Source organism: Kitasatospora sp. NPDC018058, assembly GCF_044327205.1.
Taxonomy (GTDB): Bacteria; Actinomycetota; Actinomycetes; order Streptomycetales; family Streptomycetaceae; genus Kitasatospora.
In genome coordinates this window covers 1-55,088 of record NZ_JBIRFA010000038.1, presented here as the reverse complement: position 1 = coordinate 55,088, position 55,088 = coordinate 1, and the positions used below count along the sequence as shown (strand labels likewise).

Annotated in this window: 51 protein-coding genes (1 of these 51 running past the window's edge); 28 read left to right on the top strand and 23 right to left on the bottom strand. The window is 72.6% G+C overall.

Annotation, left to right across the window (positions count from 1 at the left end; translation table 11 throughout):
* Window positions 1–1,450, top strand: the 3' portion of a protein-coding gene (locus tag ACH4E7_RS35635) for an Ig domain-containing protein (protein ID WP_396253326.1). 524 nt of this gene lie to the left of the window's left edge; 1,450 of the gene's 1,974 nt are visible here — the last part of the coding sequence; its start codon lies beyond the left edge, outside the window; the stop codon is at window positions 1,448–1,450.
* A gap of 63 nt (window positions 1,451–1,513) precedes the next feature.
* On the opposite strand, the gene ACH4E7_RS35630 is transcribed toward ACH4E7_RS35635, so the two are convergent.
* Entirely contained in the window at window positions 1,514–1,987 is a 474-nt protein-coding gene (locus tag ACH4E7_RS35630) for a hypothetical protein (protein ID WP_396253325.1), read from the bottom strand.
* Between the two features lie 368 nt (window positions 1,988–2,355).
* Between ACH4E7_RS35630 and ACH4E7_RS35625 the strand changes: the two genes are divergently transcribed.
* Both ACH4E7_RS35625 and ACH4E7_RS35620 read left to right on the top strand, forming a co-directional pair.
* A complete protein-coding gene (locus tag ACH4E7_RS35625; RefSeq protein ID WP_396253324.1) occupies window positions 2,356–2,508 on the top strand; it encodes a hypothetical protein in 153 nt (50 codons plus the stop codon).
* 74 nt (window positions 2,509–2,582) lie between these two features.
* Window positions 2,583–3,770: an alpha/beta hydrolase gene (locus ACH4E7_RS35620; RefSeq protein WP_396253323.1), complete on the top strand. Its 1,188-nt coding sequence runs from the start codon at window positions 2,583–2,585 to the stop codon at window positions 3,768–3,770.
* A 2-nt stretch (window positions 3,771–3,772) separates the two neighbouring features.
* Here ACH4E7_RS35620 and ACH4E7_RS35615 read toward each other — a convergent pair whose 3' ends face one another.
* Together ACH4E7_RS35615 and kdpB are read right to left on the bottom strand one after the other, a co-directional pair.
* Entirely contained in the window at window positions 3,773–4,258 is a 486-nt protein-coding gene (locus tag ACH4E7_RS35615) for a universal stress protein (RefSeq protein WP_396253322.1), read from the bottom strand.
* Between the two features lie 176 nt (window positions 4,259–4,434).
* Window positions 4,435–6,618 (bottom strand): potassium-transporting ATPase subunit KdpB, encoded by a 2,184-nt coding sequence (kdpB, locus tag ACH4E7_RS35610; RefSeq protein ID WP_396253321.1) that lies wholly within the window; start codon window positions 6,616–6,618, stop codon window positions 4,435–4,437.
* A gap of 361 nt (window positions 6,619–6,979) precedes the next feature.
* Between kdpB and ACH4E7_RS35605 the strand changes: the two genes are divergently transcribed.
* Window positions 6,980–7,153, top strand: a complete 174-nt coding sequence (locus ACH4E7_RS35605) for a hypothetical protein (protein ID WP_396253320.1) — start codon at window positions 6,980–6,982, stop codon at window positions 7,151–7,153.
* Between the two features lie 37 nt (window positions 7,154–7,190).
* Complete coding sequence (gene lysA / locus ACH4E7_RS35600; RefSeq protein WP_396253319.1) at window positions 7,191–8,534, top strand: diaminopimelate decarboxylase; 1,344 nt, start codon at window positions 7,191–7,193, stop codon at window positions 8,532–8,534.
* A gap of 56 nt (window positions 8,535–8,590) precedes the next feature.
* Here lysA and ACH4E7_RS35595 read toward each other — a convergent pair whose 3' ends face one another.
* A complete protein-coding gene (locus ACH4E7_RS35595) occupies window positions 8,591–8,800 on the bottom strand; it encodes a DUF397 domain-containing protein (protein ID WP_396253318.1) in 210 nt (69 codons plus the stop codon).
* Window positions 8,801–8,827: 27 nt separating this feature from the next.
* The gene (locus ACH4E7_RS35590) at window positions 8,828–9,685 is read right to left on the bottom strand and encodes a helix-turn-helix domain-containing protein (RefSeq protein ID WP_396253317.1); all 858 of its coding nucleotides are present in this window, start codon (window positions 9,683–9,685) and stop codon (window positions 8,828–8,830) included.
* 242 nt (window positions 9,686–9,927) lie between these two features.
* Between ACH4E7_RS35590 and ACH4E7_RS35585 the strand changes: the two genes are divergently transcribed.
* From ACH4E7_RS35585 to galE, 4 genes are all read left to right on the top strand, one after another.
* Window positions 9,928–10,335, top strand: coding sequence for an ATP-binding protein (locus ACH4E7_RS35585; protein ID WP_396253316.1), 408 nt, complete (start codon window positions 9,928–9,930; stop codon window positions 10,333–10,335).
* Window positions 10,332–10,616, top strand: a complete 285-nt coding sequence (locus ACH4E7_RS35580) for a hypothetical protein (protein WP_396253315.1) — start codon at window positions 10,332–10,334, stop codon at window positions 10,614–10,616. Before ACH4E7_RS35585 ends, ACH4E7_RS35580 begins: the two co-directional genes overlap by 4 nt.
* A complete protein-coding gene (locus tag ACH4E7_RS35575) occupies window positions 10,613–10,810 on the top strand; it encodes a hypothetical protein (protein WP_396253314.1) in 198 nt (65 codons plus the stop codon). Before ACH4E7_RS35580 ends, ACH4E7_RS35575 begins: the two co-directional genes overlap by 4 nt.
* 198 nt (window positions 10,811–11,008) lie before the next feature.
* The gene (gene galE, locus ACH4E7_RS35570; protein ID WP_396253313.1) at window positions 11,009–12,004 is read left to right on the top strand and encodes a UDP-glucose 4-epimerase GalE; all 996 of its coding nucleotides are present in this window, start codon (window positions 11,009–11,011) and stop codon (window positions 12,002–12,004) included.
* A gap of 215 nt (window positions 12,005–12,219) precedes the next feature.
* Here galE and ACH4E7_RS35565 read toward each other — a convergent pair whose 3' ends face one another.
* The 4 genes from ACH4E7_RS35565 to ACH4E7_RS35550 form a co-directional block, all read right to left on the bottom strand.
* On the bottom strand, window positions 12,220–12,573 hold the full coding sequence (locus ACH4E7_RS35565; RefSeq protein WP_396253312.1) for a VOC family protein: 354 nt from the start codon (window positions 12,571–12,573) through the stop codon (window positions 12,220–12,222).
* A gap of 68 nt (window positions 12,574–12,641) precedes the next feature.
* A complete protein-coding gene (locus ACH4E7_RS35560; protein WP_396253311.1) occupies window positions 12,642–13,226 on the bottom strand; it encodes an AAA family ATPase in 585 nt (194 codons plus the stop codon).
* 28 nt (window positions 13,227–13,254) lie between these two features.
* A complete protein-coding gene (locus tag ACH4E7_RS35555; protein ID WP_396253310.1) occupies window positions 13,255–13,860 on the bottom strand; it encodes a hypothetical protein in 606 nt (201 codons plus the stop codon).
* A 264-nt stretch (window positions 13,861–14,124) separates the two neighbouring features.
* Window positions 14,125–15,612: a hypothetical protein gene (locus ACH4E7_RS35550; protein WP_396253309.1), complete on the bottom strand. Its 1,488-nt coding sequence runs from the start codon at window positions 15,610–15,612 to the stop codon at window positions 14,125–14,127.
* Between the two features lie 505 nt (window positions 15,613–16,117).
* Here ACH4E7_RS35550 and ACH4E7_RS35545 point away from each other — a divergent pair.
* The 6 genes from ACH4E7_RS35545 to ACH4E7_RS35520 all read left to right on the top strand — a co-directional run bounded on the left by ACH4E7_RS35545 (window position 16,118) and on the right by ACH4E7_RS35520 (window position 23,066).
* Entirely contained in the window at window positions 16,118–16,711 is a 594-nt protein-coding gene (locus tag ACH4E7_RS35545; protein ID WP_396253349.1) for an isochorismatase family protein, read from the top strand.
* A gap of 481 nt (window positions 16,712–17,192) precedes the next feature.
* Window positions 17,193–18,536: an ABC transporter substrate-binding protein gene (locus ACH4E7_RS35540; RefSeq protein ID WP_396253308.1), complete on the top strand. Its 1,344-nt coding sequence runs from the start codon at window positions 17,193–17,195 to the stop codon at window positions 18,534–18,536.
* Complete coding sequence (locus tag ACH4E7_RS35535; RefSeq protein ID WP_396253307.1) at window positions 18,533–19,480, top strand: carbohydrate ABC transporter permease; 948 nt, start codon at window positions 18,533–18,535, stop codon at window positions 19,478–19,480. The genes ACH4E7_RS35540 and ACH4E7_RS35535 overlap by 4 nt, the downstream gene beginning before the upstream one ends.
* Window positions 19,477–20,304 (top strand): carbohydrate ABC transporter permease, encoded by an 828-nt coding sequence (locus tag ACH4E7_RS35530; RefSeq protein ID WP_396253306.1) that lies wholly within the window; start codon window positions 19,477–19,479, stop codon window positions 20,302–20,304. The genes ACH4E7_RS35535 and ACH4E7_RS35530 overlap by 4 nt, the downstream gene beginning before the upstream one ends.
* Before the next feature lie 2 nt (window positions 20,305–20,306).
* Window positions 20,307–22,028, top strand: coding sequence for a glycoside hydrolase family 36 protein (locus ACH4E7_RS35525; RefSeq protein WP_396253305.1), 1,722 nt, complete (start codon window positions 20,307–20,309; stop codon window positions 22,026–22,028).
* An 18-nt stretch (window positions 22,029–22,046) separates the two neighbouring features.
* Window positions 22,047–23,066, top strand: a complete 1,020-nt coding sequence (locus tag ACH4E7_RS35520; protein ID WP_396253304.1) for a LacI family DNA-binding transcriptional regulator — start codon at window positions 22,047–22,049, stop codon at window positions 23,064–23,066.
* A gap of 145 nt (window positions 23,067–23,211) precedes the next feature.
* Here ACH4E7_RS35520 and ACH4E7_RS35515 read toward each other — a convergent pair whose 3' ends face one another.
* The gene (locus ACH4E7_RS35515) at window positions 23,212–23,874 is read right to left on the bottom strand and encodes an NADPH-dependent F420 reductase (protein ID WP_396253303.1); all 663 of its coding nucleotides are present in this window, start codon (window positions 23,872–23,874) and stop codon (window positions 23,212–23,214) included.
* A 238-nt stretch (window positions 23,875–24,112) separates the two neighbouring features.
* Between ACH4E7_RS35515 and ACH4E7_RS35510 the strand changes: the two genes are divergently transcribed.
* The gene (locus ACH4E7_RS35510; RefSeq protein WP_396253302.1) at window positions 24,113–24,379 is read left to right on the top strand and encodes a hypothetical protein; all 267 of its coding nucleotides are present in this window, start codon (window positions 24,113–24,115) and stop codon (window positions 24,377–24,379) included.
* A gap of 108 nt (window positions 24,380–24,487) precedes the next feature.
* On the opposite strand, the gene ACH4E7_RS35505 is transcribed toward ACH4E7_RS35510, so the two are convergent.
* Window positions 24,488–25,108, bottom strand: coding sequence for an L-threonylcarbamoyladenylate synthase (locus ACH4E7_RS35505; protein WP_396253301.1), 621 nt, complete (start codon window positions 25,106–25,108; stop codon window positions 24,488–24,490).
* A 192-nt stretch (window positions 25,109–25,300) separates the two neighbouring features.
* Here ACH4E7_RS35505 and ACH4E7_RS35500 point away from each other — a divergent pair, with 192 nt between their 5' ends.
* Window positions 25,301–26,332 (top strand): alcohol dehydrogenase, encoded by a 1,032-nt coding sequence (locus ACH4E7_RS35500; RefSeq protein ID WP_396253300.1) that lies wholly within the window; start codon window positions 25,301–25,303, stop codon window positions 26,330–26,332.
* Between the two features lie 32 nt (window positions 26,333–26,364).
* Here ACH4E7_RS35500 and ACH4E7_RS35495 read toward each other — a convergent pair whose 3' ends face one another.
* Window positions 26,365–27,540, bottom strand: a complete 1,176-nt coding sequence (locus ACH4E7_RS35495) for a PP2C family protein-serine/threonine phosphatase (protein WP_396253299.1) — start codon at window positions 27,538–27,540, stop codon at window positions 26,365–26,367.
* 370 nt (window positions 27,541–27,910) lie between these two features.
* Between ACH4E7_RS35495 and ACH4E7_RS35490 the strand changes: the two genes are divergently transcribed.
* A complete protein-coding gene (locus ACH4E7_RS35490; RefSeq protein ID WP_396253298.1) occupies window positions 27,911–28,513 on the top strand; it encodes a hypothetical protein in 603 nt (200 codons plus the stop codon).
* Between the two features lie 55 nt (window positions 28,514–28,568).
* Here the strand turns inward: ACH4E7_RS35490 and ACH4E7_RS35485 are convergent, their stop codons facing one another.
* Window positions 28,569–29,477, bottom strand: a complete 909-nt coding sequence (locus tag ACH4E7_RS35485) for a cyclase family protein (RefSeq protein ID WP_396253297.1) — start codon at window positions 29,475–29,477, stop codon at window positions 28,569–28,571.
* Between the two features lie 170 nt (window positions 29,478–29,647).
* Here ACH4E7_RS35485 and ACH4E7_RS35480 point away from each other — a divergent pair, with 170 nt between their 5' ends.
* The 4 genes from ACH4E7_RS35480 (at window position 29,648) to ACH4E7_RS35465 (ending at window position 36,372) form a co-directional block, all read left to right on the top strand.
* Entirely contained in the window at window positions 29,648–32,503 is a 2,856-nt protein-coding gene (locus tag ACH4E7_RS35480; protein WP_396253296.1) for a SpoIIE family protein phosphatase, read from the top strand.
* A 97-nt stretch (window positions 32,504–32,600) separates the two neighbouring features.
* Window positions 32,601–34,163, top strand: coding sequence for a sugar ABC transporter ATP-binding protein (locus tag ACH4E7_RS35475; RefSeq protein WP_396253295.1), 1,563 nt, complete (start codon window positions 32,601–32,603; stop codon window positions 34,161–34,163).
* Window positions 34,160–35,224: an ABC transporter permease gene (locus ACH4E7_RS35470; RefSeq protein ID WP_396253294.1), complete on the top strand. Its 1,065-nt coding sequence runs from the start codon at window positions 34,160–34,162 to the stop codon at window positions 35,222–35,224. The genes ACH4E7_RS35475 and ACH4E7_RS35470 overlap by 4 nt, the downstream gene beginning before the upstream one ends.
* Before the next feature lie 32 nt (window positions 35,225–35,256).
* The gene (locus ACH4E7_RS35465; protein WP_396253348.1) at window positions 35,257–36,372 is read left to right on the top strand and encodes a substrate-binding domain-containing protein; all 1,116 of its coding nucleotides are present in this window, start codon (window positions 35,257–35,259) and stop codon (window positions 36,370–36,372) included.
* A gap of 172 nt (window positions 36,373–36,544) precedes the next feature.
* Here ACH4E7_RS35465 and ACH4E7_RS35460 read toward each other — a convergent pair whose 3' ends face one another.
* The 4 genes from ACH4E7_RS35460 to ACH4E7_RS35445 form a co-directional block, all read right to left on the bottom strand.
* Complete coding sequence (locus ACH4E7_RS35460; RefSeq protein WP_396253293.1) at window positions 36,545–37,633, bottom strand: PP2C family protein-serine/threonine phosphatase; 1,089 nt, start codon at window positions 37,631–37,633, stop codon at window positions 36,545–36,547.
* A 317-nt stretch (window positions 37,634–37,950) separates the two neighbouring features.
* The gene (locus ACH4E7_RS35455) at window positions 37,951–38,166 is read right to left on the bottom strand and encodes a hypothetical protein (protein WP_396253292.1); all 216 of its coding nucleotides are present in this window, start codon (window positions 38,164–38,166) and stop codon (window positions 37,951–37,953) included.
* 65 nt (window positions 38,167–38,231) lie between these two features.
* Window positions 38,232–38,696, bottom strand: coding sequence for an RrF2 family transcriptional regulator (locus ACH4E7_RS35450; RefSeq protein WP_396253291.1), 465 nt, complete (start codon window positions 38,694–38,696; stop codon window positions 38,232–38,234).
* A 73-nt stretch (window positions 38,697–38,769) separates the two neighbouring features.
* Window positions 38,770–39,183: a Fur family transcriptional regulator gene (locus tag ACH4E7_RS35445; protein WP_396253290.1), complete on the bottom strand. Its 414-nt coding sequence runs from the start codon at window positions 39,181–39,183 to the stop codon at window positions 38,770–38,772.
* Between the two features lie 269 nt (window positions 39,184–39,452).
* Between ACH4E7_RS35445 and katG the strand changes: the two genes are divergently transcribed.
* Window positions 39,453–41,669 (top strand): catalase/peroxidase HPI, encoded by a 2,217-nt coding sequence (gene katG, locus ACH4E7_RS35440; RefSeq protein ID WP_396253289.1) that lies wholly within the window; start codon window positions 39,453–39,455, stop codon window positions 41,667–41,669.
* A gap of 66 nt (window positions 41,670–41,735) precedes the next feature.
* Here katG and ACH4E7_RS35435 read toward each other — a convergent pair whose 3' ends face one another.
* Entirely contained in the window at window positions 41,736–42,425 is a 690-nt protein-coding gene (locus ACH4E7_RS35435; RefSeq protein ID WP_396253288.1) for a response regulator, read from the bottom strand.
* Window positions 42,425–43,675 carry a sensor histidine kinase gene (locus ACH4E7_RS35430; protein ID WP_396253287.1) on the bottom strand — a complete coding sequence of 417 codons (1,251 nt, stop codon included), beginning with the start codon at window positions 43,673–43,675 and terminating at the stop codon, window positions 42,425–42,427. Before ACH4E7_RS35430 ends, ACH4E7_RS35435 begins: the two co-directional genes overlap by 1 nt.
* A gap of 207 nt (window positions 43,676–43,882) precedes the next feature.
* Here ACH4E7_RS35430 and ACH4E7_RS35425 point away from each other — a divergent pair, with 207 nt between their 5' ends.
* Window positions 43,883–44,584, top strand: coding sequence for an ABC transporter ATP-binding protein (locus ACH4E7_RS35425; RefSeq protein ID WP_396253286.1), 702 nt, complete (start codon window positions 43,883–43,885; stop codon window positions 44,582–44,584).
* The gene (locus ACH4E7_RS35420; RefSeq protein WP_396253284.1) at window positions 44,581–46,959 is read left to right on the top strand and encodes an FtsX-like permease family protein; all 2,379 of its coding nucleotides are present in this window, start codon (window positions 44,581–44,583) and stop codon (window positions 46,957–46,959) included. Before ACH4E7_RS35425 ends, ACH4E7_RS35420 begins: the two co-directional genes overlap by 4 nt.
* A 90-nt stretch (window positions 46,960–47,049) precedes the next feature.
* On the opposite strand, the gene ACH4E7_RS35415 is transcribed toward ACH4E7_RS35420, so the two are convergent.
* Entirely contained in the window at window positions 47,050–47,568 is a 519-nt protein-coding gene (locus ACH4E7_RS35415) for a histidine kinase (protein ID WP_396253283.1), read from the bottom strand.
* Between the two features lie 335 nt (window positions 47,569–47,903).
* Between ACH4E7_RS35415 and ACH4E7_RS35410 the strand changes: the two genes are divergently transcribed.
* Window positions 47,904–48,083 carry a hypothetical protein gene (locus ACH4E7_RS35410; RefSeq protein ID WP_396253282.1) on the top strand — a complete coding sequence of 60 codons (180 nt, stop codon included), beginning with the start codon at window positions 47,904–47,906 and terminating at the stop codon, window positions 48,081–48,083.
* A gap of 124 nt (window positions 48,084–48,207) precedes the next feature.
* Window positions 48,208–51,420 carry a type 2 lanthipeptide synthetase LanM family protein gene (locus tag ACH4E7_RS35405; RefSeq protein WP_396253281.1) on the top strand — a complete coding sequence of 1,071 codons (3,213 nt, stop codon included), beginning with the start codon at window positions 48,208–48,210 and terminating at the stop codon, window positions 51,418–51,420.
* Window positions 51,421–51,439: 19 nt separating this feature from the next.
* On the opposite strand, the gene ACH4E7_RS35400 is transcribed toward ACH4E7_RS35405, so the two are convergent.
* Window positions 51,440–51,817: a DUF6193 family natural product biosynthesis protein gene (locus ACH4E7_RS35400; protein WP_396253280.1), complete on the bottom strand. Its 378-nt coding sequence runs from the start codon at window positions 51,815–51,817 to the stop codon at window positions 51,440–51,442.
* A 460-nt stretch (window positions 51,818–52,277) separates the two neighbouring features.
* On the opposite strand from ACH4E7_RS35400, the gene ACH4E7_RS35395 reads away from it, so the two are divergent.
* Window positions 52,278–52,766 carry a hypothetical protein gene (locus ACH4E7_RS35395; RefSeq protein WP_396253279.1) on the top strand — a complete coding sequence of 163 codons (489 nt, stop codon included), beginning with the start codon at window positions 52,278–52,280 and terminating at the stop codon, window positions 52,764–52,766.
* 41 nt (window positions 52,767–52,807) lie between these two features.
* On the opposite strand, the gene ACH4E7_RS35390 is transcribed toward ACH4E7_RS35395, so the two are convergent.
* Together ACH4E7_RS35390 and ACH4E7_RS35385 are read right to left on the bottom strand one after the other, a co-directional pair.
* Window positions 52,808–53,815, bottom strand: coding sequence for a JmjC domain-containing protein (locus ACH4E7_RS35390; RefSeq protein WP_396253278.1), 1,008 nt, complete (start codon window positions 53,813–53,815; stop codon window positions 52,808–52,810).
* Window positions 53,816–53,862: 47 nt separating this feature from the next.
* The gene (locus ACH4E7_RS35385) at window positions 53,863–54,918 is read right to left on the bottom strand and encodes a cytochrome P450 (protein ID WP_396253277.1); all 1,056 of its coding nucleotides are present in this window, start codon (window positions 54,916–54,918) and stop codon (window positions 53,863–53,865) included.
* Window positions 54,919–55,088: the final 170 nt, after the last annotated feature.

Sequence of the window (55,088 nt, the reverse complement as noted above, 5' to 3'; positions counted from 1 at the left end):
GAGCGCCGTCCTGACCCAGTACTGCGAGGGCATCGCCACCGGCTCCGTCCAGTGCCCGGCCGGGTCCGCCCACATCCCGTACCCGCAGGCGGGGAGCGTGCTCGCGGGCGTGTGGGTGGACAACGGCGCGCCCGCGCCGCAGGCCGCGACCGAGCCGCAGATCGGCGCCGAGGCGCTGGCCGCCGCCAAGCACTTCGGCAACCTGACCGAGGCGCAGAACCGCAACGTCCAGTACGTCATCGACTCGCCGCAGGGCGCCGACCCGGACAAGTGGAAGGAGCTGGGCTACTGCGCCTGGCACGACTTCCAGCGCTCGCCGTACGGCCAGCTCGCCTACACCAACATGCCGTACCTGACGGACGTGGCCGGCTGCGGCACCAACTGGTTCGGTGAGAACACCCCGAGGGGTCGACTGGACGGCTACGGGATCATCGGCGGCCACGAGTACGCGGAGACGGTGACCGACCCGAACACCCCGGGCGGCTGGACCGACGCCACCGGCCAGGAGGTCGGGGACAAGTGCGCCTGGATCCCGCAGGGCGCCAACGGCGGGCTGTTCTTCGAGGACCTGTCGACCGGGAGCTTCCCGTTGCAGACCCTGTGGTCCAACGCCGACCACCTGTGCATGGCTTCGGACCCGGTGGTGGCCAGTCCGTCGGTCTCGGTGAGCACGATGTGCGACCGGGTCGACAAGGCCGGGCAGCCGCTGTCGGTCCCGGCGGTGGGCGTGTCCAGCAGCGGTTCGGCGCTCACCTACAGCGCCACCGGACTGCCGCAGGGGCTGGCCATCGACGCGCGGAGCGGGGTGATCTCCGGCACCGCCGCCGCGACCAACGGCTACCAGCGGATCACCGTGACGGCGACCGACGGCGCGGGCAAGGCCGCGTCCACCGGTTTCTGGGAGAACGTCAGCGCCACCGACCGGCCGGGCTGCGGCGCGAGCGAGCAGCTCATCGACCCCGGCTTCGAGAACGGTTCGGCGGACGTCAACCACACGGTGATGACGGACTCCTGGGGCCCGTCGGGGTACAACATCATCACCCCGTCCAGCCTGCACGCGCCGCACTCGGGCTCGTGGTACGCCTGGCTCGGCCAGAACACCGGGACGGACGACTCCATCACCACGTACCTGAACACCTACCCGGGCTACGGGCAGGCGACCTTCTCCTTCTGGCTCGACACCGAGTCGACCAACGCCTCCACCACCGCGCCCGACACACTGTCGCTGGTGGCGATCAACCAGTACACCGGGCAGCCGATCGGCACGGTGAAGACCTGGAGCAGCCAGAACCCGACCAACGGCTACCAGTTCCAGTCGGTGGACCTCTCCCCGGTCATCGGGCAGGTCGGCTGGGGGACCACCATCGGCCTCAAGCTGGTCTCCCACGAGAGCGGTACGAGTCCGGCCACCGCGTTCCTGATCGACGACGCCTCGGCCCACGAGAGCTGACCTCGTGCCCGAACGTCGGCCCCGGCACCCCGCGTTGCGGTGCCGGGGCCGACGCCGTTCCGGTCACGGCCCGGGCATCGGCCGGGTGCCGGGTCGTGCGCGGGCGGCGTCGACCAGGAGCTGGACGACGTCGAGGGGGATGTCGAGCCGCCGGGCGATCCACGGGGCCGGGCGGCCGGCCTTGGCGAGCATCCAGGCCGAGTACAACTGGCCGAGCTGGGGCGCGTGTTCGGCGAGCAGCAGGGGTCGGACGGCGTCCATCGGGAAGCCTTCGAGCGCGCGGGCGCTGTACTCGCGCCCGTTGGGGCCGAGCGGCGGCAACGGGAGCGGGCGGCGGGTCTCGAGCCAGCGGCTGAACAGCACCGCGCCGACCAGCAGGAGCCCGGAACAGGAGGCGGCGATCAGGATGCCGCCGATCATCGGGCGGTCCTCCTCCTCCGCCATCCCGAGGGCGATCTCCTCCAGGACGAGCAGCCCGAGGACGGTCAGCAGCACCGCCGCCTCGCGCGGGCGCGGGAAGAGCCGGGACGTCGTCATGGGGAACCTCTTCCTCGGCAGGCGGGCCGGGGGTCGGGGGCGGGCGTGGCGACTCACCTTCCGTACAACGGCGGCGGGCGGCCCGGGGCACGCCCGGACGACCAGGCGGTGGAAGACCGGCTATTGAGTTGACGCTCCGTCAGAAAGTCACAGGGGGAATGGAGTTATTCTCCGGAGGTGAACTCGAGGGTTCGGGAGCGGGCGGGGGAGTGGTCGCGAGCCGTACTCCTGCGGTCCATGGGTCTCGCCTCCTTCCGGTCGGGTGCGCCGGGGTGGTGCGGACGTCGACGGGGGGCGGGGACTCGCCTTCGGACCCGTCGACAGCATAGCCCGGCCATGCCAACTTCGACAGTCTTGTCGAAGTTGGCATGCGGGGCGGCCGACTCCCCGGCCGCGGGGTCGCCCCGGCCTTCGCCGACGCCCCGCGCGGCGCCACCGGCATCCGCTTCACCGACCCGCCGTCCCTGCGCGACCAGGTGTGGCGGGCGCCGGCCGGCCGGCGAGAGCGGCATCGACAGTGACGCCGGAGTTACCCTGAGTGGAGGAAGCCGCTTCCCCGGCCGGTGGTCCACAGTGGTAGAGGAGGCCGGGACGGATGGGACTCACCAGTCACGAACTGCTGGCGCTGGCGGCACTGCTCGCGGTGGCCACGGTGCTCGGTACGCTCTGGGTCTGGCCCAAGCTCGCCGTCCGCAGCTGGCCCGCGATGTTCCTGCGCCTCGGCACCATCGCCGTCACCCAGCTGACCCTGCTCGCCACCCTCGGGCTCGCCGCCAACGACTACTTCGTCTTCTACAGCAGCTGGTCCGACCTGCTCGGGCACGAGCACGGTGCAGGCGTCATCCGGGGCGCCGGCGGCGGTCCGGGCGGAGCGGGCGCCCCGGCCGGCAGCCCGGCCGGTACTCCGGCCGGTACTCCGGCCGGTACTCCGGCGGGGGTGCAGGTGCTGGGCACGGCGGAGATCACCGGCGCCGGCTCGGTCGGCCGCGAGCCGGCCCAGATCGGCCGGCTGGACAAGGTCCGGCTGCCCGGCGCCACCACCGGCCTGAGCACCGACGGGTACGTCTACCTGCCGCCGCAGTACTTCCAGCCCGGCAACGGGGGCCGGCACTTCCCGGCCGTGCTGGTGATGACCGGCTTCCCCGGGGACGCCACCAACCTGGTCACCAAGCTGCGCTACCCGGCCACCGAACTCGACCTGCTGCGCAAGGGGACGATGAAGCCCACCGTCCTCGTGCTGATGCGGCCCTCGCCCAGCATGCCCCGGGACAGCGAGTGCGAGGACGTCCCGCACGGCCCGCAGGCGCAGACCTACTTCACCACCGACGTGCCCGCCGACCTCCGGGCCTCATACCGGGTGCTGGGCGGTGCGGACGGCCTGGGCGTCATGGGCGACTCCACCGGCGGCTACTGCGCCGTCAAGCTCGGCATGGAGCACCCGGCGGTCTTCCCGGCCGCGGTCTCGCTCTCCGGCTACTTCAAGGCCGCCGACGACGTCACCACCGGCGACCTCTTCGCTGGCAGCGGACAGCGCCGCGACGAGGCCGACCTCAACTGGCGGCTGGCCCACCTGCCGATGCCGAACGTCGCGGTGCTGCTGGCCGACAGCAAGGAGGACGGCAGCACCTACGCCGACTCCACGGCCTTCGCGGCGGCCGCCCGTCCGCCCCTGGTGGTGGCTCAGGCGACGGTGGACGCCGGTGGCCACAACTTCACCACCTGGGACCGACTGCTCCCGCCCTCGCTGACCTGGCTCAGCTCCCACCTGGCGGACGCCTCGTAGCGTCAGCGTGCGAGCAGCGGCAGCGGCGCCCCGGTGCGGGCGGGCAGTTCCAGCCGGGTCAGCAGCGCCGAGGGCGAGACCTCGACCACCTGGCAGCCGGCCCGCTGCCGGCAGTGCCGGGCCACCGAGCCGCCGCGCAGCCGGTCGAGGCCGCGCCGGGTGGTGGCGCCCAGGACGAGCAGGTCGTCCGGGCCGCTGACGGCGGCGACCAGGGCGCGCCCCGGCTCGGCGTTCACCACCAGCGGGCGGATGACCAGTCCGGCCGGGTAGCCGCCGTAGGCCTGCTCGAAGGCGATGTCCAGGCGGCGCCGGGCGGCGTGCTCCAGTTCGGAGAGCGGGCGCAGGCCGTCCTTGTCGGCCGCCGCCCACGCGGCGACGGGCACCAGCACGGCCTCGTTCCGGGCCGCCTCGCCGACGGCGTGGTAGAGGGCGGCCAGACTGCTCAGTGATCCGCTCAGGCCGACGATCACTCGGGATGTGCCGGTCATGGCCGTTCGCCTCCGTCTCTCCGGTAGCTCACTCCGGTCGGGTTCCGCCGGTTCGGTACTCCCTGCTTCGGATGACTCCAGTGAACCCCCGGAACAGCACGGTCCGTACTGCCGCTGACACGGTCATGACGCGGGCCGTACACATCTTGACGGCCTCCTGACAGGCCCTGGGGGCGTCACCCCAGTCCCGGCACGAACTGGATCAGCAGGTCGATGGCCTTGATGCCGAGGAAGGGCAGGATCAGCCCGCCGAGCCCGTAGACCCGCAGGTTGCGCCGGAGCAGGTCGGTGGCGGAGGCGGGCTGGTAGCGGACGCCGCGCAGGGCGAGCGGGATCAGTGCGACGATGATCAGCGCGTTGAAGATGATCGCGGAGGCGATCGCCGAGGTGGGGCTGTGCAGTTCCATGATGTTGAGGTGGTGCAGCCCGGGGTAGGCGTTCGCGAACATCGCGGGGATGATCGCGAAGAACTTGGCGACGTCGTTGGTGATCGAGAAGGTGGTCAACGCGCCCCGGGTGATGAGGAGTTGCTTGCCGACCCGGATGATGTCGATGAGCTTGGCCGGGTTGGAGTCGAGGTCGACCATGTTGCCGGCCTCCTTGGCGGCGGGGGTGCCGGAGTTCATCGCGACGCCGACGTCGGCCTGGGCGAGCGCCGGGGCGTCATTGGTGCCGTCGCCGGTCATCGCGACCATGTTCCCGGCGGCCTGCTCGCGCCGCAGGTGGGCGAGCTTGTCCTCGGGGGTGGCCTCGGCGAGGAAGTCGTCGACCCCGGCCTCGGCGGCGATGGCCTTGGCGGTGAGCGGGTTGTCGCCGGTGACCATGACGGTGCGGATGCCCATCCGCCGCAGCTCGGCGAACCGTTCGGCGATGCCCTCCTTGACGACGTCCTTGAGTTCGACCACGCCCAGCGCGCGGGCGCCGTGGCGGTCGTGGACGGCGACGAGGAGGGGGGTGCCGCCGGCTTCGGCGATCCGGTCGACCAGTGGCTTGGCCTCCATGGGCAGGTGCCCGCCGGAGTCGATCACCCAGCGGGCGACGGCGGCGGCCGCGCCCTTGCGGATGAGGCAGCCGTTGCCGTCCGGCCAGCGCAGGTCGACTCCGCTCATCCGGCTGTGCGCGGTGAACGGGACGGGCTGCTGCTCGCCGAGTTCGCCGGGAGCCCTTGGTGGCACCCAGTACTGACGGTTCGTCAGCTCGATGAGCGAGCGACCCTCCGGGGTCTCGTCCGCGACGGACGCCAACTGGGCCGCCTCGGCGAGCTGTTCGACGGTCGCGCCGGGCAGCGGGTGCAGGGCGACGGCCCGGCGGTTGCCGTGGGTGATGGTGCCGGTCTTGTCGAGCAGCAGCACGTCCACGTCCCCGGCGGCCTCCACCGCCCGGCCGGAGAGCGCGACCACGTTGCGCTGCACCAGCCGGTCCATCCCGGCGATGCCGATCGCCGAGAGCAGCGCGCCGATCGTGGTCGGGATGAGCGCGACCATCAGCGCGACCAGCACGACGGTGGTCTGCGGCGCGTGCGCGTAGATGGCCATCGGCTGGAGCGAGACCACCGAGAGCAGGAAGACGATGGTCAGCGAGGCGAGCAGGATGTTCAGCGCGATCTCGTTCGGGGTCTTCTGCCGGTTGGCGCCCTCGACCAGGCTGATCATGCGATCGATGAAGCTCTGTCCAGGGCGGGAGGTGACGCGGACGATCAGGTGGTCGGAGAGCACCTTGGTGCCTCCGGTGACGGCGGTGCGGTCGCCGCCGGACTCGCGGATGACGGGTGCGGACTCCCCGGTGATCGCCGACTCGTCGACGGTGGCGACGCCCTCGACCACCTCGCCGTCCTGCGGGACGACCTCGCCGGCCGACACCAGCACGATGTCGTGCAGCATCAACTGCTCGGCGGGGATGACCTCGTGACGACGGTCGCGGGTGCCGACCCGCCAGTGCAGCAGCCGTCGGGCCGTCGTCCCGGCCTGGGCGCGGCGCAGCGAGTCGGCCTGCGCCTTGCCCCGGCTCTCGGCCACGGCCTCCGCGAGGTTGGCGAACAGCACGGTCAGCCAGAGCCAGAAGGAGATCACCCAGGCGAAGACACTCGGGTGGATCACCGCGCTGATGGTGGTGAGCGCCGAGCCGGTCTCGACCACGAGCATCACCGGGTTGCGCATCATCACGCGCGGATGGAGCTTGCGGACGGCGGCGGGCAGCGCCTCGGCCAGCTGCTGGCGGGTGATCAGCGCGCGGCGGCCTCTGGGTGAGGACGGGCGGTGGCTCGGATGCTCCGGTGGTCGCGCGGGTGCGGGGGCTGGGCGACGGAACCAGTCGGTTCGGGTGGCGGTGGCATCCGGTGGGGTGAGGGCCGAACGGCGCATCGTCTCGGGGGACCTTCCGGGCTGCCCTGACGCGGGGGCGGCGGGGCGGCGGGCTCGGTGGCGACGGGGACGGCCGACAGCCCACCACCGGATCCGGGTGCGCCATGCGGGTCTTGACGCAGGCTTGGCGGGGAACCGGCCATCCTTGACAGTTCCCTGACATCATGATCGATCCGGGCCCCGACCTGCACGAACGGTCGTTCCGGTGCCTGGGATGAGGGGCATGTCAGAAAGTCGTCAAGGTACGCCCCCGATGCGTAGGCCGTGCGTCAAGGCCCGGTGCCATCGGCGCACGGAGGGGCTCCACTGGAGGTGGGGGCCGCCGGACGACGGCCCGCGCCACAGACCTGAGGAGCCCGCCGTGACCACCGCCACCGCCGTCATCGACATCGACGCCGACCGGCCGCTGGGGCGCACCATCCGCCTCGTGCCCGCCGTTGGACACCAGGACCAGCCCGAACCGCCGGAACCGGCCACCGACCACGCCCGGACCCGCCCGGCGCACTGCCGGTTCGCGATGCACTACGAGGACTGACCCACCACATCTCTCGACTTCCGTAGGAGTGGCCGCCATGACCCAGCTCACCGTCCCTTCCGTCACCACCGCCCCCGCCGACGCGCTCGGCGGCCCCTGGCCAGCCTCGGCGCGGCCCGGTCCGGGCGCGGATGTGCTGGTCGGCGGGGTCGGGCTGGCGGAGGCCGCAGAGCGGTTCGGCACCCCGCTGTACGTCCTGGACGAGGGTGAGGTGCGGGCCCGGGCGCGGGCCTACCGCCGGGCGCTGCCGCACGCCGAGGTGCTGTACGCGGCCAAGGCCTTCCTGTGCAGCGCGATGGCCGACTGGGTCGCGGAGGAGGGCCTCGGCCTGGATGTCTGCTCCGCCGGTGAGCTCTGGCTGGCCGTCTCGGCAGGCTTCCCGGCGCAGCGGATCCTGCTCCACGGCAACGCCAAGTCCCCCGAGGAGCTGCGGCTGGCGCGGCGGCTGCGGGTCGGTCGGATCGTCATCGACGGCCCGGCGGAGATCGCCCGGCTGGCCGCGCTGGTCGCCGCCGACACCCCGCAGAAGGTGCTGGTCCGGGTCGTCCCCGGGATCGCCGCAGGACACCACACGGCGGTACGGACCGGCGTCGGCGGCCAGAAGTTCGGCTTCCCGATCGAGGGCGGTGACGCGGCCGATGCGATCGCCCGGGTGCTCGACCAACCCGGGCTGGAACTCGCCGGGCTGCACTGCCACCTGGGCTCGCAGATCACCGAGCTGGAGCCGTTCCTGCGGGCGGTGGACGCGCTGGTACGGCTGCTCGCCGAGGTGCGCGAGCGGTACGGCGTGGAACTGCCCGAGCTGGACCTCGGTGGCGGCCACGGTATCCGCTACCTGCCAGGGGACACCGAGTTGGACCTCGCCGAGTTCGCGGTGCGGCTGACCGACCGGCTGGCGGTGCGCTGCGCCGAGGCCGATCTGGAGGTGCCGCGCCTGCTGATCGAGCCGGGTCGGGCGATTGCCGGTCCGGCAGCAGTGGCGGTTTACCGGGTGCTGTCGGTGAAGCACACGGCGGACGGCCGCTGCTTCGCGGCGGTGGACGGCGGGATGAGCGACAACCCGCGCCCGGCGCTGTACGGATCGCCGTACAGCGTGCGGTTGGTGGGCCGCCGCTCGGACGCGGGGGAGGCCCGGGTGGACGTGGTCGGCCGCCACTGCGAGGCTGGCGACGTGCTGATCCGCGACGCCGTCCTGCCGGCGGACCTGCGCCCAGGCGACCTGCTGGCCGTCCCGGCGGCCGGGGCGTACCAGCTGTCGATGGCCTCCGGCTACAACCTGGTCGGCCGCCCGGCGGTGGCGGCGGTGAAGGACGGCCGGGCGCGCCTGCTGATCCGCAGGGAGACGGTGGAGGACTTCCGCCTGCGTGAAGTCGGCCGCTGAGGGCGGAATGGAAGTTGCGCGAGAAGTCGGCCCAGCCGACTTCTCGCGCAGGTGTTTCAGGCGCTGGGCAGTTCCCCGGCCTTGACGGCGCTGACGAACGTCGACCATGCGTCAGCGGGAAAGACGAGCGCGGGGCCGCCGGGGTCCTTGGAATCCCGGACAGCCATTCCACCTGTGGTGACATGCCCCGTCTCCACGCACTCGCTTGCCTGCGCGCTGTAGGAACTCTTGTGCCACCCCCGAGCGGAGATCTCTGGCACGGCCATGTGCTCACCTATTTTCTAGTCTCATACTCATGTCTCTGCTGCGATAGCTGTGATCATATCCAGCGACTCGGACGGGTTCAGGGCCGACGACCGCAGGTACTCGAAAACGAGTCCGTAGCCGTCGAGCTCCGCCTCGCGCTCCAGGTAGTGCCCGTTCGTCAGCGTCTCCACGAACACCGCGCCTGGCGCGGGTGAGTCAGTGAACCCGTACATCACGAACCCACCGCATGCCCCGGCAGTTGCGCCGAGATCGATCGGTGCGACTTGCAAGGTGACGTTGGGGAGTTGCGCTGCCTCAGCGAGATGGCGTAGCTGTGCCTGGCGTACGTCCGCTCCACCAACTGGGCACCGAAGCGCTGGCTCCCAGATGATCGCCCAAAAGCGAGCAGGGTCAGGCTTGTTCAGAATGCCCTTGCGTTCCATCCGGATCTTGACCACTTGATCGATGCGTTCCGGCCGGACGGCGGCAGGGTTTGCCTCAAGCAGTGCACGGGCGTAGTCCTCGGTTTGCAGCAGGCCCGGCACGACCAGGGGTTGCCAGGTCCGGATGTACCGGGCATCGCTTTCCAGTCCGAGGAAGTCGGCGTGGGCAGGCTGAATAGTGTCGCCGTAGTCGTGCCACCAGCCGCGCTTCTTGCTTTCCCGGGCCAGTGTTTCGAGCGCCTCCCTTACGTGTGGATCGGTGACGTCGTAGAGGTCCAGGAGGATGCCGAGGTCCAGGCGCCGGATGCCCACGACGCCTGTCTCTATCCGACTGATCTTCGCGCGGGAACACTTGAGTGCACCCGCAGCGTCGTCAGTTGTCTTGCTCGCCGATTCTCGAAGCCGGCGAAGCTCTGAGCCCAGACGACGGCCGCGCACGGTCGGCCTCGATTCGTCAGTCACGGTGTTCCCTCCTTGAGCTCATCCCAGTCTGCCTTGTGACGGTGTGTCGGATCCAGGCTAAGCCAATGTGCACTGATGCAGAAATGCTGGTTTCGATGAGTACTGGTGCGGGTGCATGCTACTTGGCGTAGTGCAATGCACCACACAGCGTGATCCTGGCGGCTCATCGCTCGGGCATTCCTTTGCCTCCCGCCGCCCTTCGGATCGCGATCTTTCCCACCACACCCGGAGGAGGCCCCGCCATGCCCGGAACGTTGGAGAAGCACTCCTGCTGGCTGCCCCGGCACCACAAGTCCGTCCCCGCTGCCAGACGACTGCTCCGCGACTTCGTCGCGGGCCGCCCCGCCGGTGAACGTTTGCTCAGCACTGGCGAGTTGGTGCTGAGCGAGTTCGTCACCAATGCCGTCGTCCACGCCAAGACGCCGCCCGGACGACTCATCTACCTGCAGTTCGAACTCCACCCCGGCTCGCTCCGCATCGAGGTGCACGACGCCGACCCGAACCGACCGACCGCGCACCCCGCTGCCGACCACGACGAGGCCGGGCGAGGCCTCTGGCTCGTCTCCCAGCTCGCCGCCAGCTGGGGCTGTTGCCCTCGCCCGGGCGGAATCGGCAAGGCGATGTGGGCCCTGATCGGAGGCGCGCAGTGAGCGTCGAACTTCCCTTCCCCGTCTCCGTCGAGATCAAGGGCGTCACCAAGCTCGCCACCTTCTCCAAGCTCTCCGACGCCCTCGACGCCATTCGCACCAGCCTCGCCCGGCTGCCCCTCGACGACGACCAGGCCGGTTACCTCGCCGACCTGTTCAGCGAGGCCTCCGCTGCCCGAATCGCCCACCAGCTCATCGAGTTCGGCGCGGTGCGCGCGATCGCCTTCATCGGCATCGAGTCCGCCCACCCGATCTACCTGCGCTCGGAGGAGGCTCCCGAATGACCCGGCGACTCACCTGGGCCCGGTTGGAGGCCTGGTGGTGCCTCAACGGCCAGTTCTCCCGGCCGATCCGCGCCATCAGCCCCCGCCGCCAGGCCGCCCACGCCGAGATAGAGCTCTGGGCAGCCGTCCCGGGCAACGCCGAAGCGCTGCTGCGCGCAGTGCTCCAGCGGGCCACCGAACCCCCGCTCGCGTGAACCGGTAGCCCGGTCGCTTCGCCCGCCCCGCCTTTGCCGCCCGGAATGTGTCCTGCGCTTGGTCACGACACGGGCGGCACGGCGGTGGGGTGGCGGGTGATCGGGTGGCTGATCTCGGACTTCGCTGCCGACAAGCGGGTTTCGTTAACCTCGACGACAGTTCGTGTCATGGGAACAGCAACCGACTTGGGAGAGACCATGAAGGTTCTCATCACCGGCGGCGCCGGATTCATCGGATCCACCGTCGCCAGCGCCTGCCTGGACGAGGCCATCGAGCCCGTCCTCCTGGACGATCTGTCCACCGGGCGGCCCGAGTTCACCACCGGCCGCACCTTCTATCAGGGCGACATCGCCGACGGCGACCTGATCGACCGCATCTTCCACGACCACCCGGACATCCACGCCACCATCAACTGCGCCGCCCGCATCGTCGTCCCCGAATCGGTGGCCGACCCGCTCGGCTACTACGAGGCCAATGTCACCAAGGGCCTGGCCCTGGTCACCCACCTGTTGCGCAACGGCTGCCACCGGCTCGTGTTCTCCGGCTCCGCCGCGATCTACGACTCCGGCCAGGCCATCACCGAGGACGCACCGCTCAAGCCGCTCTCCCCGTACGCGCGCACCAAGGCCGCCTTCGAAGGCGCGCTGGAGGACATCACCGGCGGCACACCGCTGCGCGTCATCACCCTGCGGTACTTCAATCCGATCGGCGCCGACCCGAAGCTGCGCACCGGCCTGCAGACCACCAAGCCCACCCACGCCCTCGGCGTCATGATCGACCGCTACCGCGCCGGTGAGCCGTTCCCGGTCACCGGCACCGACTGGCCCACCCGCGACGGCTCCGGCATCCGCGACTACGTCCACGTCTGGGACCTGGCCGCGGCCCACATCGCCGCCGTACGCCGTTTCGACACCGTCGTACCCGAGGCCGGGCCCCGCTACCTGCCCGTCAACCTCGGCTCCGGCAACGGCACCACCGTCTTCGAATTGATCAAGGCCTTCGAGGACGTGACCGGCGAGCCGCTTGCCCACCACCTGACCGACGCCCGCCCCGGCGACAATGCCGGCGCCTACCCGGCCGTCGACCGCGCCCGCGACCTGCTGGGCTGGACCCCGGCCCACACCCTCCAGGACGGCATCGCCGCCGCCCTGGCCTGGAACAACGCCCGCCACACGATCCTGAAGGACGAGTGATGACACCTGCCCCACCACGGGCGCCCCGGCCGGCGACGACGATCGTCGTCGCCGGCTACGGGGCTCTGACGTCCGGCGTCCTGCCCCACCTCGCAGGCCTGCCCGTCGACACCACCGGGAGCCCCTGTCGCCCTGGGCGCTGAGTCCCGTTGACGCTGCGCGGGAAGTCGACCCAGCCGACTTCCCGCGCAAGGCTGTTACGGGCGGATCCGTCGTCAGACGGGCTGCCAGAGCTCGACACGGTTGCCCTCGGGGTCGGTGACCCAGCCGAAGCGACCGACACCCTCCACGTCCTGCGTCTCCTCGGCGACGTCCGCTCCCTCGGCCCGCAGTTGGGCGAGCATCGCATCCAGGTCGCGGACCCGGAAGTTGAGCATGGTCTGCTGGGTGCGGGACCCGAAGTAGTCGGTGTCGGCGTCGAACGTCGCGAACACCGTCGCCCCGGGTGCCTGCCGCCACAGGCCGTACTCGTCGGCGTCCAGCCCCAGGCAGTCGCGGTACCACGCGCTCAGGGCCGCCGGGTCGGCGGCCCGCAGGAAGTACCCGCCGATGCCAAGCACACGTTCCATGCGGCCATCCTGCCAGCACGGCGAGCGGACGGGCGGGCGCCGCACCAGCGCCGGCTCAGTCTCCGGTCTCACTCGTGGAGGGCGTCGTCGGGCCCGGTGCGCTTCGCCGTTTCGATCCAGTCGATGACCGCCTGGATGTCGACCGGCCCGGTGGTGTCGACGCGGAGGGTCTGGCCTACCCGGAGCGGGAGGGCCGTGCGGCGCCAGTGCTCCCAGTCGTCGGCCGTCAGCAGGTCTCCGTGGATCGGATGGCGTGGATGGCGCGCCTCGAAGCGACGCCGGGCGGTCTCCAGCGGGACGTCGCACCAGAGCTCCACTGGGGTGGGATCGCCGGCGCGGTTCAGGCCTTGCACGACGAAGTCGCGAACGCCGGTCGGCCAGCAGGATTCGAGGACGGCGCCGGCGGGCGCGTCCGCCAGGAGCGCCCACATCGTCTCGCTCGCCGCGGCGCCGAGCGAGGCGTTCCAGCGTCGTTGTGGCGCGTCGGAGCGTTCGGCGCCCAGCACATCGGCGTGGGCTTCCTTGATGGCGTCCTTGCTGAACAGCGGCAGCGCGAGGCGGTGGGACACGGCCCGGGCCAGGGTCGACTTCCCCGCGCCGGGAAGCCCGTTGACCAGTACGGCGACAGGGCCGGTCACGGTATCGGTGAGCACGGGCGATCCCTTCTGGCGGCGGTTCCGCTCACGGGTGGTTCACGGTGCCTTCCACGAGCGGCGCGAACAGCATGTTCCAGTTGCCGGGTGCCTGCTGTGCCGCCGTGGTCAGGTGGAAGCGCAGGACCTCCCACTCGTCGGGGCGCGCCTGGGCTCCGTGCTCCCGAACGGCGTCGAGGCAGTGGTCGAGGAATTCCGAGTCCTCGTCGTCGAGGCCGAGCCGCTGGTACGCCCGCCGCACCTCCGGCGACTGCTCGAACCAGTCCTCCCACCCGGTGGCCGCCCCGAGGAGGTAGAGCAGGTGGCTCTCGGCTTCCGGCAGCCGGCCGCGCAGGTCCTGTGAGCTGATGGCCCGTTCGGCGTCGGCGCAGGCGAGTCCGGTGTCGGTGGCCGCTGCGGCGACGAGGGCCTCCCAGTAGGTCGCGTCGTGTACGCCGGTGGTCTGCCGCATGTATGCGCTCGCGAAGGCGGCCATGGCGTGGGGGTCACCGATCAGGGGCGAGAGAACCAGGTCGCTCCGGTAGTCGAAGCCGAAGTAGTAGCGGTGACCGTCCAGGGTGAGCGACTCGATGCCGCCCACGTGACCGATCCGGTCGGTCAGCGGAGCCGGATGCTTGAGGAGGTCCTGTTCCATGGCGAGGACCGTAGTGTCCGGCACTGACACTCACGACTCCACGCGGTGCGGACAGGGAACCACGGCTGGGCCGTCGTCGGACAGCACCACACCCGGTCCCCGTTCCAGTAGGAGCTGTGCTCGCGGGCCTGGACGACGGCGGGGCTGAAGACGCCCTTGATCCGGAAGAGCGCCATCCCGCCAACGGGTTTCGCGGTGGGCGCCGCCCGCACGACTCCGCCCCGTCGAGCCGGGCTCGACGGGGCGGAGCTCAGTCAGTCGGTCTCACCCGGTGTGGGCGGCGCTGACCAGGTCGGGCAGCAGCTTCGCCGCGTTGGGCGTGCCGAGGCCGGTGATCGGGTCCCAGCCGGTGGTGGCGGGGTAGCCAGGCACCGTCGGGTCGGCGGTGTTGTTGCCGAGGGTCACGTCGTTGAAGTCGGCCGCGTACTTGGCCGGGTCGGTGCTCAACTTGTACAGGGGCGGATTGATCTGGCCGAGGCCGCCGCCGTTGATCTGGTCCGCGATGGAGACCAGACCGGCCCACTGCGGGCAGGAGAGCGAGGTGCCGCCGATGTCGTACCAGCCCGTGCTGCACGGCGTGGCACCGCACTTGAGGCCGGAGGAGCCGTCCGGCGGCAGCGACAGGTAGACCAGGGCGCCGGTGCCGGGGGCGGCCTGCAGGGACACGTCCGGCACGCCGCGCTTGGCGGCGATCGGCGTGGACTCGGCGGGCAGCGCCGACTGGTAGGCGGGCTTGTCGAAGGCCTGGCTGAAGCCGCCGCCCGCGTTGGTCCAACCGACCTCGGCCGCACCGGGGTTGGCCTGGCACTTGGCCGGGTTGTCGGTGCTGTCCACGGCCCGGTCGCCGGTCGCGTTGGGGTCGGTGCACAGGTACGTGCCGCCGACGCCGGTCACCAGCGGGTCGGAGGCCGGCCACTCGACGGACGGGTCGGGGAGGGTGGTGCCGCCCGACTTCACCGGGGTCTTCTCCGAGCCGGCCGTGCCGTTGTCGCCGGAGGAGCCGAGCACCGTGACGCCGTTGAGGGCCGCCGACTTGAAGGCGTGCCGCAGCGGCTCGATCGACTGGGCGCTGCCGAACGCCCCCTCGGCGGAGGCGAAGGACTGCGAGATGACGTTCGCCAGGTGGTGGTCGACCACGTACTGCTCGGCGTTCATCAGGGCGGGGAAGCCCTGGACGCCGAGCGTCTCCGCGGTGGGCGTGGAGACCAGCAGGATGTTGGCACCCGGGGCCATCGCGTGCGCGGTCTCGACGTCGAGCGCGACCTCGAGCGCCCAGGCGGCCTTGTTCTCCTGGCCGGTGCCCTGGCTGGTGGACGGCGGCGCGGTGGTGCCCGGTGAACCCTGGACGTGCAGCTCGCTGAAGGTCGGCATGCCCGGCTGGCAGGTCACGCCCTCCTCGCCGCACATCGCGTTGACGCCGAAGGCCTGGTCGAAGACGTGCAGGTCGTGCGCCATGGTGTCGCTGCCGTACGAGTCGAAGATGGCGATCGTCTGGCCTCGACCGTCATAGCCGTCGGTGTACAGCGGGCCCAGGTTGTAGGCGGCCCTGATCGCCTGTGGGCTGAAGCAGCGGCGGCCCGCGCTCGCGCACTGCGCCTGGGTGGGGGGAGTGGCGCCGGTCGACACCTGGGTGTAGTCGGCCACCGCGGGGTGCACCGCCGGGTAGCCGGTGGCCACGACGCTGCCGACCGTCGGGACGGCGAGCGCGCCGGAGGCCGCGAGGGCGAGGCTGCTCACCCCCGCCAGGAGCATGCGGCGTATGGTTGGAGCCTTCAAGTAGTCCTCCATGACGGATGGTTGGGGGACATCGGCCAGGGACCCGGGTCGGATCGAGCGACACCGGGTGTGTGGGGTCTCCGGGACGGAAGGTCACGGACGGGCGCGAGTGTAGGCGGGTGAGTAGCCCGGCCTCAATGGCTCGTCGGAAATCAGATCCACATCCTTACCGTGTTGGGCTGTCGCCGTCGCAGAGTTCCAGGCCACGCGCCCTGGGGACCCGTCAGCGGCACAGGGCCGTGTCGACCACACCCTCGATGCGCTTCGTCACCGCGTAGTCGGCCGGGAAGGCGAGCGCCGGGCCGTCGGGCTCCTTCGACTCCGGGCGACGTTGAGACCGTTCTGCGTTCGGCGCTCACGCGCGCCGCCGCTTCCCGAGCCCGTTCGGGTGAACTGCCGCCCGGTTGCTTCGCGTGCGCTCCGTCGACACGCCAAGCTGGGCCCCGAATCCGTGGGAACCCCCTGAGGAAAGGCCTTGTCGATGACGCGCGCGCTGATCGTGGTGGATGTGCAGAAGGACTTCTGCGAGGGCGGAAGCGTCCCGGTCGGCGGTGGTGCCGACCGGGCGCGGGCGATCGCCGAGTTGGTCCAGGGCCCGGCACGGGAGGGCTGGTCCCGTGTGGTCGCCACCCGGGACCACCACGTCGACCCGGGCGGCCACTTCTCCGAGCACCCGGACTTCCGGGACTCCTTCCCGGTGCACTGCGTGGTCGGCAGCGAGGGCGGCGAGTTCCACCCCGCCTTCACGCCCGCCGTCGAGGCCGGTGCGGTGGACGAGGTGTTCTTCAAGGGCGCCCACTCCGCCTCCAAGAGCGGCTTCGAGGGCTTCACCGCCGACGGCACCCTGCTCGCCGACTGGCTGCACGACCAGGGTGTGGACGCGGTCGACGTGGTCGGCATCGCCACCGACCACTGCGTCAAGGCCACCGCCCTGGACGCCGTGAAGGCCGGCTTCGACACCCGGGTGCTACTGGACTACACGGCGGGCGTGGCGACCGACACCACCCGGGCCGCGCTCGGCGAACTGGACCGCGCAGGAGTGGACTTGACGGGCGAGCCGGTCGTGCTCGCGTGAGCCGGCGGCACCGAGTGTCCCGCCGGTCGGCCGGGCGCGCCCTGGACGTCCGCCGTGCTGCCCGCAATCGGGCGGAGAAGGCCCTCGCCGCCCACGTACGACCTCACTCCCCGGAGGCGGCCGTGGTCGATGAAGCGGGAAGGGGCTCGGCGCGAGAGCCGCTGAGGATCACACCGCGGGAGGTCACCATCGGCTGGACGTGCACCGACTGACGGTCCGTGCGTGCCACCCCCAGGGCGAACCCGCAGGGGCCCGGCCGTCGACATCGACCGAGGCCTCCGCCCGGGCCGGCCTCCCCGCGTGGGAAGGCCGGCCCGGTGCCGCGCCAGGGCTCATAACGGAACGGTTGCGGAGCCCGCCCTTCCTGTGCGAGGTCTTGACGGCTCGGGGAGGGCGGGCGTTTGCTGTCTCCCGCTCGTGCGAACCTGTTGGGTTGTGCTTTGTTTTGTGGATTTGAACGTTCAAACCGCCAGGAGATGCAATGTCACACCTTTCTCGTCGCGATCTGCTCCGCGCCTCCGGAGCGGGTCTGCTGACCCTGGCCGCAGGCGGCACCCTGGCCGCCTGCGGCGGCTCCGGCGCGGGGAGTTCCTCAGGCGGGGACGCCGACACCGGTACCGTCACCGTCTGGTCCTGGGCCACGGCCGCCGCCGCCCTGCGTGGAGTCGTCCCGGCCTTCGAGAAGGACAACCCCGGCATCAAGGTCGACGTGCAGGACATCGGCAACCCGGCCATCTGGGACAAGATCACCGTCGGTCTCGCGGCCGGCGGTCAGGGCCTCGGCGACGTGCTGCACATCGGCTGCGACTACCTGCCCGGCTACCTGGAGAAGTTCCCCGGCGGCCTGGCGAACCTCTCCGAGTACGGTGCCGACGCGCACAAGGACAAGTTCGCCATGGGCCTGTGGCCCGTCGTCACCGGTAAGGACGGCCACGTCTACGCACTGCCCTGGGAGGTCAACCCGCTCGGCTTCTTCTACCGCAAGGACTACTTCGACAAGGCGGGCATCGACCCCACCGCCCTCGCCACCTGGGACGACCTGATAGCCGTCGCCGACCGCTTCAAGGCCGCCAACCCGGGCATCTCGCTCATCGGCATCAGCAAGGCCGCCAACCCGGACCCCGACCTGGACTTCCTGCAGTCCCTCATGCAGCTCCAGGGCGCGTTCTACTTCGACCTCCAGGGCCGGATCACCCTCGGTTCCGAGCCGGCCGTGCGCGCCCTCGCCACCGTCAAGCGCCTGGAGGACGCCGGCCTGATCGCCGACGTCCCCGGCGACCAGGGCTGGGCCACCGCGACGAAGGCGGGCAAGCTCGCCGTCGCCCCGATGCCCGCCTGGGCCGCGCACTACCTGGAGTCCAAGTTCGCCGACCAGAGCCGCAACTGGCGCCTCGCCAAGCCCCCGGCCGTCACCCCGGGCGGCAAACGCACCGCCCTGGTCAACTCCACCCACCTCGCCGTCGCCGCCTCCAGCCCGCGCCGCCGCGCCGCCTGGAAGTTCGTCGAGTACGCGCTCACCCGCCCCGACTCCGTCAACACCATGTTCGACGCCGGCGGCGTCTTCCCCGCGCTCACCGCGGCCTACGCCGGCCCGATGTACGCCGCGCCCCACCCGTACTTCGGCGGCCAGCCCGTCCTGAAGACCTTCGCCGACCTGGCCGTCGACGGCGGCGACCCGACCAACTACTCCGGGGACTACGCCCGCGCCCTCAAGCTCGCCAGCGACGCCCAGACCAAGGTCTTCCTCAAGGGCGGCGACCCCGCCGCCGTCCTCCAGGACGCCGCCAAACAGCTCGCCCAGCAGACCGGACGCGGCATCGCATGACCGCCGCCACCCCGTCCGCCGCCCCTGCCGGGGAACTCGCCAAGCAGCTCACCAAGGAAGCCGCACGGTCCCGCCGTAGCCCCCGGTGGCGCCGCGCCGCCCTGCCGTACCTGCTGCTCGCCCCCGCCCTGCTCACCTTCGGCGTGTTCAAGGCCTACCCGATCGTCGACTCGCTGCTGCTCTCCTTCACCACCGGATCCGGTACCGCCACCCGCGCCGCCGGACTCGCCAACTACCGCCGCCTGCTGGACGATCCGCTGTTCTGGACGGCCCTGCGCAACACCGGCGAGATCCTCGTCGTGCAGGTCCCGCTGATGCTCGGCCTGGCCCTGCTGATGGCCGTCGGCATCAACTCCGCCCTGGTGCGCTGGCGCGCGGTGTGGCGACTCGGCGTCTTCATGCCCGCCGTCACCGGCCTGGTCGCCACCGGGGTGATGTTCGCCTTCCTGCTCAGGACCGACGACGGCGCGGTCAACTGGCTGCTCGACGCGGTCGGCCTGCCCACCGTCGACTGGCTCGGCCAGCCGTTCTGGGCCCGGATGTCGGTCGTCCTGGTGCTCACCTGGCACTACACCGGCTACAACGCCGTCATCTACCTGGCCGGCCTGCAGTCCATCCCCCGGGAGCTGTACGAGGCCGCGATGGTCGACGGCGCCGGGCCGATCCGCCGCTTCGCGGCCATCACCGTCCCGGCGCTGCGCCCGGTCCTGCTGTTCACCGTCGTGCTGTCCACCATCGGCACGCTCCAACTGTTCGACGAGCCGTACGTGCTGACCGGTGGCGGCCCGGACAACGCGAGCCTCACCGTCTCCATGTACCTGTACCAGAACGGCTTCCGCTACTTCGACTTCGGCTACGCCTCCGCCATCGCCTACGCGCTCACCCTGCTGGTGTCGGTGCTCGGCGCGGTCCAGATGCGCCTGATGGGGGACAAGAACACATGAACCTCAGGAAACTGCGGGGCTGGCCGCTGACCTTCCTCCTCGCCGCCGTCACCGGCCTGTCCGTCGGCCCGTTCTACTGGCTGGTGATCGCCATCACCCGGAAGGACACCGAGATCTTCGACTGGCCGCCCGCACTGCTCCCCGGAAGCCACCTCGGCGACAACCTGGACCGGCTCCAGCGCCGGATCGGGCTGCTCCGGGTGATCGGGAACTCGTTGCTGGTGGCCGGAGTCCAGACGGCCGGCGCGCTGATCGTCGCGCTGCTCGCCGGCTACGCCTTCGCCAAGTTCCGCTTCCGCGGCCGCACGCTGCTCTTCGCGCTGCTGCTCTCCACCCTCGTGGTGCCCGAACAGGTCATGCTGGTCCCGCTGTTCAAGATGATGATGAGCTTCGGGCTGCTCGACTCCTACCAGGCGATCATCCTGCCCGGCCTGTGCGTGCCCTTCGCGATCTTCCTGATGCGCCAGTCGCTGAGCGGCCTGCCGGACGAACTGCTCGACGCCGCCCGGGTCGACGGCGCCGGCGAGTTCCGGGTGCTGTGGAGCGTCGTCGTCCCGGTCATGCGGCCGGTCCTGGCAGCCCTCTCGATCTTCCTGTTCCTGGGCTCCTGGAACCAGTTCGTCTGGCCGCTGATCGCCCTGCGCAGTCCGGACATGCACACCCTGCCGGTGGCCCTCGCGACCCTGTACGGGAACAAGAGCACCACCGACTACGGTGCGATCCTCTCCGGCACCGCGCTGTCCACCCTGCCGATGATGGTCCTCTTCCTGGTCCTCCAGCGGCAGTTCATCTCCGGCCTGCTGGCCGGCGCCACGAAAGGCTGAGCATGTCCGAGACCGTGAACGACATCTGGGAACCGCACGCCCCCGCCGCCGCCGGCCTGCGCCCGCTGCACGCCGAGGGGTTGGACCTGAGGGTGAGCGGCGCGGCCACCGCCCGGACGGTCGCCGACGGAGTGGTCGAGGTGAACGCCGAAGGGGAGGGCGAGCTGCGGATCGAGTGGCGGGTGCCCTGCGTGGACGCCACCGCCTTCTGGACGCCCGAGCCGCGCGGCACCGGCTGGCTCCCCGCCGCCTGGAGCGCCCCGCGCCGCACGAGCCTGGCCGGCGGCGCCCCGATCGCCGCGCTGATCGGCACCGGGGACGTCGCGCTCTGCGCCGTCGCCGCCGAGCGCCCCGACGTGCTGGCCGGGGCCGGAGTGGTCGAGGAGACCGGCGAGTTCCGGTTCTGGGTCCAGGCCGCGGGCCGACTCACCGTACGGATCGACACCTCGGGGCGGCACTTCGCCCGCTGCCTGGCCGACCTCTCCGCCTGGTGGGGCAGCGGCCGCGCCGCGGACATCCCCGAGGCCGCCCGTCGCCCCGCCTACTCCACCTGGTACTCGATGCACCAGGACATCACGCCCGAGCGCGTCGAGACCCAAGCCGCGCTGGGCAAGGAGCTCGGCCTGGACGTGATCATCGTGGACGACGGCTGGATGACCGCCGACCGCACCCGGGGCTACGCCCACTGCGGCGACTGGGAGCCGGTGTCGCTGCCCGACACCGCCGCCCACGTCCGCCGGGTGCACGAGCTCGGCGTGCGCTACCTGATCTGGTACGCGCTGCCGTTCATCGGCAAGGACAGCGCCGCGTACCAGAAGCTCGGCCGCTACGCCCTGGCCGACGCGGCACACCTGGGCGCGATCGTCGCCGACCCGCGGTACCCCGAGGTCCGCGACTTCCTCACCGACCGGCTCGCCCGTGCCGTCGAGGAGTGGGGCATGGACGGCCTCAAGGTCGACTTCGTCGACTGCTTCGCGCGGGCGGAGGTCCCCGAGCCCGGCCCCGGAGCCGACTGCGCAGGCGTGGACGAGGGCGTGGAGCGGCTGCTCGCCGCCGTCCGGCGCCGGATCACCGCCGCGAACCCCGAGGCGATGGTCGAGCACCGCCAGCCGTACGTCAGCCCCGGGCTGTGGCCGTACGTCACCATGGTCCGCGCCACCGACTGCCCGCTCAGCCCGCAGGAGAACCGGCAGCGGACCGTCGACCTGCGGCTCGCCGCCGGGCCCGTCCCGGTCCACTCCGACATGCTGATGTGGCACCCGGCCGAGCCGCCGGAGCAGATCGCCTGCCACCTGATCAACGTGCTGTTCGCGGTGCCGCAGATCTCCGTCGACCTCGCCGCGCAGAGCACCGCGCAGCGGGAGGCGATCGCCTTCTGGCTCGGCGTCTTCCGCACGCACCTCGACACCCTGCAGCTCGCCGAGCTGCGCCCGGCCCGTCCGGACCTCGGATACCCGCTGGTGACGGCGGTGGGCGAGGAGACCGTCGCGGTCGCCCGCTACGCGGCCCTGCCGGTCGACGCCTCGGATCCGGGCTGGCGCACCCTGCTGGTGGCCAACGCCGACGCCGACCCGGACGTCCGGCTGACCGGCGGCAGCGGGACCGCCGCCGTCACCGTGCAGGACGCCCGGGGGCGTATCGTCCGGCAGAGCGAGGTCGAGCTCGACCGGGCGGAGCCGATCCCGGTGCCACGCGGCGGGCTGCTGACCCTGCGCCGCGACTGACGACTCCAGGAGGACCGCATGCCCGAGGGAGCACACCGGCCGCGCCGTGGCGCCACCACCATCGAGGAGGTCGCCCGCGCGGCCGGGGTGTCCCGGCAGACCGTCTCCAACGCACTCAACGCCCCGCACCGGGTCCGTCCGGAAACGCTGGAGCGGGTGACCGCGACGATCCGCGAACTCGGCTACCAGCCCGACCAGTCGGCCCGCTCGCTGCGCAGCGGCGCCCGGCGCACCATCGGCTACCTCACCCCGGTGGACGACCCCAACGACCCCAACCCGCTGATGGCCGGCTTCCTGGAGGCCCTGGTCGACGCGGCCGGGGAACAGGGCCGACGGGTGCTGCTGTTCCGCCCGGGCCGGGGCGCGCCCGATGCGCTGGCTGCCATCGACGAGCTGGTGGCGGCCCGCCAGGTCGACGGGCTGGTGCTGGCGGACGTGCTCCACCAGGACGCCCGGATCGATCACGTCGCCCGGCTCGGCGTCCCGTTCGTCGCCTTCGGCCGGACCGGGCCCGCGCAGCCGCAGCACTGGGTGGACATCGCCAACGACGCGGCGATGGCCGCCGTGGTGCGGCACCTCGCGGCGCGCGGTCACCGGCGGATCGGGTACCTCGGGGCCTCCGAGGACCTGCCGTGGATGGCGGCGCGGCGGGCGGGCTTCCTCGCCGAGGCGCGCCGACTGGGACTGTCCGCCGTCACCGCGGCCCACCCGCAGGTGGAGGCGGTACGGGCGCTGCTGCGCGGGCCCGACCGGCCCACCGCCTTCGCGGCGGGCAGCGACCTGCTGGCCTTGGACGTGTACGAGGCCGTCCGGGCGGAGGGGCTGGAGGTCGGGCCGCGCGGGGTCGCCGTCACCGGATTCCACAACACGCCGCTCTGCCGCCACCTGCACCCGCCGCTGACCTCCGTGCGGCTGCCGCTGCGGGCGATCACCGGCGCGCTGGTCGGGCGGCTGCTCGACCAGGTGCGTGGGCAGGCGGTGCCGACGGCGGGGGGCGAGCTGGCGGCCGAGCTGGTGGTGCGGGGGAGTTCGGGTTAGACCGTATGAAGTGCGCTGCTTGCGGGGTTCGGGTCCGTCCTCGTACGCCCGCCTGCGCGGCGACGACGGGAGTACGAGGACCGGCCCTGGGCGGTGGTCTGCGCGACGATCAGCTCGCCGACCGACTGCGCGGCGGCTGAGCCGATCAGGCCCGGTGGGCCGCCGGGCGTTCGGGGGACGCCTCCGCGAGCGCCCGGGTCACCGCGTCGACGCCGGCGCGCAGCCCGTACACCGGGGCACCGGGCTGCTGCCGCCAGGAGTCGTCGATCCCGCCGGCGTCCACCGTGTCGAAGCCCAACTCGTCGATCAGCGCCCGTACCACGCGCTTGGCCGTCTCGTCGTCGGACGCGACCGGCACGGCGAGGCGCTCCGGGTCACCCGCCGGGCGGGGGCGCTCCAGCAGGTCCTGGGCGTAGGTGCCGTTGAACGCCTTCACCACCCGGTGGCCGATCTGCTGCTCCGTCCAGCGGCTCTCGGTCAGCCCGCCGTCCTCGATCGCGTCGATCCGGCCGTCGCGCTGCTGCGGGTAGTAGTTGCCGGTGTCGATCACCGCCACGCCCTCGGCCGCGCCGTCCAGCAGCCCGGCGGGCAGGTGCGGCACGTTCTTCAGCGGCACGGTCACCACCACGACCTGCGCGCCCCGCGCCGCCTCGGCGGCCGTCACGGCCTTCGCGCCGGTCTCCTCGACCAGCGCCCCGAGCGACTCCGGGCCGCGCGAGTTGGCCACCGAGACCTCGTGCCCCAGCGCGGTCAGCCGCCTGGTCAGGTTGCCGCCGATGTTGCCCGCGCCGATGATGCCGATCTTCATGGGAAAGCCCCTCGTTCTGGGAGTGCCACAAGCTCGTCGACCTGCCCCAACCGGGCGGCGACCGGTTCTGTTCCCGCAAGCAGAGCACCCCCTACCGGACGTTCGTCGACCGGCTGCGCGGCCCGGACCTCCAACGCGCCGTCGAGGCGGCCGTCCTGCGCACCGAGGAGCCCGTCCGGCTCGACCAACTCTCCACTGTCCATGACATCCTGACGACTCTCGCGTAGCGTTCGTTCGTATGACCCACGACTCGGTGCCGCCGCTGCTCGCGGTCGCGGCGGTTCTGCTCGCCGGCGACCTGATCCGGCGCCGACGGAACGGGAAGCCGGTACCGCTGCTGCCCCGGTCCACCCCGGCCCGGGTGGTCGCCGTGGCGGTCGTCGCGCTGGTGGTGGTCTCCGGCGTACTGGCCGGCCAGCCCTGGGCGGCGTCGATCGTGCCCGCCGTGGCGCTCGGCGGACTCGCGGGCGCCGTCGTGGATCTCCGTGACCGCTCGCGCCGTTGACGCCGTTCCAGGGCGCTGGCCGCGGCATTCCGGCGGCCCGTGGTGTCGGGACCTCCGGTTCTCAGTGGTCCGTCGCACTGTCCGTGCTCCGCCGGTGTGCCCGGCCCGTCACTCGAAGCGCGTGGGGTCGCCGGCCCCGCGCCGGACGATCTCCGGCCCGCCGCCGGAGAAGTCGATGACCGTCGTCGGTTCCGTGCCGCAGTCGCCCGAATCCACCACGGCGTCCAGCACGTGGTCGAGGCGCTCCTTGATCTCCCACCCCTGTGTCATCGGTTCGTCCTCACCGGGGAGAACCAGGGTGCTGGAGACCAGGGGCTCACCGAGTTCGGCGAGCAGAGCCCTGGTGACGGTGTGGTCGGGGATCCTGACTCCCACCGTCTTCTTCTTCGGGTGCAGCAGGCGGCGTGGCACCTCCTTGGTGGCGGGGAGGATGAAGGTGTAGCTGCCCGGCGTCGCGGCCTTGACGGCGCGGAAGACGTTGTTGTCGAGTTGGACGAACTGCCCCAGCTGCGCGAAGTCCACGCACATCAGGGTGAAGTGGTGACGCTCGTCGAGACGCCGGATCGACCGGATCCGCTCAAGGCCGTCGCGGTTGTCCAGCCGACAGCCGAGGGCGAAACAGGAGTCGGTCGGGTACGCGATGAGGGCCCCGGACCGGAGACTGGCGACCACGGTGCTGATGGTGCGCGGCTGGGGAGACTCTGGATGCACGTCGAAGTACTTCGCCATTGGCCGACCCTACGGGATCCCGGCGACGGATGGGCGCAGCCGCGACATCCCGCTCCGCGAGCGTCCGCGAAAGGTGGGCTGCGTCCGCGGTGGTCGGTGCCGACGGTGCGAGCGGTCTCGGCGAGCGTGTTCGGGCCGGAGCTGGTCTGCTGGTGCCGAGGGGGGCGTGCCGGTGTAGCGGGAGGAATCCGGATGAGGACCTATCGAGTGGCACAGGTGGCCGCCGTCGGCGGGGCGTTCGAGATCGTCGAGCGTGACGTGCCGCGGCCGGGCCCCGGTCATGTACGGGTCGCCGTGGAGGCCTGCGGGGTCTGCCACAGCGACGCCATGTTCGTGAACGCCGGGCTGCCGGGCGTCGGGTTTCCGCTGGTCCCCGGGCACGAGATCGCCGGGCGCATCGAGGAGCTCGGCGAGGGGACGCAGAGCACCGGATGGCGGGTGGGCGACCGGGTGGCGGTGGGCTGGTTCGGCGGCAGCTGCGGGCACTGCGCCGCCTGTCGGCAGGGCGACTTCGTCCTGTGCCTGAACCTGAAGGTCCCCGGTTGGGCGTACGACGGCGGGTACGCCGAGGCGGTGGTGGTGCCGGTCGACGCCCTGGCGCGGATCCCCGACGCGCTGGCGGCCGCCGACGCCGCGCCGATGGCCTGCGCCGGGGTGACCACGTACAACGGGCTGCGGACGAGCTCCGCACGGGCGGGCGACCTCGTCGCCGTGCTCGGCATCGGCGGCCTCGGCCACCTGGGTGTGCAGTACGCGGCCGCGATGGGCTTCGAGACCGTGGCCATCGCCCGCGGCGCCGACAAGGCCGACTTCGCCAAGCAACTCGGCGCGCACCACTACATCGACAGCACGGCCGACACGCCCGTCGCGGACGCACTGCAGTCCCTCGGCGGCGCCAGGGTCGTGCTGGCCACCGCCGCGAACTCCGCCGCCATCACGGCGACCGTGGACGGGCTGTCCCACCGCGGTGAACTGGTGGTCATCGGCGCGGACACCGAGCCGCTTCGGATCACCCCGGTCCAGCTGCTCCTGCGGGCCAGGACCGTCCGGGGCCACCCGTCCGGCAGCGCGCAGGACATCGAGGACACCATGGCGTTCAGCGCCCTGCGGGGAATCCGCCCGATGATCGAGACCGCGCCGCTCGACCGGGCCGACGAGGCATACCGGAGGATGCTCTCCGGTGCCGCCCGCTTCCGCATGGTGCTCACCACCGGAACGGGATGACGGGAGACCGACATGCCGGAGCTTCGCGCCGGCTAACTCGGCGTCGGACCACTCTCGCAGAGGGGCGGGTTCCGGCCGGGCTCGTCGGGGTGGGCGGCGGCAGGTTCGGCGCGCCGGATGGCGATGACGGCGGCGTCGTCGTTGAGGCGGTGGCCGACGTGAGCGAGGAGGTCGCGGCGGATGTGGTTGACGAGTGCCTCGGGGGAGCACTTGGTCCAGTGGGCGGCGCGATCGGCGAGCGGATAGAACTCGCCGGTGTCGTCGCGTGCCTCGGTGACCCCGTCGGTGTACAGCAGCAGGGTGTCGCCCCTGTCGAACGGGAAGTCGTCGCTCGGGTACGTGCCGTCGCCGAGGTCGTTCACGCCGAGGGGTGGAGCGGCCGGCACGGAGTCGACGGGCAGTACGCGGCCGTCGCGCAGTAGGAGGGGCGGCGGGTGTCCGCAGTTGGTCATGCGGGCGATCGGCTCGTCGTCGGGCAGGTCGAGGAGAATCGCGGTGATGAAGTGCTCGACGATGTCGCCGCTCTCCTGGGCGAAGTCGGTGAGGTAGCGCCCCACGTTGTGGTCGAGCGTGGACGCCAGGTCCGCCAGGGTGTCGTGCTGTGCGGCGATGAGGCGGAAGGCGCTGACCAGCAGGGCCGACTCGCCGACGGCGGCCAGGCCCTTACCCCGGACGTCTCCGATGACCATGCGGGTCCCGCCCGTGGTGCGGGTGGCGGTGTAGAGGTCGCCGCCGATCTGTGCCTCCTTCTCGGCGGCGAGGTACATCGTGGCGATCTGAAGCGGCCCGATCTGTTCGGGTAGCGGGCGCAACAGGGCGCGCTGGGCGGCTTCGGCGACTGACTGGGCGCGGGCGAGCTGCCTGGCCCGGTGATCGCGGATGGCGGTGAACATGACGATCAGCACGCACAGGACGGCCAGCGCGGCGATCTGCGCGATGTGGTTGCTGGTGGTGAGGCCGCCGTGGAGGAAGGCGATGAGGACCTGGGCCGCGAGGGCCAGGGCTCCGACGAGGGCGGTCGGGCGGAGGCCGGCGAACGAGGGGGTGAGGGCAGGGGCGATCACCAGGAGCGGGCCGAGGTGGATGGTGGTGGGGGAGTGGAGATCGACCACGGTGATCGCCGCGATGAGGGCGAGCGGGATCAACAGCAGCGCCCAGTTCCGTTGCCCGCGCTGCTGGAGGCGGGCCGCGCGTGCTCGGACTTCCATGTCCCCACTGTGCTCCTGAGCGTCGGCGAGCGCAGGTGTGGTGCACGATGCGCGGTAACCGGCTCACCGGTCGTAACCGCTCCGGAGCCGGGCGGCATGGAGCGGCGAACTCTCGAAGCATCCCGACCGGCACGGCACCGGGCGATATCGCTCGCAGCGGGAAGACCCCGCGCGGAACGGATCTCAATCCGGAAGCGGCCTTGCGGGGCGCGGATATTTCACCGGTATGCGATACGTGCCGCATTTTCACCTGGCCGGACTCATGCTGTCACACCTTGGACATGTCCGAAATGACAGTCATAAGGGCTGTTATTACGTTCATCGCAGGTCGGTCACCCGGCCGACGTCCGTGAGACAGAGAGACAGTGACATGCGCACGCGCACATGGGCTTTGGCCGCTGCCGGAGTAAGCGCGGCGGCCCTTGCAGCCACCGGTATCACCTATACCCTGACCGCCGGATCCACCTCGGCGTCCCCGTCTGTCCAGCGGGCGGCCCAGCCCGTCCAGCAAGCCGCCCCGGTGCACCCGCCCGTTCAGTCGGCGCCCCAGCAGGCCCAACAAGCCGCCCCGGACGCGGCTGCCTCGGGCGGCGGCAGCGAACACGGGGAGAAGCACGAGGGCGAGAACGGGGAGAAGCACGAGGGTCGCGACCATGAGGACGGCGGACGCGGCCACGACCATGAGGAAGCGGGAAGGATCTACTTCAACGAACGTTCGTACTCCGCCTCCGAGGAGGGATGCATCACCGCTGCCAGCGGACTGGGCTCCAGTAGCTTCAGCGTTTTCAATGACAGCCGGAAGATCGTCGAGGTCTTCCGCGGCTTTTCCTGCGACAACGGCGGTCCGGTCGCCACCGTGGGTCCCTACGGCGCCACCGACGGCGTCGCGCCCCGTACCGGCCACGGGGGCGTGTTCGGTGACAACGGCGCCGTGGGCAGCTTCCTGGTGATCGGCGACCGCGACGAGTGGTGACGGCGCCGCCCGGGGCACGGCCGGCTCCGAGCCCCGCCGAGAGCACCGCGAGCGCTCAGAGGACCGCGAGCGGATTGACCGGGGAGCCGGTGCCGCGGGGGATGTTCAGGGGCGCGGCGACGAAGAGGAACTCCCACCGTGAGGTGCGGGCGCACGCTTCGGCCAACGGTTCCAGGTCGAGGTTGTCGATCAGCGGCAGGCCCAGGGCGGTGATGGCCAGCACGTGGACCGGCGAGTGGACGCCGTCGACGGGGCTCGGGCGCATGTCGCTGTCGCCGTCGCTGCCCAGTGCCGAGGCCTGTGACTCGCCCAGCACGCGCATCGCGCCGGGATGCAGCCCCGCGCTGAGGTCGTCCGGGTCCCACGCGCCCAGCCGCCGCCGTCGGGCGAGGTGGCCCGTGCGGACCAGGAGGATGTCCTGGGGGTGGAGCGGGCTGCCCTGTTCCTCGGCGCAGAGCAGCAGCTCCGGGCCGCCGATCGCCTCTCCCGGCTCCAGCCAGGCACGGCCACGCAGGCGTGGCACGTCCAGCAGGACTCCTCGCCCCACCAGCCCGGGCAGCAGGTCGGTCACCGCGCCGTAGGCGGCACCTTGCGAGGAGAACACCTCCCGCGCCCGCACTCCCGCGAAGAGCAGTCCGCCGTACGCGATGTGGCAGAGCGCGTCCAGGTGCGTCTGCGCCTTGCCGTGGTAGTCGGAGGCGATGAAGTCCCGGTGCACGGTCGGCTCGGGGGCCGTGACGTCCGCCAGTTCGGTCATCTGGTGCAAGGCCGGCCTGCGGTTGTCGGGCCCCGGCACGCTGTCCCACGGTCGCCCCATGGCGACGACCTCACCCGTGCGTACGAGTCCGGCGGCCGCCACCCGTCGCGTCCCGTCGACCGGCCCGGGGAGGTGGTCGCGGCGCAGTTGCCGGAATAGCGCGTCGAACTCGTCGCGGGTCATCGTCGGCCCGTTGACACTGGCCATGGCACTCCTCAACCCGTCCCCCGCTCTGCCGATGATGCGGTGACGGTCGCAATACCGCCACCGTGCTCGGGGGGTGTGCGCGATCCGGTGACAAGCACCGCAGAACGGGCAAAGTCCTAATATTGCATCGAAGGGTGCAGCTCTGCGGAAATGTGAGCGCTGTGGCGGTCATGACGGCTTCGGATGAGGTGGGGATAGGCCCCGTACGGGCCCGTGAGCGGTTCATGCTCGGTGAACCGGTCGAGGGTGGCGTGCGGAGCATGATCCTGAACTCCTGGCAGCGCTGTCAGTCGATGGGGATCTCCCCGGACGGGTCCGAGCTCCCGTACCGACCGGACATCGATCTGGACGGCCGGCTGGTCCGTGCGGCCAGGCCCGTGCTGGACCGGCTGGCATCCAGGTTCGCCGGCAGTCGGATGAACGTGGCCCTGACCGACGGGGACGGGGCGGTGCTGCAGCGCCGTTTCGGCGAAGCGTCCATGGTCAGGCAGCTGCCCGCGGTCCAGAGCGTCCCGGGCTTCGTGTTCGCCGAGCAGTACGGGGGGACCAACGGCATCGGGCTGGCGCTCACGGAACGGCGGCTCATCCAGGTCTCCGGAGCCGAGCACTTCGCCGAGCGCGGCCAGTCGAACGCCTGTACGGCGATTCCCGTCCGCGACCCCCTCAGTGGACGGATCGAGGGTGTCCTCTGCTTCGCCTATCCGCCCGCCTACGCGGACCCGCAGATGGAGGACCTGATCCGCAAGGCCGCCACCGCCATCGAGCGGCGCCTGCTGGCGCAGAGCTCGGCGCGAGAGCGCACCCTGCTGCGCGCGTACCTCGATTCCAGGCGCCGCGCCCAGACCGACCAGCCGGCCGGGGACGGGTGCCTGGTCGGGATGGACGAGCTGTCCCGAAGCGGGCTGGACCGGCACGACCAGATCCTGCTCGAACAGATGGCCACCGACCTGATCTCCTCGGCCCGCCGCACCGCGGTCGAGGTGACCCTCTCCCAGGGCCGGCAAGTCACCCTGCTGAGCCGTCCGGTGGCCAGCCCGTCCGGGGTGGAGGGCTTCGTCATCGAGGCGATCCTGCACGGCGACTCGCTGCCCCAGCTCGTCGCCCCCGACCAGGCCGGTCGGCCGGTCGGCCGCCCGGCGCCCGCCACGACCACCGCCGTCCCACCGCTCCGGCACCCCGGGGGTGGCGCGTCGGATCGCAGGGCCGAGGTGCCGTCCGCCCCCGGGCGCGGCGCAGCCACCAGGCTGCTGCTGGTGGGCGAGCCGGGCGTGGGACAGTACGCCGTCGCGGCCCGCCGCCGCCTGGAGCTGCTGTCCGAGGCCAGCACCCGCATCGGCACCACCCTGAACGTGACCCGCACCGCCTGGGAACTCGCCGAGATGGCCGTCCCGCGGCTGGCCGACTACGTCACCATCGACCTGCCCGAGACCGTCCTGCGCGGCGAGGAGCCCACCGACCCCAGCAGCGAGCTGCACCGCACGGTGGTCCACGGCATCCGCACCGACTGCCCCTTCTACCCGGTCGGCGAACGGGTCGACCTCAGCCCCACCACGCCCCATCGCCGCTGCCTGGCGAGTGGGCAGGCGGTGCTGGAGCCCGATCTGAGCAGGGCCGCCGGCTGGATCTCGCAGGACCCCGAGGCGGCCGAGCGCCTCCTCGCGAACGACGTCCACTCCCTCATCACCGTCCCACTGCTGGCCCGCGGCGTCGTGCTGGGCATCGCCGGCTTCTACCGCGCCCGGAACCCCGCCCCCTACGGGGACGACGACCGCTCGCTGGCCCAGGAGCTGGCCACCCGCGCCGCCATCTGCATCGACAACGCCCGCCGCTACACCCGCGAACACGCCATGGTCCTGGCCCTGCAGCACAGCCTGCTCCCGCGCAGCCTGCCCGAGCAGAGCGCCATCGAGGTCGCCCACCGCTATCTGCCCGCCGAGTCCGGGGTGCGCGGGGACTGGTTCGACGTCATCCCCCTCTCCGGTGCCCGGGTCGCCCTGGTCGTCGGCGATGTCGTCGGCCGCGGACTGCACGCCGCCGCGACCATGGGCCGCCTGCGCACCGCCGTGCACAACTTCGCCGAACTGGACCTCGCCCCCGACGAGCTCCTCACCCACCTGGACAACCTCGTGGGGCGCCTGGACCGGGACGAGGACGGTGCGGAGCCCGCCACCGGCAATGACGGCATCATCGGCGCGTCCTGCCTGTACGCCGTCTACGACCCGACCTCGCAGCGCTGCACGCTGGCCCGCGCCGGTCACCCGCCACCCGTGGTGGTCCACCCGGACGGCACGGTCATCCTCCCCGACCTCCCCGCCGGGCCCCCGCTCGGCCTGGGCGGTCTGCCGTTCGAAACCGCCGAGCTGCACCTGCCCGAAGGCAGCCAGCTGGTCCTCTACTCCGACGGACTCCTCGACGACCACCGCCGCGACCCCGACGCGGCCCTCGACCGCCTGCGCACCGCCCTGGCCCACCCGAACCGCTCACCCGAGGACACCTGTGGCACGGTCGTGGAGGCCGTGGTACCCGAGCACCCGGCCGACGACGTCACGCTGCTCGTCGCCCGCACCCACGCCCTCGACCCCGGTCGGATCGCCACCTGGGACCTGCCCGCCGACCCGGCCCGCGTCGGCGACATCCGCGCCGCCGCCGCCCGCCGCCTGAGCGACTGGGGACTGGACGAGGTCGCCTTCGTCGCCGAACTGCTGCTCAGCGAACTGGTCACCAACGCCATCCGCTACGGCATCGAGCCCATCCAGGTCCGCCTGATCCACGACCGCGCCCTGATCTGCGAGGTCTCCGACGGCAGCAGCACCGCCCCCCACCTGCGCCACGCGGCCACCACCGACGAGGGCGGCCGCGGCCTGTTCCTCGTCGCCCAGCTCACCCAGGCCTGGGGCACCCGCTACACGGCCAGGGGCAAGGTCATCTGGGCCGAATGCGCCCTGGAGTCGTCCGACGGAGTCCCCGACCTCTTCGAGAGCCACTTCTTCGAGAACCAGTTCGCCGACATCCCCGAAATCGAATGACCCGACCTCCGGACATCGCCCGACCTCCGGACATCAACGGCCGCCGTGGCGTGTCAACACCACGGCGGCCGGGCCGAGCTGGTAGGAACGGTGGTCCATGCACGACACCCCCGACCCCCTGGCGGGCCCACCCGCGCGCCGCGGCCCACTCGTCCGCATCCGCGGTCTCGGCAAACGGTTCGGCGGCACTCCCGCGCTGGCCGGGATCGACCTCGACATCCATCGCGGCAGCGTCCTGGCCCTGCTCGGTCCGAACGGCGCCGGCAAGTCCACCCTCATCCGGACACTCGCCGGGATCCACCACGCGGACCAGGGCGAGGTGACGGTGGCCGGGCACCCGCTCGGCACCGAGGCCGCCGCTCGTCATATGGCCTTCATCCACCAGGATCTCGGTCTCGTCGAGTGGATGACGGTCGCCGAGAACATCGCCCTGGTCGTCGGCTACCCGCGCCGTCACGGACTGGTCTCCTGGCGGCGGACCCGGGAGCGCTGCGCCGACGCCCTCGCCCTGATCGCCGGGCACCTCGACGCCGACGCGCGGATCGCCGACCTCGCCCCCGCCGAGCGCTCGCTGGTCGCCATCGCCCGCGCGCTGGCGACCCGGGCGGAGCTCATCGTCCTGGACGAGCCGACCGCCAGCCTGCCCGCCGCGGACTGCGCCCGGCTCTTCGCCGTCCTGCGCTCCCTGCGCGACCGGGGGCACGGCATCGTCTACGTCACCCACCGGCTCGACGAGGTCTACCAGGTCGCCGACACCTTCGCCGTTCTGCGTGACGGCCGGCTGATCAGCTCCGGCCCGCTCGCCGGCCACAGCCGCCGGCGCCTGGTCCACGACATCGTGGGCCGCGAACCGGTCAGCCACCGGGCCGCCCCGGTCGCCCCCGCCGAGAGCCCGGTGGTGCTGAGCCTCGACGCGCTGCGGACCGCGAACGCCGGGCCGGTCAGCCTGAAGCTGCGCGCCGGTGAAATCCTCGGCGTGGTGGGCCTCACCGGCGCCGGCCACCTCGACCTGGGCCGCGCCCTCGCCGGATCCCAGCCGATCCTCGGCGGGCGGGCCCTGCTCGACGGCCGCCCGTACACCCCGCACACGGTGGCCGGTGCCGTCGACTCCGGCGTCGGCCTGGTCACCGGCAACCGTCAGGAGGAGGGCTGCGCCCCCGAACTGACGGTCCGCGAGAACCTTCTGGCGAACCCCCGGGCGGGCGGCCGGTCGGCGCTGCACTGGATCAGCCCCCGGCGCGAGCGGGCCCAGGCCGCCGCCCTGATCGAGCGGTTCTCGGTGCACCCCCGCGACAGCGAGGCTCCGATCGCCACGCTGTCCGGCGGGAACCAGCAGAAGATCATGGTCGGCCGATGGCTCCGGGTACGCCGGCGGCTGTTGATCCTCGAAGAGCCGACCGCCAGCGTCGACGTCGGCGCCAAGGCCGAGCTCTACCGCCTGCTCGACCGGGCGCTGGCCGACGGCCTCGCGGTCCTGCTCAGCTCCACCGACTTCGAGGAGGTCGCCACCGTGTGCCACCGTGCCCTGGTGTTCGTCCGCGGGACCGTGACCGCCGAGCTGGCCGGTGCGGCCCTCACCGTCACCGAACTCACCTCCGCCGCCTCGGCCATGCCTCCCGTCACCGGCGGTGACGGTGACAGGCGTGCGACAGGCCGATGACCGCGCCCCCCTTCCGCCGATCCCCGCAGGGCCGCCGGCGCGGGCACCTGATCGGCAGCTACGGCCTGCCGGCCCTCGCCGTCCTGCTGTTCCTGGTCTTCTCCGTCGCGCTGCCGAACACCTTCCCCACCCTCGACAACGTCTCCTCGATCCTGTCCAACCAGTCGATCCCCGCCATCCTCGCGCTCGGTGTGACGATCCCCATCGCCACCGGCAAATTCGACCTGTCCATCGGCTACGGCCTCGGCCTCGGGCACGTCGCGGTGCTGCGGCTCATCGTCGACGGCGACTGGCCCTGGCCGCTCGCCTGCCTGGCCGTGATCCTGGGCGGAGCGGCCTTCGGGGCCCTCAACGGCGTCATCGTCGAGTTCGGGCGGATCGACTCCTTCATCGCCACGCTCGGCACCGGCAGCATCCTGTACGCCTTCACCGGCTGGATCACCGGCGGCGCCCGGGTCCTCCCCGGTACAGGCGGCCTGCCGGTCGCCTTCACCGACCTCTACGACTCCACATTCCTCGGACTGCCGGTGTCCGCCTCCTACGTGCTCGCGCTCGCGGCCGTCCTGTGGCTCCTACAGGAGCGGCTGCCGCTCGGCCGGTACCTGTACGTCATCGGCTCCAACCCGCGCGCCGCCGAACTCGTCGGGATCCCCACCCGCCGCTACAGCGTCTACGCCTTCGCCGGATCGGGCCTGGTCGTCGGTTTCGCCGGGGTCCTGCTCGCCGCGCAGCAGCAGATCGGCAACCCGAGCGTCGGCCTGGAGTACCTGTTGCCCGCGTTCGTCGGCGCGCTGCTCGGCTCCACCGCGATCAAACCCGGACGCGCCAACACCCTGGGCACCGTGGTCGCCGTCGCCGTCCTCGCCATCGGTCTGGCCGGTATCGGGCAGCTCGGCGCCGACTTCTGGGCCGTGCCGCTGTTCAACGGCGCCACGCTGCTCCTCGCCGTCGGCCTGGCCGGCTACTCCGCACGCCGCCGGCTGCGCGCCGGCGGCGCCGGGACCCGCCGTCCGCTCACGCCGCCGTCGACGGACGTGGCATCCTCCCGGGACACGCCGTGAAGCGCGGTGCCGCGACCGTGCTGGCGGCAGTCATGCTGGCAACGGCGGGCACCGCCCTGGACGGCTGCCAGCGCGGCGTGTCGACCGGGACCGGGGCCCCGGTCGCAGGGCCGTCGAGGGCGGGTTGCCCGGCGGCCACCCTCGCCAAGGCGAAGGCGAACGTCCAGCAGGCCGAGCAGGTCGACGTCCCCTGGAACGGCCCCACCAGCGGCCCCAGGGCGGTTCCCGGCAGGACCATCGTCTACGTCGCCCAGACCATGACCAACCCCGGCGTCGCGGGCGTCGCCAGGGGCGTCGTCGAGGCCGCGGCGGTCATCGGCTGGAGCGTCCGGGTGATCGACGGACAGGGCACGCCCGCCGGCATCCAGGCGGCGCTAGGCCAGGCGGTGAACCTCGCGCCCTCGGGCATCGTCATCGGTGGCTTCGACCCGGGCCTGACCTCGCAGCAGGTCGCGCAGGCCGACACGGCACACATCCCGCTCATCGGCTGGCACGCGGTCGCGGCCCCCGGGCCGAGCACGAACCCCCCGCTCTTCAGCAACATCACCACCAACGTCGGGGACGTCGCACGGCTCAGCGCGGACTGGGTCATCGCGGACTCCAACGGCACCGCCGGAGTCGTCGTCTTCACCGACGACTCCGTCCCGTTCGCCAAGACCAAGTCCCAACTGATCAAGGACGGACTCGCCACCTGCCCCGGCGTGAGACTGCTGGCCTCCGAGAACATCCCCATCCCGGACGCGACCAGCCGCACTCCCCAGGAGGTCTCCGCCCTCCTCGCCCGTTTCCAGGGCCAGTGGACGCACTCCGTCGCCATCAACGACCTGTACTTCGCCGACGCCGCGCCCGCCCTGCGCGCGGCCGGCAGGCCCGGCAACGCCGCCCCGTACAACATCGGCGCGGGCGACGGCGACCCCTCGGCCTTCCAGCGCATCGACAGCAGGCAGTTCCAGGCCGCCACCGTCCCCGAACCCCTCACCGAACAGGGCTGGCAGATCGTCGACGAGTTCAACCGCGCGTTCTCCCACCAGCCCGCCAGCGGCTACGTCGCCCCGGTCCACATCGCCACGGCCGCCAACAGCGGCGGAGCGACCTCATGGGACCCGTCGGGTTACCGCCAGGCGTACCGGACGATCTGGGGCGGGTAGCGGAGGGCGGTGCCGACGGAGCCCGTGTGATCGGTCCGCGCCGGCGCGGTCGTCGGTGAGGGGCTGCCGCGGGTGGTGGCCCGGCGCCGCCGCCCACGGTGTCGCCGCCGCGGTCGCTGCCGCCGAGCCCGCGCTTCCACTCGTCCCGGACGGGCTCGGCGGGTGGGCCCGGCTATTCCCCGTCGGGGAGCCGGTACGCGACGAGCACGGCGATGTCGTCGTCGAGGCCGGCTCGGCTGTACGCGAGCAGGTCCTGGTGCAGGCGGTCCAGCAGCTCGCGTGGCGGCAGGGCGGTCCAGTGGCGGACACGCTGGGTGAGCGGGTAGAAGGCTCCGGTGCGGTCGCGGGTCTCGGTCACGCCGTCGGTGTACAGCAGCAGCCGGTCGCCCGGACGGAAGGGCTCCACGTCGACGTGGTAGTCGCCGCCGAGCAGCACACCGAGGTTGAGAGGCGGTGACGGATCACACGGGGCCAGTGCGCTGACCCGGCCCCGGTCGATGAGCAGCGGCGGCGGATGACCGCAGTTGACGATGCGGACCACGGGTTCGTCGCCGGGGATCTCGGCGAGCACAGTGGTGATGAAGCGTTCCTCACTGCCGGGGAGCTGGGCGGCCCGGCGGCTCATGCTCCTCTCCAATCTCCGCGCTATCGCGGGCAGATCGGGCTCGTCGTAGGCGGCCTCGCGGAAGGCGGCCAGCATCGCCGCGGCCGTCTCCACCGCGAGCAGACCCTTGCCCCGGACGTCGCCGATCAGCAGGCGCACACCGTGTGCGGTGCTCATCGCCTCGAAGAGGTCGCCGCCGATCCGGGCCTCCGCGGCTGCCGACAGGTACAAGGTCTCGATGCCGATGCGGCCCAGGAGGTGGGGGACCGGACGCAGCAGCACGCGCTGCGCCGTCTCGGCCACCGAGCGTACGGTGGCTAGGGTGCGTTCCCGGCGCGTTCGGTGGGCGGCCAGGAGGGCGCCCAGCATCCCGACCAATGCCGTGGAGAAGTAGGTGGCCACGTAGTGGCGCTCCCACAGATAACCCACGTCGCGGCCGGCACAGCACGGAGTGCCCGCCAGGACGCCTTCGAAGAGCACGGCGAAGACCGTGACGGCGGCGACGAAGGCGGGACCGTGGGCGTAGGCGGCGACGACGGGCAGGGCGATGAGCAGAAAGCTCACCGGCCACTGCACGGGAGTGATCGGCTCCAGCGCCAGGATGGCCGCGACATAGATGGCCGGCAGCCAGCGTATCCAGGCCGGCGGGGCGGGCACCTGCGGCTCCGTCCCGCCCGGCCCGGTCGTCCGGCGCCGGGTGGCCCCGCCGCGGCCCGGGAGCCTCACCGCGCGCTCCGGTGGCGGTGTGCCCGGTCGAACGGCAAGCCGCGGCGAACCGGCCGGGCACGGGCGGGCGAAGCGGACCGACGCGGCCCCAGGAGCGGCGGATCCATCGGTAGTACGCCGGAGCGCATCCGCCCGGACGGCGGCGGGAGTCCGACAGCCGCAGAGGGCGCCGCGACGTGCGGCGGTGTGACCCCGAACTCCGAGTGGCGGGCGTCAGCCGGTCCGTGATCCGCCTGTACACGCATACATCAATCATCAGGGCACACCAGCCACTGCCGCCCGCCGACGGAGTCGAGCGAGCACGCGACCGCATGGGCGCGGCACACCCGACACGTGGATCGCGGTGGTGGCCGGTGCCCGGGCGCCGTCCGGTCGACCGTCTCCCCGGTCTCGAACCGGACCCGGACGCCCGCCAGCCAGGCCAGCACCGCGAGCGCGACGGCCGAAATCAGGACATCAGACATCCAGGTTCTCCTCACAAGGAAGTCGCGCAGGTGAAAACGGCTGGAAACGGGGGTGGATCAGCCCGTCAGTCGCTCATAGTGCCGCCGGGTGCGCTCCGCCGCCCGACGGGCGCGGCCGCCATCAGGTCGGCGACGGTCTGCCCCGCGAGCTCGCGCCGCCAGGCCAGTTCGGCGCGGCGCATCGCGGTGGACACCCCGCACGGGCGGCGGAAGTCGTCGGCGGCGGCCGCGGCGCCCTCGGTGCGCTGCCGGATCTCGGTGCAGCGGAACAGGTCGTCGGGGCCCTCGATGGCGGCGACCACGTCCATCAGCGTGATCTGTTCGGGCGGCCGTCCCAGTCGGAAGCCGCCCCGGGCGCCGGGGGTGGAGCCGAGGATGCCGGCCCGGACCAGTGCCTGTAGGCGCTTGGTCAGGTAGGCGGGCGGGAGGTCGAACCAGGCCGCCAACCGGGCCGTCGGGACGGGGTGTTCGTCGCCCAGCCAGGCCAGCGCGAGGCAGCAGTGCAGGCCCCACTCGACTCCCTCGCCCATCCGCATAACCAGGACACTGCACATCCAGGTTCTGGGGCGAAAGACCGGACGGCGAAGCGGGGAGTCGAAACGATCAGCCCGCGCAGGACGGGCAGAGCCCCCGGTAGGTGACCTCGGCGCCGGAGACGGCGAAGCCGAAGCGCTGGTCGGCCGGGAGGTCGGCGAGCGGGTTGCCGATCGGGTGGACGTCGCGGATGGCGCCGCAGCCGGTGCAGACCAGGTGCTGGTGCGGGTGGTGCGCATTGGGGTCGTAGCGCTTGGCGCGCCCGTCGGTGGAGACCTCGACGACCTCTCCGAGGGTGACCAGTTCGCCGAGGGTGTTGTAGACGGTCGCTCTGGAGATCTCCGGGAGGCGTTCGGCCGCCCGGGCGTGCACCTCGTCCGCGGTCAGGTGCACGTGCTCGCCGTCCAGGACCTCGGCGACGACGCGCCGCTGGGAGGTGAGGCGCCAGCCGCGCCCGCGCAGCCGCTCCAGCAGGTCACTCATATCGGTTCACCTATTCAGGTCATGGGGGAGACCGGAGTTTACCAATACACATCCTCCATGGTCCGGTTCCCGAACGGATATGAATTTGGTGTCTTTCTTGACTTGGATTGCGTCCATCGTAGGATCGGCTCCGGCGCTAGCCTGGGTAGCAGCAGCACACAGCAATAGACAGCGATACCCGGTAGTAGCAGCAGTACACAGCGGTAGCAGCAGTTGGTGCCGTAGGTAGCAGATAGACACCGTGATCCGCCTTGTAGGGAAGGATTCCCATGTCTGAGAACCACGATGCAACCGGCGTTGAGGCGAGCGCGGAGGGCTGCCCGGTCAACCACGGGCGCGCGCTTCACCCCACCCAGGGCGGCGGGAACCGCCAGTGGTGGCCGGAGCGGCTGAACCTGAAGATCCTGGCCAAGAACCCCGCCGTGGCCAACCCGCTGGGCGGGGACTTCGACTACGCCGAGGCCTTCAACTCCCTCGACCTCCCGGCCGTCAAGCGCGACATCCAGGAAGTGCTCACCACCTCGCAGGACTGGTGGCCGGCCGACTACGGCAACTACGGTCCGTTCATGATCCGCATGGCCTGGCACAGCGCCGGCACCTACCGGATCAGCGACGGCCGCGGCGGCGCCGGCGGCGGCCAGCAGCGCTTCGCCCCGCTGAACAGCTGGCCGGACAACGCCAGCCTGGACAAGGCCCGCCGTCTGCTCTGGCCGGTGAAGAAGAAGTACGGCCGCAGCCTGTCCTGGGCCGACCTGATGATCCTGGCCGGCAACGTCGCCCTGGAGGGCATGGGCTTCGACACCTTCGGCTTCGGCGGCGGCCGGGTCGACGAGTGGGAGCCGGACGAGGACGTCTACTGGGGCCCGGAGACCACCTGGCTGGACGACAAGCGCTACACCGGTGACCGCGAGCTGGAGAGCCCGCTGGCCGCCGTCCAGATGGGCCTGATCTACGTCAACCCCGAGGGCCCCAACGGCAACCCGGACCCGATCGCCGCCGCCCGCGACATCCGCGAGACCTTCTACCGGATGGCGATGAACGACGAGGAGACCGTCGCGCTGATCGCCGGCGGCCACACCTTCGGCAAGACCCACGGCGCCGGCCCGGCGGACAACGTCGGCCCGGACCCGGAGGCCGCGCCGATCGAGCAGCAGGGCCTCGGCTGGAGGAGCGCCTTCGGCACCGGTGTCGGCGGCGACGCGATCACCAGCGGCCTCGAGGGCGCCTGGACGCCCACCCCGGTCACCTGGGACAACAGCTTCTTCGAGACGCTGTTCGGCTACGAGTGGGAGCTCACCAAGAGCCCGGCCGGCGCCCACCAGTGGAAGCCGAAGGACGGCGGCGGGGAGGGCACCGTCCCGGACGCCCACGACCCGAGCAAGCGGCACGTCCCGATCATGCTCACCACCGACCTGTCGCTGCGCTTCGACCCGGTCTACGAGCCGATCTCCCGCCGCTTCCTGGAGAACCCGGACCAGTTCGCCGACGCCTTCGCCCGCGCCTGGTTCAAGCTGACCCACCGCGACATGGGCCCGATCGTGCGCTACCTCGGCCCGGAGGTCCCGAGCGAGCAACTGCTCTGGCAGGACCCGCTGCCGGCCGTCTCGTACGGGAACGTCGAGCCGGCGGACGTCGCCGACCTCAAGCGGCGGATCGCCGCCACCGGCCTGTCGGTCTCCGAGCTGGTCTCCACCGCCTGGGCCGCGGCCTCCTCCTTCCGCAGCAGCGACAAGCGCGGCGGAGCCAACGGCGGCCGGATCCGGCTGCAGCCGCAGGCCGGCTGGGAGGTCAACGAGCCCGACCGCCTGGCCACCGTGCTGCGTGCCCTGGAGGGCGTGCAGGCGGAGTTCAACGCGCAGGCCGGCGACAAGCAGGTCTCGCTGGCCGACCTGGTGGTGCTGGCCGGCGGCGTCGGCATCGAGCAGGCCGCGAAGGCGGCCGGCCTCGCCGTCGAGGTGCCGTTCTCGCCCGGCCGGGTGGACGCCCCGCAGGAGCTGACCGACACCGAGTCCTTCGCCGCACTGGAGCCGAAGGCCGACGGCTTCCGCAACTGGGTCGGCAAGGGCAACCGGCTGCCGGCCGAGTTCCTGCTGCTCGACAAGGCGAACCTGCTGGGCCTCAGCGCGCCCGAGCTGACCGTCCTGGTCGGCGGTCTGCGCGTGCTGGGTGCCAACCACCAGCAGTCCGCGCACGGTGTCCTCACCGCGACCCCGGGCGTGCTGACGAACGACTTCTTCGTCAACCTGCTGGACCTGGGCACCAGTTGGAAGTCCACCTCGGAGGACGCGCACACCTTCGAGGGCCGGGACGCCTCCGGCCGGGTCAAGTGGACCGGCACCCGCGCCGACCTGGTCTTCGGCTCGAACTCCGAACTGCGGGCCGTCGCCGAGGTGTACGCGAGCGACGACGCCAAGGAGAAGTTCGTGTCGGACTTCGTCGCGGCCTGGGTCAAGGTCATGAACGCGGACCGCTTCGACCTGGTGTGACAGGGCTGACCTAGACGGGAGCCCGGGGGCATCGACCCCCGGGCTCCCATTGCGTGTTGTCGCGGGTCAGCGCGGATCGGGCGCGGAGCCCGCGCTGACCAGCCCGGTCTCGTACGCCGCGACCACCGCCTGGGCCCGGTCCCGCAGCCCCAACTTGCCGAGGATCCGGGCCACATGGGTCTTCACCGTGGCCTCGGAGAGCTGCAGCCGGGCGGCCAGCTCGGCATTGCTCAGGCCCCGGGCGAGCAGTGTCATCACCTCCAACTCGCGCGGGGTGAGGGTGGCCAGCTCGCGGTGCGGGGCGGCGGCCTCCGGGGGCGCCGGGCGGGCGAAGCGCTCGACCAGGCGGCGGGTGATCGCGGGCGCGAGCAGCGCGTCGCCGGTGCGGACCAGCCGGACGGCGGCGGCCAGGTGCTCCGGGGTGACGTCCTTGAGCAGGAAGCCGCTGGCCCCGGCGGCCATCGCGGCGTAGACGTAGTGGTCCAGGTCGAAGGTGGTCAGCATGATCACCCGGGGTGCGTCCTGCGCACCGTCGGCGAGGATCCGGCGGGTGGCCTCCAATCCGTCCAGGCCGGGCATCCGGATGTCCATCAGCACCACGTCCGGTCTGGTCCGGCGGACGGCGGCGACCGCCTGCTCGCCGTCCTCGGCCTCGGCGACCACCTCGATCCCCTCGGACTCCAGGATCAGCCGGAACCCGGTCCGGACCAGGGCCTGGTCGTCGGCCACCACCACGCGCAACGGCTGTTCGTTCATCAACTCTCCAGCGGTATCGAGGCCGTGACGCGGTAGCCACCGCGTGGCCGGGGACCGGTATGCAGTGTGCCGCCGTAGACGGCGAGGCGTTCGCGCAGCCCGAGCAGGCCGCGCCCGTTGCCGGTGGCGGCGGCACCGGTGGGGCGGCCGCCGGTGTCGGTGACCTCCACCCGCAGGCGGTCGGGGGCGTACTCGACGGTGACCGCGGCGTCGGCGCCGCCCGCGTGCTTGACGGTGTTGGTCAGCGCCTCCTGGACGACCCGATAAGCGGCGAGTTCGACCCCGGGTGGGACGGCCCGGCGCTCGCCGCGCACGGTCAGCTCCACCGGCAGGCCGGCCTGCCGGACGCCCTCGACCAGGGCGTCGAGCCGGCCGAGGCCGGGCTGCGGGCTGAGGTCGGCGCTGGCTGCCGGGTTGTCCCCGGTGCCCTCGTCGATTGTCAACAGGCCCATCACGTGCCGCAGTTCGGTCATCGCCGCGCGCCCGCCGGACTCCACCGCGGCCATCGCCGCGCGGGCCTTGTCCGGGGCGGTGTCCAGGATCTTGCGGGCGGCCCCGGCCTGGATCGTCATCATGCTCACGTTGTGGGTCACGACGTCGTGCAACTCCCGGGCGATGCGCGCCCGTTCGAGCTCCACCGCACGCTGCAGCGCGGCCAGCTGCGCGCTTTCCAGGGCGGACAGCCGCTCCCGCCCCTCGTTCACCCGGCGGCGCCACATCCGCAGTTCGTAGGCGACCGCGAACACCGGCACCAGGACCAGGACGGCGATCACCCCGTTCGAGAAGTGCGGCAGCTTGGCGTCGTTGAACAGCACCACCAACGCGGCGGCGGCGACCGGCAGGTTGGGCAGCACGGCGGCCGGCCGGCGCCCGTACGCGGCCGCGCTGTAGGCGGCGACGATCACCGCGACACCCGCTGAGTACGCGATGTCCTGGGACTGCGACCGCACCAGCAACGCGGCCGGCAGCACCGTCCACAGCACCGGAAGCGGATAGCGGCGGCGCAGCACCAGCGGCAGCGGGACGAGCGGGACGAGCAACAGCACCCCGTGCCAGGTGCCGTCTCGCGGGTGGCCCGCGATGGTGGCGTAGCGGCCGGAGGTGAAGGCGAGGAAGAGGGCCAGGAGCGCGTCGAAGAGCTGGCCGCGCCGGGTCGGCCGGGGCGGGGGAGCCGCGCCCGGGTCGCCGCTCAGTCGGGCCGCCGCCGTGCGCAGCCGCTGCACCGCCGGGTGGTTGAGCACCTTGATCACCGGGACATTGTGACGGTCGGCCGCCGCCCGGGACAGCCCCGCGTCCGGCGGCAGCCCGTACACCGGGCGACTACCTCGGAAGGATGACGCCGCGTGAGGTCCGCCCGACGCGGTACGGAAGATGCCGTCGGCGGCGGACGCGGGTGCGGGCCGCCCGTTCGTACCTTCTTCCTCGTCACCAGGCGGAACACGGCGAGGAGCGGGGACATGAGCAGCGATCCGGTGATCGAGCTGAGCGGTGTGAGCCGCCACTACGAGGGCGTGCGGGCGGCGTTGGACGGGGTGACGCTGAGCGTGCGGGCGGGGGAGTCGGTGGCGGTGCTCGGCCCGTCCGGCAGCGGCAAGTCCACCCTGCTGAACCTGGTCGCCGGGCTGGACCGGCCGAGCGCGGGGACGGTCACCGTGGCCGGGGTCCGGGTGGACCGGCTGAACGAGAAGGCCTCCGCCCGCTACCGGCGCGGCACGATCGGCATGGTGTTCCAGTTCTTCAACCTGCTGGACGACCTCACGGTGGCCGACAACGTGGTGCTGGCCGGCGAATTGGCCGGCGTCCCGCGCTCCGACGCCCGGTACCGGGCCGCCGAGCTGCTGGAGTCGCTCGGCATCGACCGGCACGCCCGCGCCCACCCGGGCCGGCTCTCCGGCGGCGAGCGCCAACGCGTCGCAGTGGCGCGGGCGTTGATGAACCGACCGACCCTGCTGCTGGCGGACGAGCCGACCGGTGCGCTGGACTCGGCCTCCGGCGAGGACGTCAAGGAGCTGTTCCGCGAGCTGCACCAGGACGGCCAGACCATCCTGATCGTCACCCACGACCTCAAGCTCGCCGAGGACTGTGCCACCCGCACGGTCCGGATGCGGGACGGCCGGGTCGAGTCGGACTCGGCGAGCTCGGCGGAGGTGGCGGCATGACCGCGCTCGGCCGCGTCGTCCGCGCCGGGGTGCGCAGGCGCCGGACCCAGTCGGTCGCGGTCGGGCTGGCCGCGATGGTGGCCACCACCTGCTCCGTCCTCGGCGGTTCGCTGTTGGTCGCCTCCGAGGCCCCCTTCGACCAGGCCTTCGACGGCCAGCACGGCGCTCACCTCACCGCGCGCTTCGACGGCACTCGGGCGAGCGCCGACCAGCTCGCCGCCACCGGGCACGCCGCCGGGGTGACGGCCACCGCCGGCCCCTTTCGCACCGTCACCGTCGACCCCGAGCCGGGCCCCGGTTCCTCCGTCCCGGCGGGCCTGACGATGTCGCCGATGACGCTCACCGGCCGCGCCTCGGCCGCCGGCGGCGTCGACGACGTCACGCTGATGCAGGGGAGCTGGCCGACCGAGCCGGGCGAGGTGGTGCTCGCCGCCGGGTACGGGAACCCGGGCGTGCCGATCGGCGGAACCCTCCGCCTGCCCGCCCTGCCGGGCGCGCCCTCGCTGACGGTCGTCGGCCTCGCCCGGTCCGTCAGCCGTACGTCCGACGCCTGGGTCACCCCGGACGCCATCCCCGCCCTCACCGCGCCCGGCACCACCCCCGGTTATGAGATGCTCTACCGCTTCGCCCAGGCCGGCACCGCCGACGCGATGACCGCCGATCGGGCCGCCGTCGCCTCCGCCGCGCCCGCCGGGGCGCTCACCGGCGCCCAGTCCTGGCTCACCGCCAAGCAGGGCTCGGACCGCAACACCGCGCTGTTCCTGCCCTTCATGGTCGCCTTCGGCCTGCTCGGCATGGCGATGTCGGTGCTGGTCGCGGGCAATGTGGTGGCCGGCGCCGTCGGCACGGCCACCCGGCGGATCGGGGTGCTCAAGGCGATCGGCTGCACCCCCGGCCAGGTGGTGCGCGCGTACGTCGCCCAGGCGCTGGTCCCGGCCACCGTCGGCACCCTGCTCGGGGTGGTGGTCGGCAATGTGCTGACCGTCCCGGTGCTCGCCACCGCCGGGAACCTCTACGGCACCAACGCCTCGGGCGTCGCGCCCTGGGTGGACGTCGCGGTGGCGGGCGGGACGCTGGCCGCCGTCGCCCTGGTCGCCTGGGCGGCCGCCGCCCGCGCCGGACGGCTGCGCACCGTGGACGCACTGGCCGTCGGCCGTACGGCGGGCGGCACCCGGCGCGACGCCGTCGCCCGGCGGGCCGCCGCCCTGGCGGCCCGGCTGCCGCTGCCCCGGCCGCTCGGCCTCGGCCTCGCCCAGCCCTTCGCCCGCCCGGCCCGGGCCGCCGGGATGCTGGCGGCCGTGCTGTTCGGCACGGCGGCCGCGGTGTTCGCGGTCGGCATGGGCGGGACGCTGAACTGGGTGCAGGAGGCGAAGAACCACGCGGGCGCGGACGTCCTGGTGGAGCCCGTACGGCAGGTCGGTCCACCCGGGGCGGTTCCGGCGAAGCCGGCCGGGGCCGACCCGGCCGCCGTCACCGCCGCCCTGACCGCCCAGCCGGGCACCGCGGCCTACTACGGTGTCGGGACGGAGGACGTCACGGTCCCCGGCGTCGCCGGGACCGCCACGGTGACCGTGTTCCGGGGCGACTCCTCCTGGGCCGGCTACCGGATGGTCTCCGGCCGCTGGTACCAGGGCCCGGGCGAGGCCGTCGCCCCCGTCACCTTCCTCACCGAGGCCTCGGTGAAGCTCGGCGACCAGGTGACCTTCACCACCCACGGCCGACCGGTCACCGTCCGGATCGTCGGCGAGGTCTTCGACCCGCACGTGCAGACCAACGAGCTGTTCACCGACGCCGCGAGCCTCCAGGGCGGTACAGCGCCCGTGCCCGACCAGTGGTTCGTCAAGCTCAAGCCCGGCACTGACCACGCCGCCTACGCCACCGCCCTCGGCAGCGCGCTCGCCCCGCTCGGCCAGACCGCCGAGAACGGCCTGCCGCAGCACACCGCCGACTCGGCCCTCGCGCTCAGTTCGCTCACCGCCACCCTGACCGTGCTCCTGGTCGCGGTCGCCGGGCTCGGGGTGTTCAACACCGTCGTGCTGGAGACCCGCGAGCGCACCCGGGACATGGGCGTCACCAAGGCCCTCGGCATGACCCCGGCGCAGACCGTGGGCGTCGTCCTCGCCTCGGTGCTGCTGGTCGGAGCGGTCGGCGGCGCGATCGGCCTGCCGGTGGGGCTGCTGCTGCACGGCGTGACGGTGCCCGCGATGGGCCACAGCGCCGGGCTGAACTTCCCGGCCTCCGCCCTGGACGTCTTCGGCACGGCGACGCTCCTCCTGCTCGGCCTCGGCGGGGTGCTGATCGCCCTGCTCGGTGCCCTGCTGCCCGCCGTACGGGCGGCGCGGGCGCGGACGGTGGACGCGCTGCGGGCGGAGTGACACGTGTGGCATCGACGGAACCGGACGGGCTCGATGCCGGTGCTGTACCGGATGGCCTGAGCTCAGGACTCCCCGTCCCCCTCTTCGCCCTTACTCCCGGGCCTTCTGCTCCCCGGCCTTCTGCTCCTCGGCCTTCTTCTCCGCCGCCCGGACCTGCTCGGTGAAGGTCTGCTCGTCGATCCGCTCGACCATCACCCGGTGCTCGGCGGCCAGTTCGTCGGCCGGGCCGGGGGAGGCCTCCCGCATCTCCAGGGCGATCAGCGCGCCGCCGTCCGGCACTCGGGGCGACAGCACGATCAACGCGGCACCGGCCTCGTTCGCGTAACGCTCCTCGGCCGCATTGCCCAGCGCCGCGCCCGCCGCGAACCCCAGCAGCATCCCGACCGGGCCGGCGAGCAGCCCCACCAGCCCGCCCAGCAGCCCCGAGCCGACGGTGGCCACCCCCGCGCCCTTGGCGTACGTGTCCCGCACCGCCAGCACGCCGTCGGCACTGCGCTCCAGTGCCGCCGCCAGCCGCAGGCCCGGCAGGTGCTGCGCCTCGTCGAAGGCCGAGCGCCAGGTGGTGGCGCCGGGAAAGGTCAGCAGGACGAGATTGTGCTGCTCGCTCATCGCACTCCGATCGGGCTGGGGGCGCTCGGGTCTCCATCGTGACCTCCGGTACGGGGCGCTGCCACAGGAGCGGCCGGTTCAAACCGGGCTGCGGTCCACCTGGGCGCAACCGCCTGTATTTCGGCCAGGTGTGCAGGGCCTCCCGAACGGTCGGGCGGCGGGCACGGGCGGTGCTCGGCCATGGGGGACGGGGCGGGGCGGCCGGGCTCCCGTCGGTTCGATCCTGACCGAAACAAGGACCGGTGGTGTGCATGCCACTGGTGCGCCGCGAGGGGCGCTGCCACGATCCGAATCCGGCACACCCGTGCCGGACCCGAACGTTTTGAGGAGGCAGCATGCAGCCCACGGCTGAGCAGGTTCGCGCACTCAAGGACGAGGACTTCCGGCTCACCCTCGGCCAGGGCCACCAGGTCCACCCGGCCGGGGAGCTCTCGGACGAGCTCTACGTGACCGCCGCGGTGCGGAACTCCACCTGTGACGGCTGGTCCAGCTGCGGGCGCGTCTGCAGCTACTGAGCCCGGGGCCCGGCGCGGACCCCGGTCCCGGTCGTTACGGCCGGGGTCCGCGCCGGACTGGGTACTTCACGCCCCGTTCGAGGGACAGCGCAGAGCAGACAGAGCAGAGAGGCAGCACCGCCCCGTGGTCGACGCGTCCGAACTCCTGCGGGCTGCCGCCCGAGCCGTCCCGTTGAGCGCCCGCGGCCGGGCGCCGGAAGGGCCCGATGCGGAGCCCGTCGATGACGCCGACCGCACCGAACGCCGTGAGCGCGCCGCCCGGAAGCTGGAGCGCTGGCACGCCCAGGCGCCGTTCGACCGGGCCGACTGGTTCGCGCGCCGCCTCGCGGCCGACGCCCTCGACCCGGACGCCGTGCGCGCCCTCCTCGCCGAGCACCCGGACGCGCTCGCCGCCCGTCTGGGGTCCCACTCGTGGGCCGAGCAACTCGCTACCGCGTTCGTCCGGGCGGCCACCCTGGACGTCCCCGAGGAGCACGAGTTCGCCCGCCTCGTCGCCCCGCTGCTCGCCGACGCCCGCGACCGTCTGTGCGCCGGACTGGCCGCCTTGGGCGCCCCCGCCCTCGGCACCCCCGAGGAGCTGGCGGCGCTCGCCCTCCCCGCGCTCACCGCCACCGCCCACGGGATGGCGACCCGGACCGTCATCACCGAACTCCATGTCGCCCGCCTCACCGGCGAGTTGACCGGCGACACCCCCGAGTCGCGCTACCGCGACTTCCTCGACCGGCTCACCCGGCCCGAGCGGGCGCTCCGACTCCTCGCCGAGTACCCCGTCCTGGCCTTCCGCCTCACCATCGCCGCCGAGCAGTGGACGGGCACCACCCTCACCCTGTTCCGCCGCCTCGCCGCCGACCTGCCCGCCCTCGCCCGCACCTTCGCCGACGGCTGCCCGCTCGGCCGGCTCACCCGACTCGCCACCGGCCTCGGCGACCCGCACCGCGGTGGTGCCACGGTCAGTTCACTGTGCTTCGAGCGCGGCCTGCGGATCGTCTACAAGCCGCGGCCGCTCGGCGCCGAGACCCACGTCCAGCAGATCCTGCACTGGCTCAACCCGCAGCTGCGGTTGCCCCTGCGCGACCTCACCCACCTGGCCCGCGACGGCTACGGCTGGGTGGAGCACATTTCCGCCGAACCAGCCCGCGACGCCGACGAGTTGAGCGCCTTCTACCACCGCGCCGGCACCCTCGCCGCGCTGATGTACGTCCTCGACGCGGTGGACTGCCACGCCCAGAACCTGCTCGCCGTCCGGGACCAGCCCGTGCTGATCGACCTGGAGGCGGTCCTCCACCCCGACCTGCGCGAGCCCACCAAGGACCTGTCCGAGTCCGAGCGGCTCGCCCGCCACCAGGCCCGACACTCGGTGCTGCGCTCCGGCCTGCTCCCCGAACGGATGTGGGACGAGGGCAACGGCGGCACCGACCTCTCCGCCCTCGGCTGGGACCCGTCCAGCCTCCCGCCCCGCCCCGCGCCCGTCCTGGTCGGCCAGGGGACGGACGAACTCCGTCTGGAATACCGGAGGTTGCCGGTGGAAGCACCAGGCAGCCGACCCGCTCCGGCCGGGCGGCCGCTGCGACTGGCCGACCGCCTGGGGGAGTTGGAGGACGGCTTTACCGAGGCCTATCGGCTGCTTGCCGCCGACAGGGAGCAACTCCGCTCTCTGCTGCGCGCGTTCGCGGCCGACGAGACGCGCCTCCTGCGCCGTGACACGTACGAGTACCGCAGTCTGCTCAACACCGCCTGCCACCCCGACCTCCTGCGCGACGCCCTCGACCAGGACCGCCACCTCGACCGGATCTGGGCGCTCGTCGGCTGGGAGGAGCACGCTCTCGCCTTCGTCGCCCACGAGCGCGCCGACCTGTGGCGCGGCGACGTCCCCGTCTTCACCATCCGCCCCGACAGCGTCGACGCCCGGTCGTCCACCGGCGCCCTCATCCCGGGCATCACCGACCGACCCGCCCTCGACCTCGCGCTCGCCAAGGCGGACGCCCTCGGTGAGGAGGACCTCGCCCGCCAACTCCAGCTCCTGCGGCTCTCGGTGACGACGGCCGACGGGGCGCGCGAGCCGAGCCGACCGGTCGCCGCCGCCCGGCGCGACGTGCCCGCTGAGCCGGGGCAGGGGCGCGCCGAGCCGGATGCGGATCTGGCGGCCCGCGCCCTCGTCGAGGCCGTCGAGGCCGGTGAGCAGCTGCTCCGCGAGGCCTACCGGGGCAGCGTCGACCTCGCCTGGACCGGGCCCAACTGGGCCCCGCCCGGCCGCTGGGCACCCGCCGAACTCGGCCCCGACCTGTACAGCGGCACGGCCGGGGTGGCCCTCTTCCTCCACCAGCTCGCCACCGCCACCGGTGACCGCGAACACCGGGCGGCGGCCTCCGCCGCCGAACTGACGCTCCGTCGGCAGATCCGGCGGCGCGTCGACCGCCTCGGCGGCGGCCTGTCCGGCACCGGCGGCGTGCTCTACGCACTCGCCCAACTCGCCGCCCACCATCCGGACTCCGAACTCGACTCGCTCGGCTCCCTGGTCCTCGACCGCATCGCGGCGACCGCGGCCGGCGACACCCAGTACGACCTCCTCGCCGGGAACGCGGGCACCATCGGCGGCCTGCTCGCCTGGGTGGCCGTCCGCCCCGGGCCCGCCGTCACCGACGCGCTCGCGGCCTGTGCCGAACGCCTCGTCCAGGCATCCGCCCCGCACCCCGAGGGTGGCGCCGGCTGGCTGCCCGCTTCCTTGGCCGGCACTGCCACCCGCCCGCTCGCGGGCTTCGCCCACGGCGGCTCCGGCATCGCCTGGGCCCTGGCCCGGGCCGGACACCGACTCGGTGACCCCCGCCTGCCCCGACTCGCCCTCGCCGCCGTCGCGTACGAGCGCACCCTGTTCGACGCCGCCGCCGCCAACTGGCGCGACGTCCGCGAGGACGGCGGCCCCGACGGCCCCGGCTACCCCGCGCTCTGGTGCCACGGCGCCTCGGGCATCGCGCTGGCCCGTACCGCCCTCGCCCGACTCCTGCCCGAGGCGAGCGAGTCGCTCCTCGCCGAACGCGACACCGCGCTCGGTACGGTCCTGCGGGAGGGCTTCGGCCACAACTCCTCGCTCTGCCACGGCGATCTCGGCAACCTGGAGGCCCTCCACCTCGCCGGCGGCTCCTGGCAGGCCACCGCCGAGCGGCAGGCCCACGCCACCCTCGACGCGCTGGAGGCCCGGGGCTGGGCCTGCGGCCTTCCGTACGGGGTCCACAGCCCCTCCCTCATGGTCGGCCTGGCCGGCATCGGCCACGGGCTGCTCCGGCTCGCCGCCCCGGGCACCACCCCGTCCGTCCTCGCCCTCGAACCGCCGACTCCGTGATCCTGCCCTGCCCGTGGCTCTACGGATGCGGCTCCGGCGGGTGGTTGAACACCGGCCCGAGGTCCGGCGGGAGGTGCTCGACCAGCAGGGCGACGGCCTCCTCCGGGGTGCCGGGCGTGCCGATCACGTCCAAACTGTACGGGTGCCGCACGCAGCAGCCGCCGCCGTACAGCGGCTCGGTGAACGGGATGCCGTCGGGCACCCACGGGAAGGTCGTCGACAGGCTGAAGCACAGGTTGTAGTGGCTGGTCCAGGGGAGGAGCCGGCGCAGCCGGGGCTCGGAGTGGGAGGCCTTCAGCAGGCGCACCAGGCCGTCGCAGCAGCTGCCGGGACCGTGCCCCGCAGCCCGCCGCCTCCACTCCCACAACGGGATGATTCCCTTCCAGCGCGCCTCCACCGCCGCCTCCGGCCCGATGGCCAGGGCTGCGAGGAAGTCCGGCAGGACGGGCTTGGGCGGGGAATCCTTCTGATCGTCAGATCACATGCCGAGCAGTGTGCCCCACCCCCTCCCGGAATCGAACATAGCGGACCTAACCGGTGATCGACATTCACCAACCAGCCGTCACCGACACGGAATCGCCCTGATCGGGTGAGACTGGCCGGGACACGCCGGACGGCCCTGCGGACCGCTGCCAGGATCGGGGTCCGCACCGGCAGCCCGCCCCTCGCAGAGAGCCCACCGGCACCGCTGTCGACCCCACCTGCCCACCCGGCGGTGAGGGCTGCCCGCGTGCGGATCGGCTGCGGCCGCAGTCCGCCGTACCGCGCTCCTGCCGGGCGGGCGGCAACGGCCGTCCGCCCGGCACCGCGCGGAAACCGGGGAGACGCGGCGGGCCGGATGAACCGCGATGGCGGGTATGCGAATCAACGAGGAACCCGGTGACCGCGGGAGCGCGGAGGACCTGGTACTGCGGCGCCTGGTCGGCGAAGTATGGGTCGACGTCTACCGGTTCGGCGGCATGGGCGTGGTCGACTTCGGCGAGATGATCTCATGGCCGCTCGGCGACTCCGGCGAGGTGTCGACGGGCAGCGGCTTCGCCGTGCACGCCCAGTGCCCGTTCCGGATCGTCCGGCACGGGAAGGTCCTCCTCGGCTCCGACGACCTGGTACGGGTCCAGGGCGGGGGCGACCGGCTCCGCTACGACCGCGGCGCCGATGCCCTGCGGGAGTTCCTGAGCAGGGAAGCGCCCCGGGTGCTGTCGGTGGACCGGGCGCCCGAGGGCGATCTGCGGATCACCCTGGACCACGGGATCAGGATCGACGTCCTGCCGACGGGTTCGGAGGAGGAGTCCTGGCGCTTCCTGGTCCGGTGCGGCGAGCACGTGACCTTCCCGCCGACCGACTGACCGCCCGCCGGAGCTGCCGCGGTGCCGTCCCGCCGGTGGGGTCAGTGCGCCGTGCGTGCCGCCGAGCGCAGCCTGCGCCAGGTGCGGCCGACGGAGGCCAACCCGGCGCGCCCGGCGGCCGGTTCACCGGTCTCCCAGTCACGGGCGGCCCCGGCTAGCGTCTCCGCCTCCGTCCTCGCGACGGGCCGCCGCTCCCGGGCGGCGCGGGCGGCGCCCAGCACCTCCTCCGGGGCGGTGGTGTCGAGTCGCGCCCGGGCGTGGCCGAGCAGCGCGGCGCAGGCCTCGGCGATCGCGGCCTCGCCCAGGGGACGGGCCGGGAGGTCCAGCCCCTCGCACAGCCGCTCCGCCAGGGTCGCCCGCAGGTCCTGCACGGAGAGGTCGCGGATCGTCAGTGACAGGTGGGCGGAGAGGCCGGCGGCGCCCACCGCGCGGTGCGCGAAGCCGCGGGGGACGTAGAGCACGCTGCCGGGTTCGAGGACGGTGTTCAGGAGCAGCGGGGAGCGCTCGCCGTCCGGGAGTTCTCCCAGTCGCCAGTCCGCCGCCGCCGGCGCGGCGTGGACGTACCAGGTCTTGCGTCCGGCCGCCTGGAGGACGAACACGTCGGCGTCGTCCCGGTGCACCGCGAGCCCCTGGGCGCCTGCGGGCGTGACGAAGAAGAACGCCTCCACCCGCCGGTCCAGTTCATCGGACAGCCGGGCCACCAGCTCGCCGGTGGGTCGGTGCCACTGGTCGACGCAGCGCAGCAGCAGGGTCGCCCCGGTGCGCAGCAGGGCGAGGGCCTTCGCGCGGTCGGCGAAGCCGTCGTAGCGGACGCCGTTGACCACGCGGGAGGTGGTGAAGGCCTCGGTCGGGATGGTGACCTTGTCGGAGCGGACCATCTCCAGGTAGGGGGTGCGCAGCAGTCCGCCGTCGAAGGCGGCGTCCAGGGCGTCGAGGTCGAACGGGGAGGCGAGTGTCTCCGGCGTGAAGACGGCGGGCTCGCGCTGCCACCGGCGGCCGGCGAAGCCGTCGACGTCGCCGACCCAGGCGGCCAGCGTGGGCGATTCCATGGGGTGTCCCGTGGGGTCGGGGTGCTTGGTGCTCCCGGGCGGTTGACTCATGCCCCGACTTCCGCCTCGAACCGTACGGAGAGCAGGGAGCGCAGGGGAACGGGCGCGTCCTGGCGGGGCGCGCGGATGGTGAGCCGATGGTCGAGGGCGACGGTCAGCAGGCGCTCGGCCAGCGGCACGACCAGGTGCTTGGCCCAGCAGCGGGCGCCGTCGAAGCCGAACGGCATGAATCCCGGTGTCTTCTCCGGGTCCGCCACGCCGGCCCACCGTTCGGGCCGGAACTCCAGCGGGTCGGACCAGTAGTCCGGGTGGCGGTGCATCAGCAGCGGGAGGAGTGCGACGTTGTCCTCGGGGCGGATCTCGGGGTGCAGTCCGGTGTACGCCCCGCCGCCCTTGCGGTAGAGCATCCAGGCGGGCGGGAGCAGCCGCAGGGTCTCCCACAGGGCCGCGGTGAGGTCGGTCTCGGGTTGCCCCGTCCGCCCGGTCCGCCCCATGAGCCACAGGGCGTTGCCGGTGAGGGCGGCGACGCCGTCGCAGAGGGTGGCCGTCGCCCGCCGGTACATCGCGATGGCCTGCCTGCGCTCCTGGGTGCCGGCGGCGCCGCGGATCAGCTCGGCGAGTACGGTGGACGTGCCGTGGGCCTCGGATCCCGGCCAGGCGGTGACGGCGCGGTCGACGAGCCGGGAGAGCGTGTCGGAGCGGGTGATCCCGCGCTTGGACAGCAGGGAGACCGGCAGCGGGTCGGAGGCGAAGAGCCACCGGCGCAGGTACGAGGTGGCCGCGTAGGGCCAGCCGCCGGACAGCCCGCGTGCCGGGGGCGGCGGCGTCCGGATGCCGGCCATGACGTCCTGCCCGAGCGCGCGGATCGTCCGGGTCGCGCTGTCGTGGGGGATGTCGGCGCCGGCGGCGGGCTTGTAGACCGAGCGCTCCGTCGACAGCACGGGGCGCGCCGCGACGATACGGGCCGTCAGGTCGCAGTCGGAGACGCCGACCGTGGTGGCGTCGATCCGGAATACTTTCCCGTCCCTGGTGAGCAGGTCCTGAATGCGCGGGGCGAAGACGACGGAATGGTCGCGCGCCGTGGTCGGCGCTATTTCGTGCACGAGAATCCCGCCTCCATGGGAATGGCGATGAAATGCGGCGCCGGGGGGGGGGGGGGCCCGCCCCCCCCCCCCCCCCCCCGGGGGGGGCGGGGGGGGGGGGGGCCCCCCCCCGGGGGGCCCCCCCCCCCGCCAAATTTTAAAAAATAAAAAACGCCCAGTTAAAAAAAAAA

Excerpts from the sequence above, each read along its gene's own strand:
- galE (WP_396253313.1), top strand. The coding sequence starts at position 11,009 with ATGAAGGTTCTCATCACCGGCGGCGCCGGATTCATCGGATCCACCGTC.
- katG (WP_396253289.1), top strand. The coding sequence starts at position 39,453 with ATGTCTGAGAACCACGATGCAACCGGCGTTGAGGCGAGCGCGGAGGGC.
- ACH4E7_RS35415 (WP_396253283.1), bottom strand. The coding sequence starts at position 47,568 with ATGAGCGAGCAGCACAATCTCGTCCTGCTGACCTTTCCCGGCGCCACC.
- ACH4E7_RS35410 (WP_396253282.1), top strand. The coding sequence starts at position 47,904 with ATGCAGCCCACGGCTGAGCAGGTTCGCGCACTCAAGGACGAGGACTTC.
- ACH4E7_RS35625 (WP_396253324.1), top strand. The coding sequence starts at position 2,356 with ATGCGGGGCGGCCGACTCCCCGGCCGCGGGGTCGCCCCGGCCTTCGCC.
- ACH4E7_RS35435 (WP_396253288.1), bottom strand. The coding sequence starts at position 42,425 with ATGAACGAACAGCCGTTGCGCGTGGTGGTGGCCGACGACCAGGCCCTG.
- ACH4E7_RS35510 (WP_396253302.1), top strand. The coding sequence starts at position 24,113 with ATGACCCACGACTCGGTGCCGCCGCTGCTCGCGGTCGCGGCGGTTCTG.
- ACH4E7_RS35565 (WP_396253312.1), bottom strand. The coding sequence starts at position 12,573 with ATGGAACGTGTGCTTGGCATCGGCGGGTACTTCCTGCGGGCCGCCGAC.
- ACH4E7_RS35465 (WP_396253348.1), top strand. The coding sequence starts at position 35,257 with ATGCTGGCAACGGCGGGCACCGCCCTGGACGGCTGCCAGCGCGGCGTG.
- ACH4E7_RS35490 (WP_396253298.1), top strand. The coding sequence starts at position 27,911 with ATGCGCACGCGCACATGGGCTTTGGCCGCTGCCGGAGTAAGCGCGGCG.
- ACH4E7_RS35445 (WP_396253290.1), bottom strand. The coding sequence starts at position 39,183 with ATGAGTGACCTGCTGGAGCGGCTGCGCGGGCGCGGCTGGCGCCTCACC.
- ACH4E7_RS35615 (WP_396253322.1), bottom strand. The coding sequence starts at position 4,258 with ATGACCGGCACATCCCGAGTGATCGTCGGCCTGAGCGGATCACTGAGC.
- ACH4E7_RS35545 (WP_396253349.1), top strand. The coding sequence starts at position 16,118 with ATGACGCGCGCGCTGATCGTGGTGGATGTGCAGAAGGACTTCTGCGAG.
- ACH4E7_RS35595 (WP_396253318.1), bottom strand. The coding sequence starts at position 8,800 with ATGGCCGTGCCAGAGATCTCCGCTCGGGGGTGGCACAAGAGTTCCTAC.
- ACH4E7_RS35540 (WP_396253308.1), top strand. The coding sequence starts at position 17,193 with ATGTCACACCTTTCTCGTCGCGATCTGCTCCGCGCCTCCGGAGCGGGT.
- ACH4E7_RS35525 (WP_396253305.1), top strand. The coding sequence starts at position 20,307 with ATGTCCGAGACCGTGAACGACATCTGGGAACCGCACGCCCCCGCCGCC.
- ACH4E7_RS35390 (WP_396253278.1), bottom strand. The coding sequence starts at position 53,815 with ATGGAATCGCCCACGCTGGCCGCCTGGGTCGGCGACGTCGACGGCTTC.
- ACH4E7_RS35515 (WP_396253303.1), bottom strand. The coding sequence starts at position 23,874 with ATGAAGATCGGCATCATCGGCGCGGGCAACATCGGCGGCAACCTGACC.
- lysA (WP_396253319.1), top strand. The coding sequence starts at position 7,191 with ATGACCCAGCTCACCGTCCCTTCCGTCACCACCGCCCCCGCCGACGCG.
- ACH4E7_RS35535 (WP_396253307.1), top strand. The coding sequence starts at position 18,533 with ATGACCGCCGCCACCCCGTCCGCCGCCCCTGCCGGGGAACTCGCCAAG.
- ACH4E7_RS35575 (WP_396253314.1), top strand. The coding sequence starts at position 10,613 with ATGACCCGGCGACTCACCTGGGCCCGGTTGGAGGCCTGGTGGTGCCTC.
- ACH4E7_RS35420 (WP_396253284.1), top strand. The coding sequence starts at position 44,581 with ATGACCGCGCTCGGCCGCGTCGTCCGCGCCGGGGTGCGCAGGCGCCGG.
- ACH4E7_RS35530 (WP_396253306.1), top strand. The coding sequence starts at position 19,477 with ATGAACCTCAGGAAACTGCGGGGCTGGCCGCTGACCTTCCTCCTCGCC.
- ACH4E7_RS35450 (WP_396253291.1), bottom strand. The coding sequence starts at position 38,696 with ATGGGCGAGGGAGTCGAGTGGGGCCTGCACTGCTGCCTCGCGCTGGCC.
- ACH4E7_RS35505 (WP_396253301.1), bottom strand. The coding sequence starts at position 25,108 with ATGGCGAAGTACTTCGACGTGCATCCAGAGTCTCCCCAGCCGCGCACC.
- ACH4E7_RS35585 (WP_396253316.1), top strand. The coding sequence starts at position 9,928 with ATGCCCGGAACGTTGGAGAAGCACTCCTGCTGGCTGCCCCGGCACCAC.
- ACH4E7_RS35480 (WP_396253296.1), top strand. The coding sequence starts at position 29,648 with ATGACGGCTTCGGATGAGGTGGGGATAGGCCCCGTACGGGCCCGTGAG.
- ACH4E7_RS35455 (WP_396253292.1), bottom strand. The coding sequence starts at position 38,166 with ATGTCTGATGTCCTGATTTCGGCCGTCGCGCTCGCGGTGCTGGCCTGG.
- ACH4E7_RS35395 (WP_396253279.1), top strand. The coding sequence starts at position 52,278 with ATGCGAATCAACGAGGAACCCGGTGACCGCGGGAGCGCGGAGGACCTG.
- ACH4E7_RS35520 (WP_396253304.1), top strand. The coding sequence starts at position 22,047 with ATGCCCGAGGGAGCACACCGGCCGCGCCGTGGCGCCACCACCATCGAG.
- kdpB (WP_396253321.1), bottom strand. The coding sequence starts at position 6,618 with ATGCGCCGTTCGGCCCTCACCCCACCGGATGCCACCGCCACCCGAACC.
- ACH4E7_RS35470 (WP_396253294.1), top strand. The coding sequence starts at position 34,160 with ATGACCGCGCCCCCCTTCCGCCGATCCCCGCAGGGCCGCCGGCGCGGG.
- ACH4E7_RS35550 (WP_396253309.1), bottom strand. The coding sequence starts at position 15,612 with ATGCTCCTGGCGGGGGTGAGCAGCCTCGCCCTCGCGGCCTCCGGCGCG.
- ACH4E7_RS35425 (WP_396253286.1), top strand. The coding sequence starts at position 43,883 with ATGAGCAGCGATCCGGTGATCGAGCTGAGCGGTGTGAGCCGCCACTAC.
- ACH4E7_RS35555 (WP_396253310.1), bottom strand. The coding sequence starts at position 13,860 with ATGGAACAGGACCTCCTCAAGCATCCGGCTCCGCTGACCGACCGGATC.
- ACH4E7_RS35620 (WP_396253323.1), top strand. The coding sequence starts at position 2,583 with ATGGGACTCACCAGTCACGAACTGCTGGCGCTGGCGGCACTGCTCGCG.
- ACH4E7_RS35485 (WP_396253297.1), bottom strand. The coding sequence starts at position 29,477 with ATGGCCAGTGTCAACGGGCCGACGATGACCCGCGACGAGTTCGACGCG.
- ACH4E7_RS35500 (WP_396253300.1), top strand. The coding sequence starts at position 25,301 with ATGAGGACCTATCGAGTGGCACAGGTGGCCGCCGTCGGCGGGGCGTTC.
- ACH4E7_RS35630 (WP_396253325.1), bottom strand. The coding sequence starts at position 1,987 with ATGACGACGTCCCGGCTCTTCCCGCGCCCGCGCGAGGCGGCGGTGCTG.
- ACH4E7_RS35475 (WP_396253295.1), top strand. The coding sequence starts at position 32,601 with ATGCACGACACCCCCGACCCCCTGGCGGGCCCACCCGCGCGCCGCGGC.
- ACH4E7_RS35495 (WP_396253299.1), bottom strand. The coding sequence starts at position 27,540 with ATGGAAGTCCGAGCACGCGCGGCCCGCCTCCAGCAGCGCGGGCAACGG.